This window comes from Arthrobacter sp. zg-Y40 (assembly GCF_020731535.1).
Taxonomy (GTDB): Bacteria; Actinomycetota; Actinomycetes; order Actinomycetales; family Micrococcaceae; genus Arthrobacter_B.
On record NZ_JAJFZS010000015.1, the window covers coordinates 56,389 to 113,457 of the forward strand.

At 67.1% G+C, this 57,069-nt stretch carries 54 protein-coding genes (1 of these 54 only partly in view); 9 read left to right on the plus strand and 45 right to left on the minus strand.

The features are described 5' to 3' along the window. Positions 1-60: 60 nt before the first annotated feature. From LJ754_RS15560 to LJ754_RS15570, 3 genes are all read right to left on the minus strand, one after another. Positions 61-1,752 carry a ribonuclease J gene (locus tag LJ754_RS15560; RefSeq protein WP_227914013.1) on the minus strand — a complete coding sequence of 564 codons (1,692 nt, stop codon included), beginning with the start codon at positions 1,750-1,752 and terminating at the stop codon, positions 61-63. Between the two features lie 6 nt (positions 1,753-1,758). Continuing rightward, on the minus strand, positions 1,759-2,676 hold the full coding sequence (gene dapA, locus LJ754_RS15565; protein WP_227927280.1) for a 4-hydroxy-tetrahydrodipicolinate synthase: 918 nt from the start codon (positions 2,674-2,676) through the stop codon (positions 1,759-1,761). A gap of 87 nt (positions 2,677-2,763) precedes the next feature. Next, positions 2,764-3,573, minus strand: coding sequence for a helix-turn-helix transcriptional regulator (locus tag LJ754_RS15570; RefSeq protein ID WP_227927281.1), 810 nt, complete (start codon positions 3,571-3,573; stop codon positions 2,764-2,766). Positions 3,574-3,659: 86 nt separating this feature from the next. Between LJ754_RS15570 and LJ754_RS15575 the strand changes: the two genes are divergently transcribed. Continuing rightward, a complete protein-coding gene (locus LJ754_RS15575; protein WP_227914010.1) occupies positions 3,660-4,331 on the plus strand; it encodes an SDR family NAD(P)-dependent oxidoreductase in 672 nt (223 codons plus the stop codon). 89 nt (positions 4,332-4,420) lie between these two features. Beyond that, positions 4,421-5,596 (plus strand): heparan-alpha-glucosaminide N-acetyltransferase domain-containing protein, encoded by a 1,176-nt coding sequence (locus LJ754_RS15580; RefSeq protein ID WP_227927282.1) that lies wholly within the window; start codon positions 4,421-4,423, stop codon positions 5,594-5,596. Here the strand turns inward: LJ754_RS15580 and LJ754_RS15585 are convergent. The 9 genes from LJ754_RS15585 to modA form a co-directional block, all read right to left on the minus strand. Then, positions 5,593-6,075 (minus strand): hypothetical protein, encoded by a 483-nt coding sequence (locus tag LJ754_RS15585; RefSeq protein ID WP_227927283.1) that lies wholly within the window; start codon positions 6,073-6,075, stop codon positions 5,593-5,595. The two genes, LJ754_RS15580 and LJ754_RS15585, sit on opposite strands and share 4 nt — an antisense overlap. Positions 6,076-6,083: 8 nt before the next feature. Beyond that, on the minus strand, positions 6,084-6,842 hold the full coding sequence (gene dapB / locus LJ754_RS15590) for a 4-hydroxy-tetrahydrodipicolinate reductase (protein ID WP_227927284.1): 759 nt from the start codon (positions 6,840-6,842) through the stop codon (positions 6,084-6,086). 20 nt (positions 6,843-6,862) lie between these two features. Beyond that, on the minus strand, positions 6,863-7,300 hold the full coding sequence (locus tag LJ754_RS15595; RefSeq protein ID WP_227914006.1) for a molybdenum cofactor biosynthesis protein MoaE: 438 nt from the start codon (positions 7,298-7,300) through the stop codon (positions 6,863-6,865). Then, on the minus strand, positions 7,290-7,793 hold the full coding sequence (locus tag LJ754_RS15600) for a MogA/MoaB family molybdenum cofactor biosynthesis protein (protein WP_227914005.1): 504 nt from the start codon (positions 7,791-7,793) through the stop codon (positions 7,290-7,292). Before LJ754_RS15600 ends, LJ754_RS15595 begins: the two co-directional genes overlap by 11 nt. After that, complete coding sequence (gene moaC / locus LJ754_RS15605) at positions 7,790-8,215, minus strand: cyclic pyranopterin monophosphate synthase MoaC (protein WP_229960689.1); 426 nt, start codon at positions 8,213-8,215, stop codon at positions 7,790-7,792. Before moaC ends, LJ754_RS15600 begins: the two co-directional genes overlap by 4 nt. Before the next feature lie 124 nt (positions 8,216-8,339). Further along, positions 8,340-9,725, minus strand: a complete 1,386-nt coding sequence (locus tag LJ754_RS15610) for a molybdopterin molybdotransferase MoeA (RefSeq protein ID WP_227927286.1) — start codon at positions 9,723-9,725, stop codon at positions 8,340-8,342. 52 nt (positions 9,726-9,777) lie between these two features. Beyond that, positions 9,778-11,400, minus strand: a complete 1,623-nt coding sequence (locus LJ754_RS15615; protein WP_227927287.1) for a molybdopterin-dependent oxidoreductase — start codon at positions 11,398-11,400, stop codon at positions 9,778-9,780. Continuing rightward, entirely contained in the window at positions 11,397-12,242 is an 846-nt protein-coding gene (locus LJ754_RS15620; protein ID WP_227914001.1) for an ABC transporter permease, read from the minus strand. The genes LJ754_RS15615 and LJ754_RS15620 overlap by 4 nt, the downstream gene beginning before the upstream one ends. Continuing rightward, a complete protein-coding gene (gene modA, locus LJ754_RS15625; protein ID WP_227927288.1) occupies positions 12,232-13,020 on the minus strand; it encodes a molybdate ABC transporter substrate-binding protein in 789 nt (262 codons plus the stop codon). Before modA ends, LJ754_RS15620 begins: the two co-directional genes overlap by 11 nt. A gap of 38 nt (positions 13,021-13,058) precedes the next feature. Between modA and moaA the strand changes: the two genes are divergently transcribed. Together moaA and LJ754_RS15635 are read left to right on the plus strand one after the other, a co-directional pair. Continuing rightward, on the plus strand, positions 13,059-14,261 hold the full coding sequence (gene moaA / locus LJ754_RS15630; RefSeq protein ID WP_442860191.1) for a GTP 3',8-cyclase MoaA: 1,203 nt from the start codon (positions 13,059-13,061) through the stop codon (positions 14,259-14,261). Continuing rightward, on the plus strand, positions 14,262-14,522 hold the full coding sequence (locus LJ754_RS15635) for a MoaD/ThiS family protein (RefSeq protein ID WP_227913998.1): 261 nt from the start codon (positions 14,262-14,264) through the stop codon (positions 14,520-14,522). Here LJ754_RS15635 and LJ754_RS15640 read toward each other — a convergent pair. The 9 genes from LJ754_RS15640 to truB form a co-directional block, all read right to left on the minus strand. Continuing rightward, positions 14,519-15,982 (minus strand): HNH endonuclease, encoded by a 1,464-nt coding sequence (locus LJ754_RS15640; RefSeq protein WP_227927289.1) that lies wholly within the window; start codon positions 15,980-15,982, stop codon positions 14,519-14,521. The genes LJ754_RS15635 and LJ754_RS15640 overlap by 4 nt on opposite strands. 198 nt (positions 15,983-16,180) lie before the next feature. Next, on the minus strand, positions 16,181-17,575 hold the full coding sequence (locus tag LJ754_RS15645; protein WP_227913995.1) for a M16 family metallopeptidase: 1,395 nt from the start codon (positions 17,573-17,575) through the stop codon (positions 16,181-16,183). Further along, entirely contained in the window at positions 17,576-19,801 is a 2,226-nt protein-coding gene (locus LJ754_RS15650; protein ID WP_227913994.1) for a polyribonucleotide nucleotidyltransferase, read from the minus strand. A 342-nt stretch (positions 19,802-20,143) separates the two neighbouring features. Then, positions 20,144-20,413: a 30S ribosomal protein S15 gene (gene rpsO / locus LJ754_RS15655; protein WP_227913993.1), complete on the minus strand. Its 270-nt coding sequence runs from the start codon at positions 20,411-20,413 to the stop codon at positions 20,144-20,146. 146 nt (positions 20,414-20,559) lie between these two features. Further along, positions 20,560-21,543 (minus strand): bifunctional riboflavin kinase/FAD synthetase, encoded by a 984-nt coding sequence (locus LJ754_RS15660; protein WP_227927290.1) that lies wholly within the window; start codon positions 21,541-21,543, stop codon positions 20,560-20,562. A gap of 109 nt (positions 21,544-21,652) precedes the next feature. Then, positions 21,653-22,342 carry a DUF4345 domain-containing protein gene (locus LJ754_RS15665; RefSeq protein WP_227913991.1) on the minus strand — a complete coding sequence of 230 codons (690 nt, stop codon included), beginning with the start codon at positions 22,340-22,342 and terminating at the stop codon, positions 21,653-21,655. Positions 22,343-22,427: 85 nt separating this feature from the next. Next, the gene (locus LJ754_RS15670) at positions 22,428-22,877 is read right to left on the minus strand and encodes a hypothetical protein (RefSeq protein WP_227927291.1); all 450 of its coding nucleotides are present in this window, start codon (positions 22,875-22,877) and stop codon (positions 22,428-22,430) included. Next, positions 22,874-23,248 (minus strand): hypothetical protein, encoded by a 375-nt coding sequence (locus LJ754_RS15675; protein WP_227927292.1) that lies wholly within the window; start codon positions 23,246-23,248, stop codon positions 22,874-22,876. The genes LJ754_RS15670 and LJ754_RS15675 overlap by 4 nt, the downstream gene beginning before the upstream one ends. Further along, positions 23,249-24,166 (minus strand): tRNA pseudouridine(55) synthase TruB, encoded by a 918-nt coding sequence (truB, locus tag LJ754_RS15680; protein ID WP_231700865.1) that lies wholly within the window; start codon positions 24,164-24,166, stop codon positions 23,249-23,251. It abuts the gene before it with no gap. A gap of 66 nt (positions 24,167-24,232) precedes the next feature. Here truB and LJ754_RS15685 point away from each other — a divergent pair, with 66 nt between their 5' ends. The 3 genes from LJ754_RS15685 (at position 24,233) to LJ754_RS15695 (ending at position 30,002) form a co-directional block, all read left to right on the plus strand. Next, complete coding sequence (locus LJ754_RS15685; protein WP_227913987.1) at positions 24,233-25,396, plus strand: pyridoxal phosphate-dependent aminotransferase; 1,164 nt, start codon at positions 24,233-24,235, stop codon at positions 25,394-25,396. A gap of 184 nt (positions 25,397-25,580) precedes the next feature. Further along, positions 25,581-28,622: a beta-glucosidase gene (locus LJ754_RS15690; protein WP_227927293.1), complete on the plus strand. Its 3,042-nt coding sequence runs from the start codon at positions 25,581-25,583 to the stop codon at positions 28,620-28,622. A gap of 126 nt (positions 28,623-28,748) precedes the next feature. Then, a complete protein-coding gene (locus LJ754_RS15695) occupies positions 28,749-30,002 on the plus strand; it encodes a ScyD/ScyE family protein (protein WP_227927294.1) in 1,254 nt (417 codons plus the stop codon). A 104-nt stretch (positions 30,003-30,106) separates the two neighbouring features. Here the strand turns inward: LJ754_RS15695 and rbfA are convergent, their stop codons facing one another. The 5 genes from rbfA to rimP all read right to left on the minus strand — a co-directional run bounded on the left by rbfA (position 30,107) and on the right by rimP (position 35,741). Further along, entirely contained in the window at positions 30,107-30,589 is a 483-nt protein-coding gene (gene rbfA / locus LJ754_RS15700) for a 30S ribosome-binding factor RbfA (protein ID WP_227913984.1), read from the minus strand. Positions 30,590-30,670: 81 nt separating this feature from the next. Further along, positions 30,671-33,565, minus strand: coding sequence for a translation initiation factor IF-2 (gene infB / locus LJ754_RS15705; RefSeq protein ID WP_227927295.1), 2,895 nt, complete (start codon positions 33,563-33,565; stop codon positions 30,671-30,673). Between the two features lie 132 nt (positions 33,566-33,697). After that, positions 33,698-34,093: a YlxR family protein gene (locus LJ754_RS15710; RefSeq protein WP_227913982.1), complete on the minus strand. Its 396-nt coding sequence runs from the start codon at positions 34,091-34,093 to the stop codon at positions 33,698-33,700. A gap of 49 nt (positions 34,094-34,142) precedes the next feature. Then, the gene (gene nusA, locus LJ754_RS15715; protein WP_227913981.1) at positions 34,143-35,114 is read right to left on the minus strand and encodes a transcription termination factor NusA; all 972 of its coding nucleotides are present in this window, start codon (positions 35,112-35,114) and stop codon (positions 34,143-34,145) included. Further along, a complete protein-coding gene (rimP, locus tag LJ754_RS15720; RefSeq protein WP_227927296.1) occupies positions 35,115-35,741 on the minus strand; it encodes a ribosome maturation factor RimP in 627 nt (208 codons plus the stop codon). It abuts the gene before it with no gap. Between the two features lie 105 nt (positions 35,742-35,846). Here rimP and LJ754_RS15725 point away from each other — a divergent pair, with 105 nt between their 5' ends. Both LJ754_RS15725 and LJ754_RS15730 read left to right on the plus strand, forming a co-directional pair. Beyond that, on the plus strand, positions 35,847-37,004 hold the full coding sequence (locus tag LJ754_RS15725; RefSeq protein WP_227927297.1) for a DUF4439 domain-containing protein: 1,158 nt from the start codon (positions 35,847-35,849) through the stop codon (positions 37,002-37,004). Positions 37,005-37,037: 33 nt separating this feature from the next. After that, positions 37,038-38,027 carry an aminoglycoside phosphotransferase family protein gene (locus LJ754_RS15730; protein WP_227927298.1) on the plus strand — a complete coding sequence of 330 codons (990 nt, stop codon included), beginning with the start codon at positions 37,038-37,040 and terminating at the stop codon, positions 38,025-38,027. A 7-nt stretch (positions 38,028-38,034) separates the two neighbouring features. Here the strand turns inward: LJ754_RS15730 and LJ754_RS15735 are convergent, their stop codons facing one another. The 19 genes from LJ754_RS15735 to LJ754_RS15825 form a co-directional block, all read right to left on the minus strand. Then, the gene (locus LJ754_RS15735; RefSeq protein ID WP_227927299.1) at positions 38,035-38,832 is read right to left on the minus strand and encodes a sulfite exporter TauE/SafE family protein; all 798 of its coding nucleotides are present in this window, start codon (positions 38,830-38,832) and stop codon (positions 38,035-38,037) included. A 5-nt stretch (positions 38,833-38,837) separates the two neighbouring features. Continuing rightward, entirely contained in the window at positions 38,838-40,637 is a 1,800-nt protein-coding gene (locus tag LJ754_RS15740) for a proline--tRNA ligase (protein WP_227927300.1), read from the minus strand. Positions 40,638-40,807: 170 nt separating this feature from the next. Continuing rightward, on the minus strand, positions 40,808-41,539 hold the full coding sequence (locus tag LJ754_RS15745; RefSeq protein ID WP_227913975.1) for a hypothetical protein: 732 nt from the start codon (positions 41,537-41,539) through the stop codon (positions 40,808-40,810). A 149-nt stretch (positions 41,540-41,688) separates the two neighbouring features. Beyond that, on the minus strand, positions 41,689-42,510 hold the full coding sequence (locus LJ754_RS15750; protein ID WP_227927301.1) for a hypothetical protein: 822 nt from the start codon (positions 42,508-42,510) through the stop codon (positions 41,689-41,691). A gap of 99 nt (positions 42,511-42,609) precedes the next feature. Further along, positions 42,610-43,500 (minus strand): GNAT family N-acetyltransferase, encoded by an 891-nt coding sequence (locus LJ754_RS15755; protein WP_331460679.1) that lies wholly within the window; start codon positions 43,498-43,500, stop codon positions 42,610-42,612. After that, entirely contained in the window at positions 43,475-44,641 is a 1,167-nt protein-coding gene (gene ispG / locus LJ754_RS15760) for a flavodoxin-dependent (E)-4-hydroxy-3-methylbut-2-enyl-diphosphate synthase (RefSeq protein ID WP_227914062.1), read from the minus strand. The genes LJ754_RS15755 and ispG overlap by 26 nt, the downstream gene beginning before the upstream one ends. 139 nt (positions 44,642-44,780) lie before the next feature. Further along, positions 44,781-45,071, minus strand: coding sequence for a YciI family protein (locus LJ754_RS15765; RefSeq protein ID WP_227927302.1), 291 nt, complete (start codon positions 45,069-45,071; stop codon positions 44,781-44,783). Between the two features lie 51 nt (positions 45,072-45,122). Further along, complete coding sequence (locus tag LJ754_RS15770; protein ID WP_227913972.1) at positions 45,123-45,473, minus strand: hypothetical protein; 351 nt, start codon at positions 45,471-45,473, stop codon at positions 45,123-45,125. A 13-nt stretch (positions 45,474-45,486) separates the two neighbouring features. Beyond that, complete coding sequence (locus LJ754_RS15775) at positions 45,487-46,143, minus strand: MarR family transcriptional regulator (RefSeq protein ID WP_227927303.1); 657 nt, start codon at positions 46,141-46,143, stop codon at positions 45,487-45,489. A 423-nt stretch (positions 46,144-46,566) separates the two neighbouring features. Continuing rightward, positions 46,567-47,910 (minus strand): M50 family metallopeptidase, encoded by a 1,344-nt coding sequence (locus LJ754_RS15780; RefSeq protein ID WP_227927304.1) that lies wholly within the window; start codon positions 47,908-47,910, stop codon positions 46,567-46,569. A 31-nt stretch (positions 47,911-47,941) separates the two neighbouring features. Next, positions 47,942-49,168, minus strand: a complete 1,227-nt coding sequence (dxr, locus tag LJ754_RS15785; RefSeq protein ID WP_227927364.1) for a 1-deoxy-D-xylulose-5-phosphate reductoisomerase — start codon at positions 49,166-49,168, stop codon at positions 47,942-47,944. Positions 49,169-49,205: 37 nt separating this feature from the next. Then, on the minus strand, positions 49,206-49,883 hold the full coding sequence (locus LJ754_RS15790) for an NAD(P)-binding oxidoreductase (protein ID WP_227927305.1): 678 nt from the start codon (positions 49,881-49,883) through the stop codon (positions 49,206-49,208). A 49-nt stretch (positions 49,884-49,932) separates the two neighbouring features. Continuing rightward, a complete protein-coding gene (locus tag LJ754_RS15795; RefSeq protein ID WP_227927306.1) occupies positions 49,933-51,180 on the minus strand; it encodes an MFS transporter in 1,248 nt (415 codons plus the stop codon). Positions 51,181-51,212: 32 nt separating this feature from the next. Continuing rightward, positions 51,213-52,025, minus strand: coding sequence for an HpcH/HpaI aldolase/citrate lyase family protein (locus tag LJ754_RS15800; RefSeq protein WP_227927307.1), 813 nt, complete (start codon positions 52,023-52,025; stop codon positions 51,213-51,215). A gap of 44 nt (positions 52,026-52,069) precedes the next feature. Then, on the minus strand, positions 52,070-52,576 hold the full coding sequence (locus LJ754_RS15805; protein WP_227927365.1) for a MaoC family dehydratase: 507 nt from the start codon (positions 52,574-52,576) through the stop codon (positions 52,070-52,072). 31 nt (positions 52,577-52,607) lie between these two features. Further along, positions 52,608-53,249, minus strand: a complete 642-nt coding sequence (locus LJ754_RS15810; protein ID WP_227927308.1) for a CoA transferase subunit B — start codon at positions 53,247-53,249, stop codon at positions 52,608-52,610. Position 53,250: 1 nt separating this feature from the next. After that, entirely contained in the window at positions 53,251-54,042 is a 792-nt protein-coding gene (locus LJ754_RS15815) for a CoA transferase subunit A (RefSeq protein WP_227927309.1), read from the minus strand. Positions 54,043-54,085: 43 nt separating this feature from the next. After that, complete coding sequence (locus tag LJ754_RS15820; RefSeq protein ID WP_227927310.1) at positions 54,086-55,249, minus strand: acyl-CoA dehydrogenase family protein; 1,164 nt, start codon at positions 55,247-55,249, stop codon at positions 54,086-54,088. Next, on the minus strand, positions 55,236-57,069 hold the 3' portion of the coding sequence (locus LJ754_RS15825; RefSeq protein ID WP_227927311.1) for an ATP-binding protein. 326 nt of this gene lie beyond the right edge of the window; 1,834 of the gene's 2,160 nt are visible here — the last part of the coding sequence; its start codon lies off the right edge, out of view; its stop codon occupies positions 55,236-55,238. The genes LJ754_RS15820 and LJ754_RS15825 overlap by 14 nt, the downstream gene beginning before the upstream one ends.

Genomic DNA, 57,069 nt, shown 5'->3' on the forward strand with positions numbered 1-57,069 from the left:
TACCGGCCTGCTCGGGCCGCGCAGGTACCCGCAAGTACCCGCGCGGTCCCCTTCAGCGGGCTACGCCTCGACGACTACGGGGACAATCATGGGGCGGCGGCGCAGGCGCCGGTTGACCCAGGTGCCCACTACCCGCCGGACCACCTGCTGCAGCTGGTAGGTGGTGTGGTCCGTGTTGGAACGGACCGCTTCCTCCAGCGCTGCGCTGATCTTGGGAATGATCTCGTCAAAGACCGCATCACCTTCGGCGAATCCGCGGGCATGGATTTCCGGTCCGGAGACGATGGTCCCGGTGCTGCGGTTCACCACGGAGATGATCGAGATGAAGCCCTCTTCGCTGAGGATCCGCCGGTCCTTCAGATCGGTGTCGGTGATCGCTCCCACGCTGGAGCCGTCCACGTAGACAAACCCGCACTCAACCTCGCCGACCACCCGCGCCTTGCCGTCGCGCAGATCCACCACCGTGCCGTCGTCGGCCAGGACAATGTTCTGTTCCGGGACGCCGGTGGCCGCGGCCAGCCGGCCGTTGGCAATCAGGTGCCGGGTCTCGCCGTGGACCGGCATGGCGTTCTTGGGCTGCAGGATGTTGTAGCAGTAGAGCAGTTCACCGGCCGCGGCGTGCCCGGAGACGTGGATTTTGGCGTTGCCCTTGTGCACAACGTCCGCACCCATGCGCATCAAACCGTTGATGACGCGGAAGACGGCGTTCTCGTTGCCCGGGATCAGGGAGGAGGCCAGGATGACCGTGTCGCCCTTGCCGATGCTGATCCGGTGGTCTCCGTTGGCCATCCGGGACAGTGCTGCCATGGGTTCGCCCTGCGACCCGGTGGACATCAGCACCACCTTGTTGTCCGGCAGGTCGTCAACGTTTTTCAGGTCCACCAGGATGCCCTCGGGGACGTTCAAGTAGCCCAGCTTCTCCGCAATGGCCATGTTGCGAACCATGGAGCGGCCCACGAAGCAGACGTAGCGGCCGTGTGCCGCGGCGGCGTCCAGGACCTGCTGCACCCGGTGGATGTGGGAGGAGAAGGAAGCGACGATGATCCGTTTGTTGACCTTCCCGAACAGTTCCTGCAGCACCGGGCCGATCTCGCGTTCGGCAGTGGTGAAACCGGGCACGTCGGCGTTGGTGGAGTCGGCCATAAAGAGGTCCACGCCCTCTTCGCCCAGCCGTGCGAAGGCACGCAGGTCGGTGATCCGCCCGTCCAGGGGCAGCTGGTCCATCTTGAAATCACCGGTGTGCAGCACGGTGCCCGCCGCCGTGCGGATGAACACTGCCAGCGCGTCGGGGATGGAGTGGTTGACCGCTACGAACTCGCATTCAAACGGTCCGAAGCTTTCGGTCTGGCCTTCCTTCACGGTCAGGGTGAACGGCTTGATCCGGTGTTCCTGCAGCTTGGCTTCCACCAGGGCAAGGGTCAGCTGTGAACCGATCAGCGGAATGTCGTTCTTGAGCCGCAGCAGATACGGAACGGCGCCGATGTGGTCTTCATGGCCGTGCGTGAGCACCACGCCCACAACGTCCTCGAGCCGGTCCTGGATGTAGGAGAAGTCCGGCAGGATGAGGTCAACGCCGGGCTGGGTCTCTTCCGGGAAGAGGACCCCGCAGTCAACAATCAGCAGCTTGCCGTCGATCTCGAAGACGGCCATGTTCCGGCCGATCTCCCCCAGCCCGCCCAGCGCGACGATGCGCAGCGTTCCCGGTTCCAGTGCCGGCGGGGTCATCAGTCCGGTGCCCGTTGTTTCCGTCATGTCCGGTTACGCCTCGTTCCGGGAAAAGTCCATGCCGGCTTCGGCCAGGTCCGTCAGGACCGTTTCCATTTCGACGGCGTCCGGTGCCACCAGCGGCAGCCGGACGGCGGCGGTGGGGATGACCTTCTGCATCGCCAGGACCTGCTTGGCGGCGACGGCACCGGGAATGTGGGTCATCACCGCGCGGATCAGCGGGTCCAGTTCGAAGTGGATCCGGCGGGCGGTCTCGAAATCCCCGGCCGCGGCGGCGTCCACCATGGCACGGAACTGTTCGGTGGCGATGTGCGCGGTGACGCTGACCACGCCCACGGCGCCGGCGGCCATCCACGGGAGGGTGAGGCCGTCGTCGCCGGCGTAGATGTCAAGCGTGGTGTTGGCCAGCACCCGGGTGATGCCGGCGAAGTCGGCCTTGGCATCTTTCAGGGCAAGGATGCGCGGGTTCTCGGCGAGCTTGAAGATAGTGGAGGTGCTCAGCGCAATTCCGGCGCGGCCGGGAATGTCATAAACCATCACGGGCAGCTCGGTGGCGGCGGTGACGGCATCGAAGTGCGCCACCACTCCTGCCTGCGTGGGCTTGTTGTAGTAGGGGGTCACCACCAGCTGGCCGTCGGCGCCGGCCCGCTCGGCGCGGCGGGCCATTTCCACTGAATGGGAGGTGTGGTTGGTGCCCGTGCCGGCGATGACCTTCGCCCGCCCGCCGACCGTTTCGGCAACCACCCGGAACAGGTCTTCCTTTTCGCTGTCCTCCAGAGTGGAGGTTTCCCCCGTGGTGCCGGAGACCACCAGGCCGTCACAACCGTCTTCCACCAGCTTGTTCGCGAGGTAGGCAGTGGCGTCGAAGTCCACTGCTCCGTCCTCAGTGAACGGGGTCACCATGGCGGTGACGAGTGTACCGAAGGGAAGGGTGCGGTTTTGGAAATCCATGGGTAAAACGTTACCCGCTGCGCAGCGCAAAGGGGCAACGGTCCCGCGGCCGGCTGTTCCCAGCCGGATGAACCGGACGGGGCGGCATCAGGGGCAGCGGGCTGCCTGCAGCACCTTCAGTGCGGCGTTCGACGCCGACCCCGGTTCCGCCCGGTAGACCACCAGTTCCTGTCCTGGTGCAGCCCGGACGTCGAACGCCTGCAGGTGCAGTTCCAGGTCCCCTGCCTCCGGGTGGCGGAAGCGTTTGCTCCTCAGCCGTCCGCCGCGCACCTCGGCACCGGTCCACATTTCCGCGAAGCGGGCATCGGCGGCCAGCAGGCGTCCGCGGACCTCGGCGATCCGCGGCTCGCGGGGCTGGGCTGCCTCCAGCAGCCGGAAACTGGCCACCATGCTGGCGGCCACCGTCTCCCAGTCCCGGTACAGCACAGCCGCAGCCGGGTCCAGGAACATGGATTCCAGCAGGTTGCCGGTGGGGCCGAACCCCAGGAACAGGGCCTCGGCCAGCGGGTTGGCAGCAAGGACGTCGAAGGCCTGGCCAAGGACGAAGGCAGGGTGGTCCGGCCATTCGTTAAGGAAGGCCGCCAGCTGGGGGTCCACGGCGGCGGCGGTCGGAACGGTGCGCGGCGGCGTCAGCCCCGCCAGGCGGTACAGATGCGCCAGCGCATGTTCGTCGAGCAGCAGTGCGGTGCCGATGGCAGCCGCGACTTGGGGCGACGGCGAGGCTTCGCGGCCCTGCTCCAGGCGCATGTAGTAGTCCACGCTCACATCCGCCAGCCGCGCGACCTCCTCCCGGCGCAGGCCCGGCACGCGGCGCCGGCCGTTGCTGCGCAGCCCGACATCGGCGGGCTGGACACGGGAACGGCGGAGGATGAGGAATTCTCCCAGCGGCGAAGGCACATCAGCAGTGTAGCGAGGGTGGGTGCCGTGCACCCGGGAACGGCACGGCGTTCCGCGGCGGCCTTCTGCGCGCAAGCATTGACGCCATGGAAGACGCCATGGAAAACGAGCAGCAGAAAACAGTCCTGATTATCGGCGCGGGGCCCGGCATCGGCCTTTCCGTGGCCCGGCGCTTCGCGTCCGGCGGGGTTGCCCTGGTGGCACGCTCCGCGGAACGGTTGCAGCAGCTGGCCGCCACGCTGGCAGGCGAGGGGATCGCTGCCGAGTGGGAAGCGGCGGATGCTGCGGACCCGGCCGCCCTGCAGCAGGCCGTGAAGTTGCTCGTCGAGCGGGTAGGCCCCATCGACGTCCTCTGCTTTAGCCCGCTGCCCAGTCTCGACCTGATCGGTCCGGTCCTGGACACCGGCGCCGAAGAGTTCCTTGCCTCGCTTGCGCTCAGCGTAGGCGGGGCCGCTACCGCCGTGCGCGCGGTGGTGCCGGGCATGCTGGAGCGCGGACACGGCAGCCTGCTGTTCACCACTGGCAGCGGAGCCCTGCGGCCCTCCCCCGGCCGGGCGGCCAGCGCCGTTTCAACGGCAGCGGAAACGGCGTATGTGGACCTGCTGCACCGGCAGCTCAGCCCGGCCGGAATCCGGGTGGCGCACGTGCTGATAGTCGGACCGGTGGGTCCCGGGCTCAAGCACGAGCCCGAGGCCGTTGCTGCGGCGTTGTGGGAAGCCCACCGCACGGACGGCGGCGTCGTCACCGTTTTGGACTAGGGCCGTCCTGGACTAGGAGCCGTCCCCGGGTAGGCTCCGGAGCCTACCCGTGCGCGGGCAAGCGGGTACGGCGTGAGACGATGCTGTGCATGATCCAACGCCGCCTCACGGGCATCGATGCTGCCCGCGGGATCGCCCTGCTGGGTATGATCGCCACCCACACCATGCCCCTGTACAACCAGGAGACCGGGGATCCGTCGTTTACCGGCTTGGTCTTTTCGGGGCGGTCCTCGGCGCTGTTCGCGCTGCTGGCCGGCGTCGGGCTGGCCCTGCTGACCGGTGGCAGCCAGCCCCACGAGGCGAAGGCCGTGAACCGCGACCGCCGCGGCATTGCGGTCCGTGCAGTCATCATTGCCCTGGTGGGCCTGGCCCTGGGTGGATTGGAGACCAACATTGCGGTCATCCTGTTCCACTACGCGGTGTTGTTCCTGCTGGCCCTGCCGTTTGCCGGCATGCCGCTGCGCCGGCTGGCGGTCTGGGCTGCCGGGTGGTTGCTGCTCTCCCCCGGGCTGGCATACCTGCTGCGCGGCTGGCTGCGGGAAGTCCTTGCGCCGTCGGAGATCGGCGGCAACCTCACGTGGGACTCATTCCAGGAACCGGCCGCCCTGGCGGCAGACGTATTCGTCACCGGCTTCTACCCGGTGCTGCAGTGGCTGAGCTACATCTTGCTCGGGATGGTCATTGGACGGCTTGACCTGAAGAACCTGCCGGTGCAGGTGGGACTGCTTGCCGCCGGGGTGTTCGCCGCCGTCGCCGCCAAGTTCACCTCGTACTACCTGCTGGGCACACTGGGCGGCCTGCAGGTGCTGGAAGCTACCGAATCCGGGCAGCGGCTGCCGCTGGCCAGGATGCTTGAGGTTAACCTCAGTCCGGTGGAACAGACCGGGTCCTGGTGGTGGCTGGCGCTGGCGGGGCCGCACTCCAACACCAGCCTGGACATGCTGCATGCCTCCGGGACCGCCGCTGCGGTCCTGGGTGCGTGCCTGCTGCTGACCAGGGCCCGTCCCAACCTGCTCCTGCCGCTGTCCGCAGCCGGGGCCATGACCCTGACGCTGTACAGCCTGCATGTATGGGTCATGACCATTGTGGACCAGCAGGACCCGGCGCTGGAGCCGCTCCCGGTGTTCTGGATCCAGGCCGTCTTCTACGTGGTCCTGGCCGTCCTGTTCCAGCGCATCCAGGCGCGGGGACCGCTGGAGTTCGTGACGTCCGGGGCGTCCCGGCTGGCGCGCGGGAAAGCGGCCGGCCGTTCAGCAGCTCGCTAGCTGCCGGCCTTCGCGCGTTCGGCAAACAGCTTCCCGGCCTGCCGCATGGAACGCCGGGCACGGGTGCGATCCCCGGCGGCGTCGTAGGCGCAGGACAGCCGGAACCAGCTGCGCCAGTCCTCCGGTGCAGCTTCGGTCTCGGCCTTGTACTTGGGGAATTCCGCGTCCGCCGCTTCCCGGATGATGCGCCCGGCCGGTGTGCGGGGCAGATCATCAACGGGCAGGCGGCCTTCTTCGGCCAGGATGGCTGCCATCTTTTCGGTCCGCGCACCGAACATCAGTTCCCGGATCAGTGCCCAGGCGCCTACCACCGGCAACACCAGGTAAGCGGCGCCCATAAAGCGTGCGGTCAGCTCAGGCGAGGTCAGCAGCAGCCAACCCCGCTGCGCGGAGACCACCAGGTAGAACAGCAGCAGCAGCGTCACCAGGGCCACGCCCAGTTTGGCGCGGTTGGAAAACAGGCCGGTGAAGAAAGACAACGTGTTCCTTAGTCGTTCAGGTTGAGGTAGCCGTCAAGTCCGACGGTCAGTCCGGGGTGGGCGTCCACCTGGCGCAGCCCCAGCAGCACGCCGGGCATAAAGGAGGCACGGTCGAACGAATCGTGCCGGATGGTCAGCTGTTCGCCGGGGCCGCCCAGGAGCACTTCCTGGTGGGCTACCAGTCCGCGCAGCCGGACTGAGTGCACATGCACGCCGTCCACGTCGGCGCCGCGGGCGCCGTCGAGCTGTTTCACGGTGGCATCCGGCGACGCCGGCACACCTGCCTCGCTGCGGGCGGCGGCAATCAGCGCGGCCGTGCGGACGGCGGTGCCGGAGGGGGCATCCACCTTGTCCGGGTGGTGCAGTTCAATGATTTCCACCGACTCGAAGTACCGCGCCGCCTTGGCGGCGAAGGCCGAGGCCAGCACGGAGCCCAGCGCGAAGTTCGGAGCGATGAGCACACCCGTGCCCGGCGACGCGCGAAGCAATGTTTCCAGCCGGGCGAGCCGTTCGGCGTCCCAGCCCGTGGTGCCCACTACGGCGTGCATGCCGTGTTCGACGGCGAAGCGGACGTTGGCCTCGGTGCTGTCCGGCACGGTGAGGTCCACGACATACTGCGCTCCGGAGGAGACGAGGGTTTCGAGCGGGTCGGTGCGGCCCAGGGCGGCAACGAGCTCCATGTCCCCTGCTGCCCGCACGGCGGCCACAGCCTCGGATCCCATGCGGCCTGCGGCGCCGAGGACCGCTACGGCAAGTTTTTCGCTCATGTGCACCAGATTACCGGTGCTCAGGGGCGGTCGCTGACGCCCACCCACTCGGTTGTGCCGTCCGTGAAGCCCTGTTCCTTCCAGATCGGTACGTTCGCTTTGACGGTGTCCACCAGCTCGGAGCAGGCCGCGAAGGCCGTGCCGCGGTGGGCCGATGCCACGGCGGCCACCAGGGCTGCGTCGCCGATGTCCAGGTTCCCGGTGCGGTGCGCCACCCAGATCCGCACGCCGTCATACTTGGCGGCAACAGCTGCGGCCGTCTGGCCCAGCACTGATTCGGCGCTCGGATGCGCACTGTAGCCCAGGGAGGTCACGGACTTGCCGTCGTCGTGGTTGCGGACAATGCCGCTGAAGGTCACCACGGCCCCGCAGTCCGGTGACCAGGCGAGGCGTTCCGCCTCGGCGCTGCTCAGCGGTTCCCGGGAAACTTTGGCGTTCAGGACTTGGCTAGTGTTCACGTTTTCCTTCGAGCTGGCCGCAGATGTGGCCGATGATGGGTTCCAGCACGGCCAGTCCGTCGGCCACGGCCGCCGGCGAGCCAGGCAGGTTGACGATGAAGGTCCGGCCCGCTGTGCCGGCGAAACCGCGGCTGATGGACGCCATTGGTGTGGACGCCAGGCCCTTGGCCCGGATGGCTTCCATGACGCCGGGCACGTGGCGTTCGAGCAGCGGTTCGGTGGCGTCGGGGGTGACGTCATCCGGGCTGAGGCCGGTGCCGCCGCTGGTCAGCAGCACGGACGGTTCCAGGGCGAGGATGCGCTGCAGGGAAGCGGCCACTTCCTCTCCGTCGGGCACCACTTCGGCCAGGACAATGTCATACCCCAGCGCGTAGAGCCAATCCGCTATCAGCGGACCGCTTTCATCCTGGTAGGTTCCGGCGGCGGCGCGGGTGGAGGCGATCAGCACGCCGGCGGTGCGGCGCGGCGACGCGGCAGGCTGCGAGACGCTCACAGCGTCCAGTCCCCGCTTTTGCCGCCGGATTTGGCGAGCACCATGGTGTCCGTGATCCGGGCGTGCTTGTCCACGGCCTTGACCATGTCGTACAGCGTCAGGGCGGCAACGGAGGCTGCGGTTAATGCTTCCATTTCGACGCCGGTGAGGGCCTTGGTCTTCACCGTGGCCTCGACGACGACGTCGCCGCCCCGGGGCGTGAAATCCACTGTGACCTTGGTGATCGGCAGCGGATGGCACAGCGGAATGAGATTGGAGGTCTGCTTCGCAGCCATGATCCCGGCCACCCGGGCCACGGCCAGCGCGTCTCCCTTGGGCAGCCCGCCGTCGGCGATCAGCCGGACCACGTCTTCGGTGCTGCGCAGTACCGCCTGGGCGGTGGCCTGGCGCGTGGTCTCAGCCTTGGCTGACACGTCCACCATGTGAGCGGACCCGTCCTCGCGGACGTGGGTCAGTCCGGCGGGTGGTAAATCTTCGGGTTCGACGCTCACGCGGGGTCCTTTCAGTGCACGCTTGATGCGGTGGCTCGTTTAGTCCCACCGGCAATTAGTCCAACAGCAATACTGTCACTTCCGTGCCGGCCGGAACGTGTTCGATGCCCGCAGGGATGGAAACCAGGGCGTTCGAGGAGGCCAGGGCGTGGACCAGGTGCGAGCCGGGACCGCCCACGGGTTCCACCGTGCCGCCGGCATACCGTCCGCGCCGCACCTGGTGTTTGCCGGCCGGGCTGTCCAGTGCTTCGGTGAGGCGGGCCCGGATCTCCGGGCGCGGCCGCGGGGCGCCGGTGACAGTGCCCAGGGCCGGGCGCAGGAACATTTCGAAGGAGACCAGCGAGCTGACCGGGTTGCCCGGGAAGCCGAGGAACGGCACACCGTCCACGGTGCCGATCCCCTGCGGCCCGCCCGGCTGCATGGCCACGGACAGGAACCGGACATCGGCCGAGGCCAACGCCTGCCGCACCACCTCGTACGCACCCTTGCTGATGCCGCCCGAGCTGAGCACTAAATCCGGTGCGTCGGCAACCAGATCGGCGCGGAGCAGGGCGGAGAACTCCTCCGGGGAGTCGGCCAGGATCCGGGAGCGGAGCACTTGTGCCCCGGCCTGCTCCAAAGAGGTCCGCAGCAAGGTGGTGTTGGCATCGTGGATCTGGCCCGGGTCCAGTTGCTGGCCGGGTTCCCGGACCTCATCTCCGGTGGTCAGCAGCAGCACGCGCGGGCGGGCCCGGACGGGCACCTCGGCCAGGCCCAGGCCGGCCAGCAGCCCCAGTTGCAGCGGACCAAGGACCGTTCCGGCTGCCAGCGCGAGGCTGCCGGCGGCTATGTCGCTGCCTGCGGTCCGCACAAACTGCCCGGCCGGAACAGCAGCCGGCAGGTCCACGGTCCCCGCGGTCTCCGGCGGAAGGAAGCGGTCGGGGCGGCAGGCCTCAATCGGCACGACGGCGTCTGCCCCCGCGGGCAGCATCGCCCCGGTCATGACGGGTGCAGCGGTTCCGGGCTGCAGCGCAGCCGGGGCGGTCCCGGCGGGAATGGAGGCAGCCCGGGCCAGCCGGACCAGGCCAGCGGCCGGGGCGGTGGTGCCGGGGCCGCTATAGGGACCGGGAACGGCGTCGGGAACAAGGTCAGCCGACCGGACCGCGTAACCGTCCATTTGGGAATTCGTAAACGGCGGAAGGTTTCCCGGCGCATACATGTCCTCGGCCAGCACCCGGCCCGCGGCACTAGCCAGCCCCACCGTCTCCCGGGCCGGCGGGTGTGCTTCGAACCAGGTAGCGAGCAGCTCCCGGACGGCTTCGCGGTGCTCGGCAACACTGCGCGCACCGTGGGCGGTGTGTTGTTCGGAAACACGGTGCTGTCCGGAAGCACTGTGCTGTCCGCCGTGCGGGACCTGCTCTGGGGCGCGGGGGGCGCCTTGTGGAAGGGGCTGCGTGGACATCTTCCTCCTAGTGGAGACGGCGGGATGGAGCATCGGGCCCGGCGCCCTGGCCTCAGCGCACCGTCACCCGAATTGTATGCAGGCCGGTGGCGCCGTCGGGAAGCACCGACCGTTTCTCGTCGGTCTGCACAGTGCCGTTGGCATCCACGGCCCGCACGGAGATGTCGTGTCCGCCCGGCGACAGGTCAACAGGAATCCGGTACTGCCGCCAGGTGTCCGCCGAAATCCCGGCGGCCAGTTCCGCGTCCTGCCAGTCGCCGTCGTCAACGCGGACCTGGACGGCACTGATTCCAGTGTGCTGCGCCCAGGCCACGCCCGCCACCGTCACTGTGCCGGCCTGCACAGGCTTGCGGCCGGGAACGTCGATGCGGGAGGACAGCTTGACGGGCCCGCGCTCGCCCCAGCCGCGTTCGGTCCAGTAGGCGGTGTCATCGGCGAATCGGGTCACCCGCAGTTCGGTCACCCACTTGGTGGCGGAAACGTAGCCGTAGAGTCCGGGGACCACCAGGCGGACCGGGAAACCGTGTTCCAGCGGCAGCGGTTCCCCGTTCATGCCCACGGCCAGCAGCGCGTCGCGGCTGTCCGTGAGGGCCTCCAGCGGGGTGGACGCGCTCCACCCGTCGTTACTGGTGGAGAGCACCATGTCCGCGCCGGGCCGCACTCCGGCCGAGGCCAGCAGCTCGCGCACCGGCCACCCCAGCCAGCGGGCATTGCCGATCAGGTTTCCGCCCACCTCGTTGGATACACACGCAAGGGTCACGAAGCTTTCCTGCAGGGGTTTGGCCAGCAGGTCCGCGTAGCTGAGCTCCACTTCGCGGTCCACCATGCCGGTGACCCGCAGGCGCCAGTTCTCCGGATTGATGGCGGGCACGCTCAGCGCCGTGTCGATGCGGTAAAAGTCCGCAGCGTCAGTCACCAGCGGAGTCAGCCCGTCCACGGCCAGTTCAGCCCCCGCCGGAATCGGTGCCGCGGCGCGGGCGGGAGGGGGCAGCCGTACAGCGTCGCGCACGGCAGCTACTCCGGCCTGCCCGCCGCGGGCAATGCCGGCCAGCGCCGCACCGAGCAGGGCCACCAGCGCTCCCCCGCCGACCGAGACCAGGACCGCCCGGCGGCTCACGGCCGCGTCAGCGGGTGCGGGCGCCGCAGCCAGGGCGCGGACACGCACGGCGAGCCAGCGCAGGACCATGACGGCGACGACGGCGGCAGCCAGCGGCGGAACAATGGAGAGGACGGCTGACTGGGGACGGGTCAGGACAGCAGCCAGCCCCGCCGCTCCGAAGGCGCCAAGGAGCAGTGGCCCGGCGGGCGGGCGGCGCAATTCCAGTACCCCTGCTGCAATAGCAGCGAGGGCAATGATCAGTCCCATGCCTGCCAGCAGGGCGGCTTTGTCCGCAGTGCCGAACAGGGCAATGGCTGCGTCCTTGACGGGTCCGGGGACGGCATTGATGACCACTGAGCCGACGGCCGAGACCGGGGACAGCGACGGACTCAAGAATGCCGCGAACAGTTCCCCGGCTGCGACGCCCAGGCAGGCTGCCACCAGTCCCGCCCCTGCCGCCCAGCCGCGGATCCGCCGCTGAGCGGGAGCGGGCGTACCTGCTGGACGTTCGGCAGGAGTTCCGTCCGGCTTTCCGCCGGGGGCGGGCGGCTCCGGTGCCGCCTCCGGTCCGCTCATCGCGGCAGCAGCCGTCCGGCGCCGAGCCGGGCCAGCAGCAGGACCAGAAGGTACAGGGCAATGAGCATCAGGCAGATCCCCAGTGCCGCCTGCGGCTGGTTGGAGTTCAGGCTCAGCTCGATTTGCAGCGGCAGGGTGCGGGTGCGGCCTTCGATGCTTCCGGCGAAGGTGATGGTTGCCCCGTATTCACCCAGGGAGCGGGCAAAAGCCAGCAGCGCTCCGGCCACAATGCCGGGCAGCGCCAGGGGAAGGGTGATGTGGCGCAGGATGGCGGTTGGGCCGGCACCCGAGGTGGCGGCAGCCATTTCCAGGTCCCGGTCCACGGCCGAAAGGCTGTTCAACGAGGCGACCACAAAAAACGGCAGCGACACGAACACCTGGACAATCACTACGGCGGCCGGTGAGTAGCCGACGTCGAGCCCTGCTGCGCCCAACAGCCGGCCGGCAATCCCGTGCCTGCCCCAGAAATAGAGCAGGGCAATGCCGGAGACGACGGGTGAGAGTACCAGCGGGATCAGCAGGATCCCTCGCATGAGCTGTATAGCGGGCCCCTCGAGTTTGCTGAACAGGACAGCCAGCGGCAGCCCCAGCAGGACGCAGATCAGCGTGGAGATAACCGAGGTGGCCAGGGACAGCCCCAGCGCGGTCCGGGCCTGGTCCGAGTCCAGCAGGTCTGAAAGGGAGGTCCACGGGACGTTCAGCAGCAGGGCGGCAACGGGTCCGGCACACAGCAGCAGGGCGAGACCGGCCGGCAGCCAGAGCCAGCCGGGTGTGGTTGCGCGCGCTTCCCGGTCCCGCAGGGAAGTCCGAGCGCGGGCAGGGACGGAAGTATTAGGGGGCATCGGCGTGTCCTGTGCCGGCGGGGCCGAAGCCTGCCTCGGCGAGGATGGCTGCGGCATCGGAGCCGGTGAGCCATTCATAGAACGCTGCGGCACTGGCATTTCCGGCTCCTTCGGCGGTCAGGGCGGCCGGATAACGGTTTGGTGCCGGATCATCCAGCGGCAGGAATCCAACGCCCGTGCCCGCTGCTGCCATGGCGTCGGTCCGGTAGACAAAACCGGCGTCGGCCTGCCCGGTGGACACCTTGGCCAGCACTGATCGCACGCTGTCCTCGATGCTGGGGGCCTGCAAGGCCAGGCCGGCGGTTACCAGGATCCGCTCCGCAGCCCGGCCGCAGGGAACGGACGGAGCGCAGACGGCGGTGCGCACCGCGTCGTTCGCGGCGTCGCCCAGCGCTGCAATTCCGGCGGGATTGCCTGGCGCATAAGCCAGGACCAGCGTGTTGCTGGCCAGCACGTTTTCCTCCGCCAGCAGGCCGGATGCGCGCAGGGGGTCAAGCGATTCAAGATCAGCGGTGATCACGACGTCGGCCTGCGCCCCCGACTGCAGTTGTGCCACGAGCTGGCTGCTGGAACCAACGTTGATGCGCAGCTTCCCCCCGCCGTCGTACGCGGCGTTCAGCGTCTCCACCACGTCAGTGAGGGACGATGCGGCGAAAACGGTGACGCCGCCGTCGCCCTCTGCGCCGGAGCCGGTGGACGCACACGCGGCCGTGCACGTGGCCAGGAAAACCGCCGCGCACGCCGCCAAGGTCCTGCGGACCCGGAGAACAAAGCGCATTCATAGAGCCTAACTGTGAAAGAGCGTAACCTCGAGGGATGGGAATACAGCTGGGAATGCCTGCCGTTGGCCCTTCCCCACACGCACCGGGGACCGGATCATCACCAACTAGTACATCAGAGTCCAGTACAGCAGAGTTCAGCGTACCGATGGCCCCGGTTCCGGCGGCTGCTGAAGCGCCGGCCACGGCTGTGCTGTCCCCCGGCCCCGCCGCGGCGGACGGCCTGCTGGACAGGTATGGGCGCAGGGCCACCGATATGCGCCTCTCACTGACGGACAAATGCAACCTCCGCTGCACGTATTGCATGCCCGCCGAGGGGTTGGACTGGCTGGCCAAGGACAAAGTCCTGTCACGGGACGAAATTGTGCGGCTGGTCCGTATCGGTGTGGACCGGCTGGGGGTGCGGGAGCTGCGCCTGACCGGCGGCGAACCGCTGGTGCGTGCCGATCTGGTGGACATTATTGCCGGGATCCGGGCCAACCATCCCGATCTGCCGATCTCGCTAACCACCAACGGCCTGGGCCTGGACAAAAAGGCCCAGGCACTCAAGGAGGCGGGCCTGACCCGCATAAACGTTTCCCTCGATTCCCTGCATCCGGACACTTTTGCGCAGCTGACCCGGCGGCCTTTCCTGGACCGTGTGCTGCGCGGGTTGGAGGAAGCGGCGCGGGTGGGCCTGGGTCTTGTGAAGATCAATGCGGTGCTGATGCGCGGCATCAACGACGCCGAGGCCCCGGATCTGCTGGAATGGGCCGTCAGCAACGGTTTCGAGCTGCGTTTCATTGAGCAGATGCCGCTCGATGCCGACCATGGCTGGACCCGCGACGGCATGATCACCGCCGCCGAGATGCGGAGCCTGCTGGAGCGGGACTTCGTCCTGACTCCGGACCCCCGGGAACGCAACGGTGCTCCTGCCCAGCGGTGGGAGGTCCGTCGGCGGGCCACGCCGGAAACCGTGGCCGGCACGGTGGGGATCATTGCCTCCGTCACGGAGCCGTTCTGTGCCGAGTGTGTGCGGACCCGGGTCACGGCAGAGGGGAAAGTGCGCAGCTGCCTTTTCTCCCACGAGGAAACAGACCTGCTCGCCTTGATGCGCAGCGGAGTGGACGACGACGCGGTGGTCCGGCGGTGGCAGGAAGCAATGTGGGGCAAACCGAAGGCCCACGGGATGGCCCACGTTGGGCTGGGTGCGCCCGACTATGTACAGCCTGAACGAACCATGAGCGCGATAGGTGGCTAGGTGCTGATCCGATATTTCGGCGCTGCGAAAGCGGCAGCCGGCACAGAAGAAGAAACCCTGGATGAAGGACCCCTGACACTGGGCGAACTGGCGGAAAAGCTGGGTGCGAAGTATCCGGCTGCCGGGCCCGGGGTGCCGGTGCTTGCCACCGTGATTGCCCGCAGTACGTTCCTGGTGAATGAAACCGCAGCCCAGGATCGGGCCATGCTTCTGCAGGAGGGCGACGTTGTGGATATCCTGCCCCCGTTCGCCGGGGGTTAGGCGCCCGGCAAGGGTGGAGCCGTCGACCGGTACCGATGGCCGGTTGGCGTGCTGATCTCCACAGTGTGCCGACGGGTGGTTGGAGCCTTCGGGGAGGTTGGGGCAGCAGTGGCCTTCCGGACCCGCGGGCTCAGCTGGTAGGTGGTGCCGGGTGCCCCGATGACTGTTGCCTTCCAGCCTGGCGCTTCCTTGGCCTGGTTGCATGCCTCGCACAGCCCCTGGATATTGGCTGCCTGCGTGGGACCGTCGTCGCGGTGGGGCCGGATATGGTCTTGGTGCCGGATAGGCGCATCACACCACGGGGTCCGGCACGTCTGGTCCCGTACCGTGATCAATCGGGCCAGGGACACCGGTACGAACCGGGCCTTCGAGTCCATGGCCAGCAGCTCCCCGGAACTCGGGGCAGTGTAGAGGCGGCGCAGCCAGAATCCGGGAGAGGACTCCCCCGGCTCCCCTGTCTTCTGAGCCCTTCGACGGGCGCCCTTACCTACCAGATCCCGCGCCCACGGCGCCGGCACTATTCCGTAGCCGGTCAAGTGCGCAGGCTCTTTATCCCCGGCCAGCAAAGTGCGGTCCGTCATCACCAACTGCACCTCCACCGGCACCTGGACAGCCGTCGCCTGGCCCGTAATGCGTTCAACCATGGTGTCGGCCATGATCTGCCCCCGGCCACGGGCATCGCCCCGGGCCCGCAACGAATCAGCAGCACGGCACAAGGCCGCATACACCGCAACCCCCTGGGCCACCGGCAGCAGACCCGTCAGGTAGGTCATGGTGTCCGGAGCCGGACGGCAGGACACAAACCGGTCCGCCTCCGCCTTCGCCGCCCGCCGCACCAACGCGGCCTGGTCAATCCGGTAGGTGATCTTCCGGATCCTCGCAATCAGACGCTGATCCCCCAACCCGTCCAACCCGGCAGGATTCCCGGCAATCTCCCGGTCCACCAGCCGCCGGTCCGCCACGGACAGGCACGCGGTCTCCCGGACCAGCAGGGTCGCCCGCCACTCACTGATCCGGCCCTCCGACAACGCTTGGAGCGTGCACGGCATCTCCTGGGTCAACGCCTTGGCGAAGCCCAGGATCCGACCGCCGCGGGCCGGAGACTCCCGCCGGGCCAACGCCACCTGTGCTCCAACGCCCACGCCCTGCTTCTCCGCCGGCAGCCCGGCCCGGGCATGAGCCGCACGCACGGACACATCAAATGCTGCCGCGACCCGCGCCTGCGCTGCACACGCTGCAGCCTTCAGCTCCTCCAAAGCACGGAGCCGGTCAACAAGCTCTACATCGGAATCAGCAGCAATACCGGCCAGCGTGTCAGGCGAAGAAAGGTCCAGCGTCAGGGCAGCTACTGCGGCAGCTGACGCCGCTTGCGGGCGCATCTCAAACGCCGCGTGCGGGCCCGCATCTGCAAGTCTTAAGTACGGTCCGGCGCTGCCGTGAGTTCCTATTGATTCGAACATGTGTTCGATAGTAACGGCGGCAAAAGGCCGCACCAACGGGTGTTTTGGGGGCTGTGGATAAAGAACTTGGACATACAGGTACCCGATTCCGGCGCGTCGACACGCGTCGCCCCACACGCCCCCTCACACCCCTCCCACAGCCCCGGGAAACAGCAAAAGCCGGGAACGCCCAGCGTTCCCGGCTTTGAGGAAGTGCGGCTAGAAGCCCAATTCCGTCGCTGACTCGAAGGGTCCAACCACCGTGATGGTCCGCGGCGCTGCAGCCAGCTCAGCGGCCAGCTCCTGGACCTGCTCCGCCGTGACGGAGTGGATCCGCCGCAGGGACTCGTCAATGTCGATGAATTCGCCGCTGACCAGCTCAGCACGCCCCAGCCGGGACATCCGCGAACCGGAGTCCTCCAGGCCGAGAACCATGCCACCGGAAATCTGGCCCAGGGCCTTGGCAAGTTCCGCCGGCTCAACGCCGTCGGCCGCCAGGCGCTCAAGTTCGCTCCCGAGCAGGTCAATGACCTGCCGGGTCTTGGCAGGAGAGCAACCGGCGTACATGCCGAAGTAGCCGGCGTCGGCGTACGACGCCGAGAAGGAGTAGGTGGAGTACACCAGGCCGCGCTTCTCGCGGATCTCCTGGAACAGGCGCGAGGACATGCCGCCGCCGAGGATCGTGTTCAGTACGCTCATCGCAAAGCGCCGGTCATCCGTGGCAGTCAGCGACGGGCAGCCCATCACGATGTTCGCCTGCTCCACCGGCCGGTTGTATACGTGTACGCCGGCGGTGCCGGAGATCAGTGCGGGTTCGGTGTTGCGGCGGGGAGACGGTGTGGCTGCAGGATCAAGGTCCCAGCCGGCAGTGCGGAGGGCTTCAAAAACGAGGGTGCAGACCTGGTCATGGTCCAGTCCGCCGGCAGCAGTAACCACCAGTTCCGAGGGACGGTAGTACCGGTGGTAGTGCTCCAGCACTGCTTCCCGCGAGACGCTGCGGATGGCTTCCGGGGTGCCGCCGATGGGACGTCCCAGCGGGTGGTCCCCGAGAACGGCTTCGGAGAAGCGTTCGTGGCACAGGTCCGCGGGATCGTCATTGTCCATGGCAATTTCTTCCAGGATGACATCGCGTTCCTGCTCCAGCTCGTCCGGGTCCAGGACGGCGGAGGTGACCATGTCGGTGATGACGTCAATGGCCATGGGAAGGTCGGTGTCGAGCACCCGTGCGTAATAGCAGGTGCTCTCCTTGGCGGTGGCCGCATTGGACTCACCGCCCACCTCGTCAAAAGCCGAGGCGATGTCCAGCGCCGAACGGCGGCTGGTGCCCTTGAACAGCAGGTGCTCAAGGAAGTGGGTGGAGCCGTGCCGGCCCGCGGCTTCATCCCGCGAGCCGACCCCAACCCAGAATCCGATGGCCGTACTCCGCTGGCCGGGCATTTCCTCCGTCAGTACCCGGACGCCGCCGGGCAGCACCGAACGGCGCACGACAGCGCCTCCCGGAGTGCCGACCACGAGGGTCGGGTCGGAGGGCAAAGTGGTCAGTGGAAGCTTGACGACCGTCCCGTGTCCCTGCGAAGCGGACACGGGACGGGCACCATCGGAAAAGTCCGGCATTTACTCTGCAGACTCGGTTTCTGCTGCTTCGTCGCCTTCGGCGTCTTCAGCAACCACCGGGGAGAGCGAAAGCTTTCCGCGGTCATCGATCTTGGTGATTTCGACCTGGACCTTCTGGCCCACGGAGACGACGTCGTCGACGTTGTCCACGCGCTTGCCGCCGGCGAGCTTACGCAGCTCGGAGATGTGCAGCAGGCCGTCCTTGCCCGGGGTCAGGGAGACGAAGGCACCGAAGGTGGTGGTCTTGACGACCGTACCCAGGTAACGCTCGCCAATTTCCGGAACCATCGGATTGGCGATCGCGTTGATCGCCGCGCGGGCAGCCTCGGCGGAGCCGCCGTCGGTTGCGCCGATGAGGACGGTGCCGTCATCTTCGATGGAGATGTCAGCGCCGGTGTCCTCCTGGATCTGGTTGATCATCTTGCCCTTCGGGCCAATGACCTCGCCGATCTTATCCACGGGGATCTTCACCGAGATGATGCGCGGAGCGAACTCGGAGAGCTCGTCCGGTGCGTCAATGGCGGCCTGCATCACGTCGAGGATGTGCAGGCGAGCTTCGCGGGCCTGCTTCAGCGCTGCTGCCAGCACGGAGGCGGGGATACCGTCGAGCTTGGTGTCCAGCTGGATGGCCGTGACGAACTCGGAGGTACCGGCAACCTTGAAGTCCATGTCACCGAAGGCATCTTCGGCGCCGAGGATATCGGTCAGGGCTGCGTAGCGGGTTTCGCCGTCAACCTGGTCGGAGACCAGGCCCATGGCGATGCCGGCAACCGGTGCGCGCAGCGGTACGCCGGCGTTGAGCATGGACAGCGTGGAAGCGCAGACCGAGCCCATGGAGGTGGAGCCGTTGGAGCTGAGCGCCTCGGATACCTGGCGGATGGCGTACGGGAACTCTTCACGCGAGGGCAGCACCGGAACCAGTGCGCGCTCGGCGAGGGCGCCGTGGCCGATTTCGCGTCGCTTGGGCGAGCCCACGCGGCCGGTCTCACCGGTGGAGTACGGCGGGAAGTTGTAGTTGTGCATGTAGCGCTTGCGCGTTACCGGCGACAGCGAATCGATCTGCTGTTCCATCTTCAGCATGTTCAGCGTAGTGACGCCCAGGATCTGGGTTTCGCCGCGCTCGAAGATGGCCGAACCGTGCACGCGGGGCAGGACCTCGACCTCGGCGGTGAGCTGGCGGATGTCCGTCAGGCCGCGGCCGTCGATGCGGACCTGCTCCTTGAGGATGCGCTGGCGCACAACCTGCTTGGTGACGGAGCGGAAAGCTGCGGAGATTTCTCCTTCGCGGCCTTCGAACTTCTCGGCAAGGGAAGCCTTGATTTCGTTCTTCAGCTCGTCGGAAGCAGCGTCGCGCTCCTGCTTGTCGGCGATGGAGAAGACCTTGGCCAGCTTCTCGGCAGCTGCAGCTTCAACGGCCTCGTACACGTCGTCCTGGTAGTCCAGGAAGATCGGGAACTCGACGGTGGGCTTGGCAGCGCGTGCGGCCAGGTCCGACTGGGCGTCGCACAGAACCTTGATGAACGGCTTTGCAGCCTCAAGGCCTTCTGCAACAACCTCTTCGGTCGGGGCGGTAGCGCCCTCGTCCTTGATGAGGTTCCAGGCGTTGTCGGTGGCTTCGGCCTCGACCATCATGATGGCGACGTCGTCACCGGCAATGCGGCCGGCAACCACCATGGAGAACACGGCCCGCTCCAGCTCGGAGTGCTTCGGGAAGGCAACCCACTGGCCGTCGACCAGGGCAACGCGGACGCCGCCGATCGGGCCGGAGAACGGCAGGCCGCTCAGCTGGGTGGACATGGAGGAAGCGTTGATGGCAACCACGTCGTAGAGCACGTCGGGGTTGATCGCCAGCACGGTGACCACAATCTGGACCTCGTTGCGCAGGCCCTTCACAAAGGCGGGGCGCAGCGGGCGGTCCATCAGGCGGCAGGCCAGGATGGCTTCGGTGGACGGGCGGCCTTCGCGGCGGAAGAACGAGCCCGGGATGCGGCCGGCAGCGTACATACGCTCCTCGACGTCCACGGTCAGCGGGAAGAAATCGAAACCTTCACGCGGGGACTTGCCGGCGGACGTGGCCGAGAGCAGGGCGGTGTCTTCGTCGATGTAGACCATTGCGGCGCCGGCTGCCTGCTGGGCAAGGCGTCCGGTTTCGAACCGGATAACGCGCGTGCCGTATTTGCCGTTGTCAATGACGGCTTCTGAGAACTGAATTTCGGGACCCTCCATATGAGAGCCACCTCCGTTTCTTCTGTGGGCGGAGGCACCCAGCACCGTTTCAAACTTCCGTCCGTACGGCCGTGCCGTACGTTCAACACCCGGTCTTCGATCGAGGTCCACGGGCTGAAATCTCCCGGAGACCACTACCGAGGACCGCGAATGCTGCGATGCTGGCTGACTCCTGCTGTTTTCTTCTTTGCTGCGTGTTTCTTTTTGCTGCTTGCGGGTCCCCGGTTCAGGGGACCCGTTCGTCAATCAGACAGGTGCGCTTCCGGCTTTCCCGGTGTCCATGCCTGCCTGCGCAAAAGGCGGCTCCCCGTGCTGATGCACAGGTGCCGCCTTTCACAAAGACTATCGACGCAGGCCGAGGCGCTCGATGAGCGCACGGTAGCGGGCGATGTCGGTCTCGCGCAGGTAGGTAAGCATACGACGACGGCGACCAACCAGGGCCATCAGGCCGCGGCGGGTGTGGTGGTCGTGCTTGTGGGTCTTCAGGTGCTCGGTCAGGTCGAGGATGCGGCGCGAAAGCACAGCAACCTGAACCTCGGGGGAACCGGTGTCCCCTTCAGCCCGAGCGAATTCCCGGATGATCTCCTGCTTGACGGCGGGATCGAGTGCCAATGTAACTCCTAGAGTTGTGCCGTGAGGCCCGAGTCAGCACTTCGCTGCCGGGAATCTTTCCGCTCCTTGGGATGACCCCTGGGGCTCACACCCCGGAACACAAAGAAATTCAGCCGCCACGGACCGCAGCCGAATTTGAATCCAGTTTACCTGCCCGCGGCGGTTTCTGTCGAAAGCACATTTCTGGTGCGTTCGACGTCGAGGCACATCTGCTCCACCAGCGCTTCGGGCCCGGTGTAGGCGACCATGCCGCGCAGCCGCTCCACGAACTCCACCACCACGTGCTGGCCGTACAGGTTGAAATCGTGCACGTCCTCAGCCGGGCGGTCGATGACGTGCGCTTCAACCTGGCGGCTAACCCCCTCGAAGGTCGGATTGGACCCGACGGACACCGCGGCCGGCCAGCGGGCACCGGCCTCGTCCACGAGCCACCCGGCGTAAATACCGTCGGCTGGGATGAGACCGGAAGCTTCCGGTGCCAGGTTGGCAGTGGGGAACCCGAGTTCGCGGCCGCGGGCGGCACCGTGCACCACTTCCCCGCGCATCCGGTGGGTGCGGCCGAGAAGGCGGGCAGCTGTGCGGACATCGCCTTCCCGCAGCGCCTCACGAATCCAGGTAGAGGAACAGCGCCGGCCGGAGGCCGGACCGTCCGCCAGGGCACCGAAGTCGTCCACCGCTTCGACGTCGAACCCCAGTTCGGCACCGAGGGCGCGCATGGTCTCCAGGTCTCCGGCGTTGCCGCGGCCGAAGCGCACGTCGTGGCCGATGACCACGGTCTTGGCGTGCAGTGCGTCCACGAGGACGGTCCGGACAAATTCCTCGGCCGTCAGGGACGCGAGGTCCATGTCATAGTGCATCATCAGCAGCCCGTCCAGGCCGGTGTCAGCAAGCGCCTGGACCCGGTCCACGGTACCCATGATGAGTTCCGGGGCGCTTTCGGGACGGTGCACCTGGGCGGGGTGCGGGTCAAAGGAAATGGCTACCGCCGCCGCGTCCTGTTCCCGGGCCGCCTTGACCAGTCGGTTCAGCACATGCTGGTGGCCCAGATGCACGCCGTCGAAGTTGCCGATGGTGATTACTGTCGGACCAATGCCGGCCGGTATCTCCGCCAGGTCATTCCAGTAGTACACGCAGGCTCCTTAGCAGCATTTTTCCGTGCCGGACCTTTCGCTTTGTCCGGCGCACCGCCGTCGGCTTCCGCCGCACGGGGACCTATCCATTATGTCCGATCATCGCCGGTCACCGGGCACCGCCCGCAATACCGGGGTCCGCGGCGCCTCCGCCGGCCCCGCCCTGCTGGCTGTACTCCTGCCGCAGTTCACTGGTCTTGGCAATGAACCGGTGCCAGACCAGCAGCGCCGGCGGGAAGGCCAGCTCCACGATCATCAGCACAATAAAGGTGAAGTGCGGCGTGCCGGAAAAGGCCCAGGACACCACCCTGCCAATGCCGCCGAGGAAGACCATCAGGCAGACCAGCCACAGCATGTTCGCCCACTGGAACTTCACGGCTATGGCCACGAATGCGGCTCCAACGCCCACCATCATGGCGGAGAAGAAGCGGTACTGGCTCTCCAGGGTGGCGTTGACCTCTCCCCCGCTTCCGTCCGGCAGGCCGGCGGTGCCGGTGATGAGGTTGTACAGGCCGAAGCCGGCCACCAGGATGCCCACGCCAATCACCACGGCCCGGAAGACTGCCCAGTCATCGCTGGCCTTATACGCTTTGGGGGCCTTGCGCGGCTTCGGCGCCCCGGAGCCCTTTGACCCGCGGCGGGGCTTGGCACCGCTGCCCGGGACCGCCTGCTCCGGCACACGCCGCCCGTCGCCGGTTCCGGGGGCCTGCGCCCCTGCTGCCTGCGGCGGCCGGGTTCCGGGTATGTCGGATCCGGCGCGGCGGTTCCCCTCGCCCGGTGCTGGTGCGGTGTTGCTCATGGCTCCCCCTGATTGGGTTTGGAACAGTGTCTGTTCCTGCCATGGTCTCACGCACCTGACCGGATCAGGTAAGCATGCTGTCTTTCTACTTCCGTGCGTCTGCGCGGTGACGGTACAGCCACCACAGGCCCACCATGGGCAGCACCAGCGGAACGTAGCCGTAGCCGCTGCCGAAGCCGGACCACACAGTGTCATCGGGCAGCGCCGCGGGGTCCACGAGGCCGAAGATGCCCACGGCCAGCACGCCGACCATTTCCACGCCCACGGCCGCAACCGAGACCTTGTACGCGGTGGAACCGGACCGGGCCAGTCCCACGGTTGCCACTATGTAGACAACCGCAGCGAAGGCGGACAGCAGATACGCCAGTGGTGCGTGGTCGAACTTGGTGAGGATCTGGAACGCGGCACGCGCGGTCGCGGCCAGGGCGAAGATGGCGTACACGGCTACCAGCAGCCGCCCGGGGCCGGCATTGCGCGCAGCAGGGGCCGTATCTTTGGCCGCACCGTCGTTGCGGGGGCCCATGTTGCGTTTCATAGCAGGTTTACTCCATCCCAGATCTGTTCCATGCGGAACAGCATGACAAATACGGTGATGCCGACGGCGGAGAGCACAATGTTGCTCCAGCGGCTGCGGTCCATCAGCGACCACCAGACCGCTCCGATTGGAACAATCAGGGCGGTCAGCAGGTAGCCCCAGAATTCCCACGCTTCACCGGCAATGTGCTGCCCGGTGGCCAGGCGGACCAGTGACACCACGCCGTAGACCAGCAGGAAGAGTTCAACGGCGGCAGCGGAGAGGATCGTGAGGTCGTTCGGCCCGTGGCGCAGGGCGGCTGCGCCGATGCACAGCACCACCGACACCAGGCAGATCAGCGAGCCGACCAGGAAAAGAAGGTCCACGCCCATTTACGCTTTCTCGTTTCCGGGTGCGAAGACCAGCAGCGCTTTGGCGGCGGTGCCCTTGTCCTCGAGCAGGCCCACCACGTGGCCCTCGGGGTCCATGGCAGCCACCGGCCCCGGCTCCGGGTTACCAGTGGCGGTGATCCTGCGGCCGTGGGACAGGTCCTCCGCTTCGGCCGCGGAGAGGTTACGGACCGGGAAGAGCTGCGCGGCGGCGTCGTCCAGCTCCAGGACGCGCAGGTCACCGGCCAGCTCCTCCAGAGTGGACGCGTCGTCGATGCCGAAGGGCCCCACGCAGGTGCGGCGCAGGGACGTCAGGTGCCCGCCCACGCCCAGCGCGGTACCGAGGTCGCGGGCCAGGGCGCGGATGTAGGTGCCGGAGGAGCAGTCCACGGTGACGTCGACGTCGCGCAGCTTGCCGCCGTTCTCCCGCCGTATGTCGTGGATTTCGAAGCGGGACACCGTTACGGGGCGGGCCGGCAGGTTCACTTCGCCGCCCGCGCGGACCTTGGCATAGGAGCGTTCCCCGTTGACCTTGATGGCGCTGACGCTGCTGGGGACCTGCTGGATGTCTCCGGTGAGGGCCTGCACGGCGGCACGGATTTCTTCATCGGTCACTGCGGCGGCAATCGTTTCGGCAGTGACCTCACCCTCGGCGTCGTCCGTCAGGGTCGACTGGCCCAGACGGATGGTGGCCTCGTACGTCTTGGTGGTACCCACAATGTAGGTCAGCAGGCGGGTGGCCTTGTTGATGCCGACCACCAGCACGCCTGTAGCCATGGGATCCAGGGTGCCCGCGTGCCCCACCTTCCGGGTGCCAGCCAGCCGCCGGAGGCGGCCGACCACGTCGTGGCTCGTCCATCCCTGCGGTTTGTCCACAATAATCAGTCCTGAACGGACCTGCCCTGAATTCACGCCTTTCAGTATATGGTGCGGCGCGGTGCCCGGCGGGCGCGCCGCGGGCCGGCCCGACGGCGATACGATGCGGATATGGCACAGCTCTCACCCCACGTCCGCGCCGTTCCCGCAAACCAGATCCGCGAAATCACCCAGGCCGCGTGGGCGAAACCCGATTCCATTGTCCTGAGCATCGGCGAACCCGGCTTCCCCACTCCGGCGCATATCCTCGACGCGGCGCGGTCCACACTGGACCGTGACGAAACGGGGTACACGCCCAACGCCGGCATCGCTCCCCTGCGGCAGGCTTTTGCCCGGCACGCCGAAGCGCTCAGCGGCACGCAGGTTTCCGCGGAACGCGTGTTTGTCACCTCGGGCGCCCAGCAGGGACTGCACCTGGCGATGAGTATGCTCCTGGACGCGGGGGATGAGATCCTCGTGCCGAATCCCGGCTACCCAACCTTCGCGATGACCGCTGAACTGCTGCACGCGGTTCCCGTGCAGTACCCGCTGTATCCCGAGCACAGCTTCCAGCCGCGGATCGAGGACCTTGAGGCGCTGCTGGGACCGCGGACCCGGGTGCTGCTGCTGAACTCGCCGTCCAATCCGCTGGGCGCGGTGTTCAGTCCCGAGTTGACCAAGCAACTGGTGGATCTTGCCCGGCGGCACGATCTGTGGATCATCTCCGACGAATGCTATGAGGCCTTCACCTTCGACGTTCCGCATGTCAGTCCGCTGGCGTTCGACGGCGACGCCGGGGAACGGGTGATCACCTCCCTCACGCTGTCCAAGACCTACGGCCTGACCGGGCTGCGGATCGGTGCGCTGGTGCTCCCGTCCGGCCTGGAACCAGTGCTGAGCACAGTGATGGAGTCCATTGTTTCCTGCGTGGCTTCACCCTCACAGTACGCGGCGCTGGCCGCGTTGACCGGACCGCAGGATTACGTATCCACCGCTGCCGCCCACTACCGGGCGAACCGGGATGCAGCCTGCGCGGTGCTGGACCGGAAGGGCATCGGGTATCTGGAAGCCCAAGGCGCCTTCTACCTGTGGGCCGATGTGTCCTTCGCGGCCGGGGGCAGCGTGCGGGACTGGACCGTGCGGTTCCTGGCCGAACAGGGTGTGGCCGTGGCGCCGGGGACGGCTTTCGGTTCCATTGGCGAGGGCTGGATCCGCATCGCCCTGTGCGGGGACCGGGATGAGCTGCTCGAAGGGGTCGGCCGGCTGCCGGAGCCGCCGGCAGCAGGAACTACCTAGAACGCCGACGGCAGCTGGTTTTTATACTCGCACAGCGTCGAGCACGCACCGCGGTCAATACCCGCAATCTCGGTTTACGTGCGTAGTCCGGCCCCCTAGTCTTTGAGCGCTCCACCCGGGGAACGCTTGCGGGTGCGTGTTGGGGCAGTCTCTCATCGGACCGAACCCTGCCGAGGAGTACTTCGTGAAAAAGTCACCCGCACTAATGACCCATGCCCTGGCCGCGCGCTTGAGGCGGCGTTCCTCCAGCGGCCATCGCCGCCCCGCTCATACGCAGACCCTGAAAATCCTCGCTGTGGCCGTCTGCTCAGCTGCACTGGTGGTCCCTTCCGGAGCTGCCGGCGCCGCGAACGGACAGCAGGCCGCTGCAGGCAGCGGCCAGGACAACGGAAACTACTGGGACGAGGACCAGTCCGCGACGGACCGGGCCAACGCCCTGCTTTCCCAAATGTCGCTGGAAGAAAAAGTCGACATGCTGCACGGCGAGCTGAACAACGAATACGGGTTCTACAACGCGCCCATCGAACGGCTGGGCATTCCCGCCCTGACCATGACCGACGGCCGCACCGGCGTGCGGCAGGCCAACACCAACTTCAACAACGGCGAGTCCACCCTGCTGCCCTCCGCCATTTCCGTTGCGGCCTCATGGGACCGCAACGTCTCGGCGCGGCATTCTCAGGTCGCCACGGACGAGACCTTCCGGAACGGCCTGAACATCCTGCTCTCACCGTCCATCAACATTGCCCGGGTTCCCCAGAACGGCCGGAATTTCGAGTCCTACGGCGAAGACCCGCTGCTGCAGGGCATCATGGGTTCAGCCTATTCCGAAACCACGCAGAACTACGGCGGGGTGATGTCGAACCAGCAGGACTGGGCTGTGTACACACAGGAGACGAACCGGCTGGAGGGCCTGAACAACGTCCTCAGCGAACGGGCGTTGCAGGAAATCTACACCCGGCCCTTCGCCATTGCCGTTGAAGGATCCCATCCCGGGTCCGTTATGTGCGGCTTCAACAAGGTCAACGGCGAATACTCCTGTGACAGCGACTACCTGCTCAACCAGATCCTCAAGACCCAGCTGGAGTTCGAGGGGTGGGTACTGACGGACTACGCTGCCGAAACCACCACACTGGGCATCAACAACGGACTGGACCAGCAGCAGCCGGGCAACTTCGACCCGGTGGCGGGTGAGGCCGGCACGTGCCTGTTCTGCCAGCCGCTGATCGATGCCGTCAACAACGGTGAGGTATCCATTGACCGGATCAACGATGCGGTGCTGCGCATCCTCCGGTCCATGTTTGGACTCGGCCTCTTCGACCGCAGCTACGAAGGACAACCGCTGCCGGTCGAAGCGCACAACGCGGAATCGGCAGACATTGCCGAAGAAGGCATGGTCCTGCTGAAGAATGACGACGAGCTTCTGCCACTGGACGCGGGGGCCCTGGATTCGATTGCCGTGGTCGGCACCGATGCGGACGTGGTGGTCCAGGGCGGAGGCAGCTCCCATATCGCCAACCCCACCGAAGAGACCTCCGCACTGGAAGGCATCCAGGACCGCCTTGCAGATACCGGTGCGGACGTGAACTTTGTCCCCGGCACCGATCCGGTCACCTCCACGGCATACCTGCCCGGCGCCCAGCCCATCCCGTCATCGTTCCTCACCCCAACGGGCGGGGCGGCGGGAACCGGACTGACCGCGCAGTACTTCCTGAACCAGGACTTCTCCGGCACACCGTACCTGGACCGGGTGGAGCCCTATGCCGGGTTGAACGCAGGCTTCTTTGTCTACACCAACTTCAACGCCTCCTCACCGCACTTCCCTACCCAGCCGCAGGAACTGGACACCAATATGTCGGCCCGCTGGACCGGCACGCTGACAGCGCCGGTGACCGGGACCTACGAGCTGCAGGTAGTCACCAACGGACGGACCACCCTCACTGTTGACGGCAACCAGGTCATCAATGAAACCGACTTCTTCACCCCCTCCGCAGAAGCCGAGAACCAGACCATCTCCGTACCGCTGGACTTCACCGCCGGCTCCACCCACACCGTGGAGTTGTCCTACGCCTTTGACACCGGCTCCCAGTGGAACGGCAACGGACCGCAGGTCAAGCTCGGTTGGGTTCCGCCGGCCGGTGTAGTCCTGCCGCAGGTGGAAGCCGCCGCCGAGCAGGCCGCGGCTGCCGATGCCGCCGTCGTTATGGTCCGTGACTTCTCGTCCGAGGCCGGCGACCTGCCGGATCTGGCGCTGCCGAATTACCAGGCAGACCTCATCCGTGCGGTGGGAGCCGCCAACCCCAACACCGTGGTCGTCATGACCACCGGCGGTGCCATGGAGGTAGTGGACTGGCAGGACGCGGTGGATGGGCTGGTCCAGGCCTGGTACCCCGGGCAGAACCAGGGCACCGCCATCGCGAGCCTGCTGTTCGGTGATACCAATCCCTCCGGCCGGCTGCCGATCACCATTCCGGTCAGTGACGAGCTGACGCCAACCGCCACCACGGCGCAGTTCCCCGGCAATGGACTGGATGCCGAGTTCACAGAGGGCATTTTCGAGGGCTACCGCGGTTACCAGGAGTTCGGCCTGCCCACGGCCTACCCGTTCGGGTACGGCCTGAGCTACACCGACTTCGACTATTCGGACCTGCGGATCACGTGTGGCGCGTTCAAGCCCGGCAAGGCCAAGGGCCTGACGGACCAGCTCTTCGGGGACGACACCAGCGTCTCCGAGGATGCAGCCATGGCGCAGGACGGCATCGCGGTTGACCCCGAGGTGTCCGCCCCGGAGGATGCCAAGGCGGGTCCGACCGCCGGGTCCGCCTCGACGGCCAGCCCGTCGCCGTCGCCTACCGAGACGTCCACCCCAACGCCGAGCCCGACCAAGAGCCATGGCAGGGACCGGTGCAAGGGCAAGCCGCTGGAAGTTTCAGTGCGCCTGACCAATGTGGGCGAGCGGATCGGCAGCGAAGTGGTCCAGGCCTACGCGGGCCGACTGCCGGCACCGGTAGCCACCGCCCAACGGTCGCTGGCCGGATGGGAGAAGGTAACCCTCGCCCCGGGGCAGAGCCAGCGGGTACGGCTGCCCCTGGACATCCAGTCCTTCTCGTACTGGGACGAGAACACCGATCAGTGGGTGACGCCGGCCGGCAACGTGCCGGTGTACGTCGGATCGTCCGTTGAGGACACACCGCTGGCCACAGTCGTGCGGATCCACGAGCGCGACTGAGTCCGCACGGGCGGTACCCACCGCCCGCTGACCTTCCCGCAACCAGGGGGAAGGCTTGCTTGCGAACAGGCAGGCCTTCCCCCGTTGCCTCTTTTCCCAGCACCCTCGCCCCCAAAGGAGACACTCGTGAAATCGTCATCATCAGCTGCCGCTGTCCTGGCAGCTGCCGCGCTGCTGGCCCTGGGCGCCTCGCCGGCTGCGGCCGGCGGCTACGGGCCCCGCCCGCCGCAGCCACCCGATCCGCCCGCCGCGGGCGAGGTCACCACCGTGGCAGAAAACCTGCTCTCGCCGCTCAGCTTCGCCGTGAGCCGCGGCGGAGCCATAGACGTAGCCCAGTCTTTTGCCGGGGTGCTTACCCGGATAGCTCCGGATGGCAGCACGGAAACCCTGGACGCCGTCGGAGGCGGCTACGGTTCCGCAGGTGTATCCCGCATCCACGGCCGGACCTACTACACCATGGGCATCGGCGCCGACACCGAAGACCCGGCGCAGAACATCAGCCTGCTGAAGTCGGTGGACCGGGACGGCAATGTGGAGACCCTTGCCAACGTCGCCTCACACGAATACGCCGAAAACCCCGACGCCGTAAACACCTACGGCTTCGAAGGCCTGGATGCAGCCTGCGCGGCCCAGCTGCCCCCGGAGGTCCGCACAGCCCGCCCCGGCCGCACGGACTCGAACCCGTATGCCACGGTTCCCACCCGGGACGGCATAGTGGTTTCGGACTCCGGCATGAATGCCCTCGTGCTGGTGGACTGGGACGGGGACATCTCCACCCTGGCCGTGCTGCCGGCGATCCCCGTAACCATCACCGCACCCATGGCGGAGGCCAACGGGCTGCCGGAGTGCACTGTGGGACTCACCTACGACACGGAGCCGGTGCCCACCGATGTGGAGCGCGGCCCGGACGGGATGCTTTATGTCGCCTCCCTGCCCGGGGCGCCTGAGGGCTTCCCGACCGGGTCAGTGTTCCGGGTGGACCCCCGGTCCGGCGAAATGGAAGTGGTGGCCACCGGCTTCAGCGGAGCCACCGGTCTCGCGGTTGCTCCGGACGGGGACATTTACGTGGCCGAGCTGTTCGCCAACCGCATTTCGGTCATCCCGGCCGGGAGCGATACGCCCGAACCATTCTACGAAGTGAACCAGCCCGGCGCCCTGGAACTGCGCGGCTCAACGCTCTATGCCTCAGTGGACGTACTTCCCCCCGGAGGCCCGCAGGAACCGGGTGAGCCACCCGCCGAGCCGCCCGTACCCGAGGCGCCTCCGGCTGGCCGGATCATCGGCGTCGAGGTGGTGCATGCCGGCTGCGGCGGCGCAGACGGTCACGGCGGAAACAGCGGCAGCGGGCTCCCATACAGCACACAGGACGAGGAGGACTAACTTTCGGCAGGCGGCCAACTCCCCTGACCGGCAACAAAAAGGAAGCGGCTCCCGGAGGGGAACCGCTTCCTTTTTGCGTCAGCGTCAGCTGCCGTTTTTGCTAGCTACTTTGCGTCCGAGTCGACCGGCGCATCGGAGTCCTCGAGATCGTCCTCGAAGTCTTCGTCGTCCTCGTCCTTGCGGTACGGGTCGGCGTCGCCGGCGTACGTGGCGCCTTCCTTGAGCGCAGCCAGTTCGGCGTCGCGCTCCTTGGCGGCCCGGATGAGCTCCTCGAGGTGGTTGGCATTGACCGGAATCTCGTCAGCCACAAATTCGAGCGTGGGCGTCAGCCGGACGGTGATGTTCTTACCCACTTCGGCGCGGAGGATGCCCCGTGCCGATTCCAATGCGGCCTTCGTGTCTGCCTGCTGTTCCTCGTCACCGAAAACGGTGTAGTACAGCGTGGCGTGCTGAAGATCGTTAGTGACGCGGGCGTCGGTGATGGTGACGAAGCCCAGCCGCGGATCCTTGACCCGCCGTTCGAGCGCCTGGGCAACCACTACCTTGATGCGGTCAGCGAGTTTCGCAGCGCGTGCTGGATCTGCCATTACCTCTCCTTACCTAAGAACGTTGAAAAGCGCGGATCCGGAGCCGCCGGGAAACTTCCCGGCGGCTCCGGCCACGGACTGCTAGACGCGCGGCTTCTCGCGCATCTCGAAGGTCTCGATGATGTCGCCTTCACGCAGGTCGTTGAACGAGCCCAGGCCGATACCACATTCGAAGTCCGTGCGGACCTCGGTGGCGTCGTCCTTGAACCGCTTGAGCGAGTCAACGGTGAGGTTCTCACCGATGATCTTGCCGTCGCGGGTGACGCGGGCCTTGGCGTTGCGGCGGATGACGCCGGAGCGGACGATCGAGCCGGCGATGTTTCCGAACTTGGAGGAACGGAAGACTTCGCGTACCTCGGCAGTGCCGAGCTGGACTTCTTCGTACTCAGGCTTGAGCATGCCCTTGAGTGCAAGCTCAATGTCATCGATTGCTGCGTAGATGACGGAGTAGAAGCGCATGTCCACGCCTTCACGCTCTGCCAGGTCGGCAACGCGTTCAGCCGGCTTGACGTTGAAGCCGATGATGACGGCGTTGTCCACCGTCGCCAGGTTGACGTCGTTCTGCGTGATGGCACCAACGCCGCGGTGGATGACGCGCAGCTGCACGCCTTCGCCGACGTCGATCTTGAGCAGCGAGTCTTCCAGGGCTTCCACGGCACCGGAAACGTCACCCTTGAGGATGAGGTTAAGGGTGTCGACCTTACCGTCGGCAACAGCCTGGTCGAAGTCCTCGAGGCTGATCCGCTTGCGGCGCTTGGCCAGGGCCGCGTTGCGGTCCGCAGCTTCACGCTTTTCAGCGATCTGGCGGGCGGTACGCTCGTCGTCGGTGACGAAGAACGTGTCACCGGCGCGGGGAACGTTGGACAGGCCGAGCACCTGGACCGGACGCGACGGTCCGGCTTCGGTGACGTTGTCGCCGTTCTCGTCGAACATGGCACGGACGCGGCCGTGGGCCGTTCCGGCCACGATCGTGTCGCCGACCTTCAGCGTTCCGGACTGGACCAGCACAGTTGCAACTGCACCGCGGCCCTTGTCCAGGTTGGCTTCGATCGCGATGCCGCGGGCATCCTTGTTCGGGTTGGCGCGCATGTCCAGGGCAGCGTCTGCGGTGAGCAGCACGGCCTCGAGCAGGGCGTCGATGTTGAGGTTCTGACGGGCAGAGACCTCAATGAACATGGTGTCGCCACCGTACTCCTCGGGAACCAGACCGTATTCGGTCAGCTGGCCGCGGACCTTCTCCGGGTTGGCGCCTTCCTTATCGATCTTGTTCACCGCAACCACGATCGGCACGTTGGCTGCCTGTGCGTGGTTGAGCGCTTCCACCGTCTGCGGCATAACGCCGTCGTCGGCTGCAACAACCAGGACCGCAATATCGGTGACCTTGGCACCACGGGCACGCATGGCGGTGAACGCCTCGTGGCCCGGGGTATCGATGAAGGTGATGGCGCGCTCGGTGCCCTCGTGGTCGAAGTCGACCTGGTAGGCACCGATGTGCTGGGTGATGCCGCCGTGTTCGCCTTCAACAACGTTGGAGTTCCGGATGGCATCCAGCAGGCGGGTCTTACCGTGGTCAACGTGACCCATAACGGTGACTACCGGAGGACGTGCTTCCAGTTCGTCGTCGCCTTCGGCTTCCAGCTCGGCATCGAAGTCAATGTCGAACTGGCTGAGGAGCTCGCGCTCTTCATCCTCGGGGGACACAACCTCGATCCGGTAGCCCAGTTCCTCGCCCAGGATCCCGAAGGTTCCCTCATCGAGGGACTGCGTGGCCGTTGCCATTTCACCGAGGTGGAACAGCACGGTTACCAGTGCGGCCGGGTTTGCCTCAATCTTGTCGGCGAAGTCCGTGATGGACGCGCCGCGGCGCAGACGGACAACAGTGTTGCCGTCGCCGCGGGGTACCGAAACGCCGCCCAGCGACGGAGCTGACATCTGCTCCAGTTCCTGCCGCTTTGCCCGCTTCGACTTGCGCTGCTTGCCGCGGCCTGCGCCGCCCTTACCGAAGGCACCGGCAGTGCCGCCGCGTCCGCGGCCGCCCTTGCCGAAGCCGCCGCCAACAGGTGCGCCGCCGCCGGTTCCCGGGGCTCCGCCCGGTCCGCGGCGCGGTCCGCCTGCACCGGCACCGGGACGGCCCGGGGCTGCCGGACGCTCGGTGCGGTTGGGCATCATGCCCGGTGTGGGACGGGTTCCGCCGGCGCCTGCCGGACGGGGTGCACCCGGACGCGGGGCGCCCGGACGTGCTCCGCCTGCTGCGGGACGGGGTGCACCCGGACGCGGAGCGCCCGGACGCGGTCCGCCTGCACCGGCTGCGGGACGGGGGCCGCCGGCACCGGGGGCACTGGTCCGTTCGGCCTCGTCACGGCGTCCACCCGGACGCGGCATCCCCTGGGAGGTGGCAAACGGGTTGTTGCCCGGACGCGGTGCGCCCGTTCCCCGCTCGCCTTCACCCCGGCCACGCGGCCGGGGCATGCCCTGGGAGGTGGCGAAAGGATTATTGCCGGGGCGGGGGCCGCCGGCGCCGGGACGCGGAGCGCCCGGACGCGGTGCCGACGAAGCGGACGCGTTGTCGGCGTCTGCCTTGCCAGCCGCGGGGGTTTCGGCTGCCGGAGCGGCCGGAGCGGATTCGGCAGCTGCCGGGGCGGCCGGAGCTGCCTCAGCGGGGGCCGGAGCTGCGGGGGCGGCCGGGGCCGGAGCAGCAGGCTGTTCCGCTGCCGGGGCCGCAGGCGCGGCCGGAGCGGGCTTGCCGGGCTTGGGTGCTGCGGAGCGCGGGGCTGCAGGCTTTGAATCGGCGGCCGGTGCGGCTGCCTTGTTGTTGTCAGACGCCGGGAAGGCGCCTCGAAGCTTCTTTACTACCGGGGCCTCAATGGTCGAAGAGGCGGAACGGACGAATTCGCCCAGTTCCTGCAGTTTTGCAACTGCATCCTTTGAGGTAATGCCGAGCTCTTTTGCGAGCTCGTGTACGCGGACCTTGGCCACATTTCTCCTGTCTCGGTCCGCACCGAGCCAGGTACGAACCGTCTATTTGCTGCGGGCTTCCACTGCAGTTGCAGCAGGGCCCATCACAGAGCACAACAAAGCACTCATCGCTGGGTACTCATCGGGTTTCCATCAGATTTCTGACCCGCTTTCAGGTTGGACGGTTTTGAAGCCGTTCCCGGTCGGAACGTCCTCAAGGGCCTTGAACCAACGCTCCACGTCCGTTATTCCTACAGCGCCCCGGAAGGCCCGCGGGAATGCGGAACGTTTCACTGCCAATCTCAGGCATGCCGGCTCCGGGTGCAACCAAGCACCCCTGCCGGACATTCGGCGGTCCTGGTCCACACGGACGGCGTTGACGCCTTCCATGCTGACCCGTACCAGCCGAAGCAGCACAGCCTGGTCATCCTTCTTCCTGCACCCTATGCATGTCCGCTGCGGAACGTGCGTACGGTCCCCGGTTTCCCTGGCAGCGCCGGAAGCGGCTGCAGGTGAACGGGAGGCGGAGGGTGACCCGGCCTTATACATTCTAGCGCCTTTCTTAACCGGCGCTGCATCCGCTCCCGGCACGGACGGCCTAGGAGGCCTTCGCGTCGGAAACGATGTCGATCCGCCAGCCTGTCAGCTTGGCTGCAAGGCGGGCGTTCTGCCCTTCCTTGCCGATGGCCAGCGATAGCTGGTAGTCGGGTACGACCACACGTGCCGAGCGCATGTCTTCGTCCGTGATGGTCACGGAGTTGACGCGCGACGGCGACAGTGAGTTGGCGATGAACGTTGCCGGGTCCTCGCTGAAGTCGACAATGTCGATCTTCTCGTCGTGCAGCTCGTTCATGACCGCACGCACGCGCGAACCCATTTCACCGATGCAGGCACCCTTGGCGTTGATGCCCGGGACGTTGGCCTTGACCGCGATCTTGGTGCGGTGCCCGGCTTCGCGTGCCAGTGCCACGATTTCCACGCTGCCGTCCGCGATTTCCGGAACTTCCAGTTCGAAGAGCTTCCGGACCAGGCCCGGGTGCGAACGCGAGAGGGTGATGGACGGGCCCTTGAAGCCGCGGCGCACATCAACCACGAAGGCGCGCAGGCGTGAACCGTGCAGGTACTTCTCGCCGGGGACCTGCTCGGGCGGCGGCAGCAGTGCCTCCACCGATCCGAGGTTCACCTGGATCATGTGCGGGTTGTTGCCCTGCTGGATCTGGCCGGAGACCAGTTCACCTTCGCGGCCTTTGAATTCGCCGAGGATGTTGTCATCCTCGACGTCGCGCAGCCGCTGCAGGATGATCTGCCGGGCGGTGCTGGCGGCAATGCGGCCGAAGCCTGCAGGCGTGTCGTCGAACTCCCCCACCTCGGCGCCGTCGTCGTCCAGTTCCTTGGCCCAGATGGTGACGTGGCCGGTTTTCCGGTCCAGTTCCGCCCGGGCCGAATCCTGTGCACCGTTGGTCTTGTGGTAGGCAACCAGCAGAGCCTGCTCGATGGTCGGAACAAGCAGATCCAGGGGGATCTCCCGTTCGCGTTCCAGCAGCCTCAGCGCACTCATATCAATATCCATCTAGGCCTCCTCAGCTGTGGTTTCATCATCCGGGGCGTCCTCGCCGGCCGGGTCGTCTTCAAGGTGGGCGAATTCAACTTCAACGCGGCCCTTGCGGATGTTGGCGAAAGGCAGATGGAGCGGGTCCCCCTGCTTGGCTTTCATCCCTTTCTTGACCGGGAGTTCCGGTATCAACGTAATGCCGTCATCATCGACGGAAACAACGCGGCCCATGACATCGTCGCCGTTCATTACGGAAACCGACACCATCCGGGTCACGTTGCGGCGCCAGTGGCGCGGTTCAGTCAGGGGACGGGAGACACCCGGGGAGGAAACCTCCAGGTTGTAAGGCCTGCCGTCGTCGTGGGGATCATTGTCCATGGCCTCGGATATTGCCTGTGCGGCAGCCGAGATCCGGTCCAGGCTGACTCCGCCGACCTGGGTCTCGGGAAGGTCCACGACCACGTGGACCGTGCGGTGGGCGCCGGCCATTTTGATCTCGATGTCTTCGAGGAAGAGGTCCTGCATCTCTACCGTGGGGGCCAGGTATTGCTTGAGCCGCTGCGTCTCCGCGGCTACTTCTGCACGCATCGCGTTCTTGCGGTAATCCGATGACGTGTCTTTTTTGGGGTTGGGCCGAACCGCCATAGCTGCCTCCCACTAGATGTTGTTGTAGTACCTAGACTACCGACTTTCCGCGGGCCTTGAGGCATCGATGCAGATGGGAGCGCCTTCGTGACATGATCGACTGTTGTGGATACCCCTTTGCAGAAGGCCGGAACCGAGCTCCCGCGCGCCCGCACCCGCGGCCGCCGGAGGGCCGCAGCGCGGCGGGTTGTGTTGTTCCTCGCACTGGGTTCGGTGGTGCTCAGCTTCGGCCTGATAGCCGGAAAAGGCGACGCCGCCGATCACACCCGGTCCTTCTCGCAGATTGCCTCCGCCCAGGCCCGCAGCGAAGCACGCGCCCTCGCGGCCGAGGCACAGGCCCTGGCCGGCGGGGCGCCGGACGGTACCGCCGCCGAATTCCAGCTCCACGCCGAGGGACTGCGCACGCAGGCCGCATTGCTGGCGGGCACGGGACGGGAACCGGCAGCGGCGCCCACGCGGCACAGTTACGTGGAAACCCTCGCCACGTCCCGGCCGGAAGCCGGGCCGGGCGGGAAACCCGGGCCGGACGCCGAACGGCAGCAGCGGAACACTGAACGCTATCTAGAGGCGCTGTGGGAGTCAGCCGAGGCGAACCTGCATGCGGCTTGGCGGGCCGATGCAGGCACTGCCCGCCTCCTGGCCGCCACCGGCAGCGCGCAGCAGATCTGGGCCCTGCGGCTCGCTGACCTGTCCGGCGTCGAACTGCCCGCCGGGCCCGATGCAGCAGGCACGGACGCCGCCGGCACCGGCGGCTCCGCCAACTGCCCCGGCGGCAAGACCGGGGACCGCCCCGAAACGGCAGCGGCGACAGCCGCGCCCGGGGACCGCCCCGATGCGGCCGCTGCCCTCAAGACGGTCATTGATGCCGAACTGGGCACCGCCTATGCCTATGAGGTGGCCCTGGCCCAAGCCGAGCCGTCGCCGGAGGTGGCCGGGGCGTGGCGCAAGCAGGTGACCGACCACAAGGCAACCGGCACGGACGCGGTGGCGCATCTGTCCAACCTCTGCCTCCCGGCCGTGGCACCGGTGGCGGCATACCGGCTGGATCCGGATTTCCTCCGGGACCCCGCGGCGTCGCTGCCCGCTATGGAAGAGCAGTTCCCCGCCGTCTACGCTGACCTGGTGGCGCTGTCCGACGGCAACCTGCGGGGCTGGGCCATCGATCGCCTGACCGCCGTCTCCACGGAGCGCTACCGCACGGCGGACACTGTCCCGGCGGCTCCGGGGCTGGACGCCGTTCCGGACGACCTCCCGTGGAACTGAGTCCCCCTGTCCCCCACTGCATCGGAGGTCCCCATGGCACCCGCCGTCGTTGTTCCTGACGGGCTGCGCCGCCGCTACCTCGGCAGCCGGGACGGGCGCAGCTGGCTGGAAGGCCTGCCGGCCCTGGCAGAGCGCAGCATGGCCGGTTTCGGCGCAACAGCGGATTTAAGCGCCGCGGGCCAGCCGTGGCACGGCCACGGCGCCATGGTCCTCCCCGTACGCCTGGCGGACGGGACGCCGGCCGTGCTGAAGTTCCCTTTTCCGCATCCGGAAGCCGCCGCTGAGGCCGCTGCCCTGGAACTGTGGGACGGGCAGGGTGCGGTACGCCTGCTAAACCGTGACGCTGCCGGAACATGCCTGGTCCTTGAACGCCTGGATCCGGACAATTCCCTGCTGGACGTGCAGATGGCCGACGCCGTGCGGATCTGGGGCTCGCTGGTCCGCCGGCTGTCCCGGCCCGCGTCTGATGCTCCTCAGTGGGCGGCTGTCCCGGCCCTGGCCGAGCATGCCGAACAGCTGTCCGATGAGCTCCCCGCGGAGTGGGAGGCGCTGGGCCGGCCGTTTGAACGCTGGCTGCTTGAGGCGGCCCTGCAGGTATGCCAGACCCGTGGCGCAGTGGGCAGGCGTTCCTCCCGCGACGTTCTGGTGCACGGGGACCTGCACTACGCCAACGTGCTGGCCCGCCCGGGAAAGCCGGGCGAATACGCCGCCATTGATCCGCAGGCTGTTTTCGGCGAGCCGGAGTATGCCGTGGCGCCCATGCTGTGGAACAGGCTGCAGGACCTGGACGCGCAGGCGCCAGAAACGGCGCTGCTGGCCCGTCTGGACGCGCTCTGCAGTGCCGCCGGGCTGGACCGCAGTGCCGCCCTGGACTGGAGTGTCCTGCGCGAGGTCGCCAATGCCGTGGACTATGTGCGGCTGGGCCGGCACGGGGATGCACAGCGTTCCATGTGGGTGGCCTCCGCCCTGACCGGCCGGCGCCATCCGGGGGTCCCGCCCGTGAGCGAGCTGCCGGCAGCCTAGGCCGCCCCTAGCCGCGGATGTTCTCCACCCAGACGTCGTGGCCGAGTTTGACGATCAGTGCAGCCACCACCACCAGGAACACGATCCGGATGAACTTGCTGCCCTGCTTTACCGCCATGCGCGCGCCCAGGTATCCGCCCACCATGTTGGCGAAACCGAGCACCAGGCCCAGCCCCCAGAGCAGGGACCCGTGCGGCAGGAAGAAGGCCAGGGCGCCGAGGTTGGTGGCCATGTTCACGATCTTGGCCTTGGCGCTGGCGGCGAGGAAGTTGTAGCCGAGCATGGTCACCATGGCGATGATCAGGAACGAGCCGGTACCCGGACCGATCAGTCCGTCATAGAAGCCAATGACCAGGCCAATGCCTACGGCGGTGCCGTAATGCCGGCGTCCGGTGTGGCGGAGTTTCGTCAGCTCCCCCACCGTTGGCTTCGTCGCCGTGAAGACGGCTACGGCGACCAGCGCCGCCACAATCACGGGTTTGAAGACCGAGGACGGGAGGGACGCCGCCAGCACGGCCCCGCCGAAACTTCCGGCCAGCGCCACGCCGGCCATGGGCAGGGCTGTCCGCAGGTCCGGATGGGCCCGCCGGTAATACGTGACGGCACTGGTGGTGGTGCCGAAGATCGACCCCAACTTGTTGGTTGCCAGGGCCTGGACCGGTGAAATACCGGGCACGAGGAGCATCGCAGGAAGCTGGATCAGTCCACCGCCGCCCACAACGGCATCAACCCAGCCGGCGGCCAGGCCTGCCACCACCACTAGGGCGATGGTGGCAAACGTGACCTCCTCGAGACCGGAGACCACGCCGGCTAGAGGGCGGCTGCGCGGCGCACGTACTCCACCGCTTCGGCTACCGGAACGTTTTCTGCCGTACCGGTGGCGCGGTCCTTGATTTCCACTACGCCGTCGGCCAGGCCGCGGCCTACCACCAGGATGGTGGGGACACCGATCAGTTCGGCGTCACCGAACTTCACGCCCGGGGACACCTTGGGCCGGTCGTCGTAGATGACTTCCAGGCCGGCTGCTTCGAGTTCTTCGGAGAGCTTCGCAGCGGCGTCGAAGATTTCCTCGCCGCGGCCGGTGGCCACCACATGCACGTCGGCCGGGGCCACGGCCCGGGGCCAGATGATTCCCTTGTCGTCGTGGTGGGATTCAGCGAGGGCGGCGACCGCGCGGGTCACGCCTACTCCGTAGGAGCCCATGGTCACGGTGGCCAGCTTGCCGTTGCGGTCCAGGACCTTCAGGCCCAGGGCATCGGCGTATTTGCGGCCGAGCTGGAAGATGTGGCCCATTTCGATGCCGCGTGCGGCCTCCAGGGGGCCGGAACCGTCCGGCGCTTCGTCACCTTCGCGGACCTCGACGGCTTCGATGGTGCCGTCCCAGGTGAAGTCACGGCCGGCGATGAGGCCGAGGACGTGTTTGCCGGGCTCGTTGGCTCCGGTGATCCAGCTGGTGCCGGTGACCACGCGGGGATCCACGAGGTAGAGCAGGCCGGTGGCGGATTCCTCACCCAGCACGGGTTCTTCCACGGACAGTCCCGGGCCGATGTAGCCCTTGACCAGGCCGGGGTGCTTCTTGAGGTCCTCGTCCGTAGCGGCGTCGACGGCAAGTTCGCCGCCCATTCCCACGTGGGAGCTGATGTTGGCTTCGATGCGCTTGAGGTCGACGGCGCGGTCTCCCGGCACGCCGACGACGACGATGCGGCGTTCGCCGGTGGGCAGGGTGACGGCCAGGACCACGTTCTTCAGGGTGTCCGCAGCAGTCCATTCGCCCGTTTCACGCGGGAAGCGGGCGTTGACGTCAGCCACCAGGGTGTCGATGGTGGGCGTGTCAGGGGTGTCCACCACGCGGGCTGCGGGAGCTCCGGTGTAGTCGATCTCTGCCGGGACAACGGTGGTGACGGCTTCGACGTTGGCCGCGTAGCCGCCGGCGGAACGCACGTAGGTGTCTTCACCGACCGCCATCGGGTGCAGGAATTCTTCGCTCTTGGACCCACCCATGGCGCCGGATACTGCCGAAACGACGACGATTTCCAGGCCCAGGCGCTCGAAGATGCGCAGGTACGCGTCACGGTGCGCCTGGTAGCTGGCGTCCAGTCCTTCGTCGTCCATGTCGAAGGAGTAGGAGTCCTTCATGATGAATTCGCGGCCGCGGAGCAGGCCGGCGCGCGGCCGTGCCTCGTCGCGGTACTTGGTCTGGATCTGGAACAGGGACACGGGGAGGTCCTTGTAGGAGTTGTACAGATCCTTGACCAGGAGGGTGAACATTTCCTCGTGGGTGGGGGCCAGCAGGTAATCCGCCCCCTTGCGGTCCTGCAGCCGGAACAGGTTCTCGCCGTATTCGGTCCAGCGGTTGGAGGTCTCGTACGGCTCACGCGGCAGCAGCGCCGGGAAGTGGACTTCCTGGGCGCCGATGGCAGCCATTTCCTCGCGGATGATGGTCTCGACCTTGCCCAGCACCCGCAGTCCAAGCGGCAGCCAGGAGTAGATGCCCGGAGCGGCGCGGCGGATGTAGCCCGCGCGGACCAGGAGCCGGTGGCTGGCGACGTCGGCGTCGGCCGGGTCTTCGCGCAGGGTGCGCAGGAAAAGGGTGGAGAGTCGAAGGACCACGCTGGGAATCCGTTTCTGCAGCCGCAGGGCTGCATTCAAGCTGGGACAAAGGGAGTAATGCTCCCCTCTAATCTAGCGCGTACCGCCGGTTCGGCCCGACAAGCGCTGCGACGACGGCGGGGCCGGCCCTGACCTGCAGGACCGGCCCCGCCGGGGCGTACAGCTGGGGCTTACTGCTTTTCCAGCTCGGCGAGTACCGCGTTGATGAGTTCCTCGGCCTCGGCCACGGCTGCCTCGGGATCTTCCGGAGCCTGCACGCTCATGTTGACGCGGGTGGTTCCGGAGATGCCGGATACCTGAAGGGTGGTATCCATGGTGCCGGTGCTGGTCACCGTGGTGACGAAGGCCTGTGTTACGTCGGCATCCGTAGACGCGTCAAGACCCACATTGGTGGCCGTAGCCACGGCGCCAGCTGCGTCCATCTGGAACGTTGCGCACTCGTCCAGCAGTTTGCTGTCATTCTCCACCTGGGTTTCCAGCACCGCCGCATCGGGGTGGCTGACCACGGTGAGGGCCGACGTGGGGGAAAGCATCATCATGGCAATTTTTGCGTTGTCCAGCAGCTCGCCGATATCGGTCGAGGCGAAGGCGGCGCACTGCTCGGGGGTGATAACCACGCCCGCCAGCGCATCGCCGGCTCCGGTCATCTCCGGACGCAGCTGCTCGTCATTGATGACCTTGGCGCCGAGTGCCTGGTCCGAGTTCACGGCGAGCAGCGCGTCTTCGAGCTGATCCTCCATGTACTGCTCCTCGCCCACCGGACGGGTGGTGGGGGTGGCCGATTCCGACGGCGACGAGGAAGCCGACGGGGCGGAGTCCTTGCCTTCGGCGGAGCTTCCGCAGCCGGTCAGGGCTAGGACACCGGCTACTAGCAGCGCACCGGCGGTTGTGGTCTTCTTCATGGTTCCCCCAATTTTGTCCCGCTTGCGGATTGCGCAGCGGCAGTGTGATGGTTGCAGCTTTCCGTAAATGGAAAGTTCACTGAGCATCCTAACCGCGTGATCCACCTCACCCAAAAATCCCCGATTATGGCCGGTGCCGCGCTCCGGGCCTAGCCTTCCAACCGGTTCAGCACTTCCTCGAGGACCGGAGCTGTGTAGCGGATGGCTTCCCGCGGATCGCCTGCTTCATTGAGGGTGATCTGGACCGAGTTGGTACCGGACCAGGCGGTCAGGATCAGCGTGGTTTCCGTGACTCCGTTGGCCGTGGACCGGGTCTGGTAAGCCTGCGATGCCTCCCCAACCGGTGGCATGTCAGCCTCTTCGGTAACCGAGGAAATGGTCTGGCCGTTAACCGTCAGCGTGAACTGCGGGCAGGCAGAGAGCTGGCGTTTGCTGGTTTCGATTTCTGCGTCCACCGGTTCTTCCCCGGGCCAACTGATGACCGAGATGGAGTCGGGTTTCCCCGGGGCATTTCCGTCAATGGCCAGGGCCGCCATGCTGGCTTCCTCGCTGGCCTTTGCCAGGTCCGTATCCTCGGTCGGGTTGCAGGGGGAATACTCGGCGCCGCGCATGGCTTCGACGGCCTGCATATTGGCCCGCTTGAGATCGGATTCCTCCACCACGGTGCCGCCAATGTCCAGGTCCGTGTTCATCTCATCCAGAAGTGCGGCCAGGTTCGCCCCGCTGATACTGCCGCCGGTGCCGGGCCCTGCAGCGGATCGCGAAGGCTGGGCGGACTTGGCGGGCTTGGCGGACTTCTGCGACGCGGATGCTGCAGGCTTGGACCGTTCTTCCACGTCGTCCCCGCCGCCGCATCCGGTCAGCGCGAAGGCAAGCGTTAGCCCCAGTCCTGCGGCGGCGGCGCGGAAAGCTCCGGCACGGAAAGCTCCGGCACGCGTGAAACCGGCATAACGGGTCGTTGTCTTATCCATCTGGTTCCCCCATTTGTCGTAGGTGACGGGCGGCCAGGGCAGCCCGTGCGTGTGCCAGAGCCTACGGCATAGCCGGAATCAGGCCGTGAAAACGGGGGGCTAAAACAGGATGGTGGCGAAGGTGCCCACCTGCTCAAAGCCGACGGCCTCGTAGGTGGCGCGGGCGGGCGCGTTGTAGGAGTTCACGTACAGGCTGGTGATGGGGGCAATGTCCAGCGCGGCGGCGACGACGGCGGACATGTAGGAGCGGCTCAGTCCCCGTCCGCGGTACGCCGGGTTCATCCAGACGCCCTGGACCTGCACGGCCTGGCTGGACACTGTGCCCAGTTCAGCTTTGAAGACCACTTGCCCGGCGGCGTCGAGATCCATCAGGGAATGCCTGCGGTCAATGAGGTTCTTCACCCGCTGCCGGTAATGCCGGTCTCCGTTGGAGACGGGCGAATACCCCACCTCTTCCTCGAACATGGCCGTACACGCCGGCAGCAGCACATCCAGGTCACCGGGACGTGCGGCGCGCAGCCCGGGTGCCGGGGCGACGCCGCTTTCCGCCGTCATCTGCAGCAGCGGCTGGTCGGGGCGGACGTCAAAAGGTTCCGGGGAGGACTGCCGCAGCTGGGACCAGATGGAGAGCACGGCCTCCGACGGGCCGAAGACGGAGGAGAAGCGGTTCCGGGACCGGGCGAGGTAGCTGCCAACCTCCGGCCCGGTATCGGCGTCCAGGCCCACGGGGACCACGTTGACGCCCGCCCAGCAGGCACCGATGAGGGTGCCGCCGTCGAACACCCCCACAATGCGGCCACCTGCCGAGGTGGGCGCGGCGGTACGGGTGGTCTCCAAGTGCGAGAGCATAAAAATATTGGCCACCGGATCGGCGGCGGCCAAGTCCCACAGCGCTACGGTGTCTTCGTCGCGCAGGATCCGCAGCGCCGCACTCGTGGCGGCGCTGCGGACCGTGTTCGCCGGCTTAGCTGACGGTAACCATGGGGCCACCCGTCCCAGCATCCTCACCCTCGGGTTCCCCCATCTCTTCCGCGATCCTCATCGCTTCTTCGATAAGGGTTTCCACAATCTGGTCCTCGGGGACGGTCTTGATGACTTCGCCCTTGACAAAAATCTGTCCCTTGCCGTTACCGGAGGCTACACCCAGATCAGCCTCGCGTGCTTCACCGGGACCGTTTACTACGCAGCCCATTACGGCTACGCGCAGCGGAATGGTCATGCCTTCCAGTCCGGCGGTGACCTGCTCGGCCAGGGTGTAGACATCCACCTGGGCGCGGCCGCAGGACGGGCAGGACACGATTTCGAGCTTGCGCGGGCGCAGGTTCAGCGACTGCAGGATCTGGTTGCCCACCTTGACTTCCTCCACCGGCGGAGCGGAGAGGGAGACGCGGATGGTGTCACCGATGCCCTTGGACAGCAGCGCACCGAACGCGGTGGCGGACTTGATGGTGCCCTGGAACGCGGGACCGGCTTCGGTCACGCCCAGGTGCAGGGGCCAGTCGCCGCGTTCGGCCAGCAGTTCGTAGGCCCGCACCATGACCACAGGGTCATTGTGCTTCACGGAGATCTTGAAGTCGTGGAAGTCGTGTTCCTCGAACAGGGACGCTTCCCACACGGCGGATTCCACCAGGGCCTCCGGCGTGGCCTTGCCGTACTTGGCCAGCAGCCGGGGATCCAGCGAACCGGCGTTGACACCGATGCGGATGGAGACGCCGGCGTCCTTGGCGGCATTGGCGATCTGCTTGACCTGGTCGTCAAACTTGCGGATGTTGCCGGGGTTCACGCGAACCGCTGCACAGCCGGCGTCGATGGCCGCAAAGACGTACTTCGGCTGGAAGTGGATGTCCGCGATCACGGGGATCTGCGACTTCTTCGCGATGATCGGCAGGGCGGCTGCGTCGTCGGCGCTGGGGCAGGCGACGCGGACAATGTCGCAGCCCGACGCCGTCAGCTCGGCGATCTGCTGCAGGGTGCCGTTGATGTCCGTGGTGGGGGTGGTGGTCATGGACTGGACGCTGATGGGCGAGTCCGAGCCGACTCCGACGGAGCCCACTTTGATCTGACGGGTTTTGCGTCGCGGCGCAAGCGTGGGCGGCGGTGCAGCTGGCATTCCAAGGTTGACCGAGGTCAAAACGTCCTCCATGTGCCGAAACGGCAGGTATTAGGCTGTGAAACGCGCGTATGACAACGCGCCCTTCCTATTATCACCCCGGCCCGGACCTGTTCGGTGGCACCGGGGCGGATATCACTCAGGGCTTAGAGCGCCCGGATCAGGAAAGGTTCGTGAAAGCGCCGATGGCGGGCTTCCACGCGGTGGTCTTCATCCCCGAGATGGCGCCCGCAACGGCGAACGGATCCTGTTTCAGGAGGTTGAGCAGATCACTTTCCTCTTCGGCCACCATCAGCAGCAGGGCTCCGGCGCCGTCGGCAAACGCTCCGGCGGACAGTACCCTGCCCTCGTCCGCCAGCTGCTGCAGCCACCCGCGGTGCGCGGGGCGGTGCTCGTTGCGGAGTTCATCCGAACCGGCTTCGTAGACATACTCAACTGCAAAAATACTCATGGGCTCAAGCCTACGGGATGCCCCGATACCGAACCGCAGGAGTGACGCAGGCTACAGCAGGAACAACCGGATCGGCATGGCCACGGCTGCGGCCCAGAGCATGGAAGTCAGCGTCCCGATGATGAAGCGTTCGGCGGCTGCCGGGGTTTCCTTAAGTTCGGCGTAGCGGCCCAGGCCCTTGACCGCCACCACATAGGCAATCGCCACGGGTTCGTCCGCGAGGACGGCGGCGGCCACGGCCAGGCGTTCCAGCATCCCGATGGCCAGTCCGCCGCGAAGGACCGCAGGCGGCGGGGGCGGCGGGTTGCCGACGTCACGGGCAAGCCGGAGCACGCCGGCGGTCACCGGCCAGCCGAGCAGTGCTGCAGCCAGCAGTCCAAGCGCAACCCACAGGACAGCCACTACCGGTCCCCCTTCATATCTGTTCCATCCCTGCCGGATCTGTTCCGTCCCTGCCGGCCCCGCCCGCACCCGGAGGTACGGCGAGGTCATCCGCGCGCCGCAGCAGCACGGCGGCCGCCGGCCGGGCAGCCCATTCCTCCTGCCACCCCGCCCTCGCTACGGCCTTACTCACTGCCTGGGAGCTGATGCCGAGCATACGGGCGGCACCTGTCTGGGCTCCCCATTTGCCGGGTTCGACGTGTTGCAGGATCCGCCATTCGGCGTCGCTGCGCTCGGCAACCAGCCGCCCGAGGAGCACCAGCACCGCTTCCGCCTCGGGTGCACCCGGTGAGCCTTCAACGGCGACCGGCGGCCGGTCGCCCGTTTTCTTGGCCCGGTCGACGGCGCGCCGGGCGGCGACGAACGCCGGTCCGCCGGCTTCCCGTGGGCTGCGCGGCAGGGGTTCATGGACCGGTCCGACGCCGATTCCCACGTACCAGTTCCCGTTCCGCAGGACCTGGAGAGCGGCGTCGACGGCGGTCTCGGCACTTGCGCAGACCCCTTGGATTTCGTCTCCTACGGAGCGTTCGAAGGGCAGCACCATGGGCAGCTCTGCGAGGGCAGCCAGAAGTCCGGGAACACGGTCTCCGCTCCCCTGGCTGTTCCTTTGGTCAATGGTCAGGACGAACATTCTGCAACCGTAAACGTATGCAAATCAAATTGCAACCAATAAAGGGTTCAACCTAGTTTCCAACCTAGACGCGGTGGCCGGGTACGGGCCGCAAGACTCACAGCTCCAGCTCCACTCGCCGGGATTCCTGCAGATCACCGCACGCGATGTCCGTTTGCTGACGGTTTGGGTTTCTGCTGCCACTTCCAGTTTCTGCTGCCGGTCGAAACCGGTCGATTTCACACAAACTGGCAGCAGATTCCTCACCCAGCATTTTCCGAACTGCAAGCAAACAGCAGGGACAGCAGGATAAGGCGGCCCAGCGGACGGCAACGCGCGCAGGCGCCCGGATAAGGCGGCTTTAATATCCCGGCGAGCTCTGCGAGCAAGGGATTTCGTTGCCGCCGTTCCGGGCACCGGAGCGCCACGCACCCGAACGCACCGCTAGTTGAACAGGCTGACCGGCTTCACAATGTCGGCGTAGATCAGCAGCGCGCCCATACCCATCAGCAGCACCGCCACCGCATACGTCACGGGCAGCATCTTGGCCATGTCGAAGGGCCCCGGATCCGGCCGGCGGAACAGCTTGGCCACACGGCGGCGCAGCCCCTCCCACAGGGCGCCGGCCACGTGCCCGCCGTCCAGCGGCAGCAGCGGAATCAGGTTGAACACAAACAGGGCCAGGTTGACGCTGGCGACCAGCCCGATGAGCGTGGCTACCCGGCTTTGGAGCGGGATGGCGTCCTGGGAAGAAATTTCCCCGGCGATCCTGCCTACGCCCACCACGCTCATGGGTCCGTTCGGGTCACGCGGCTCGGAGGAGAAGGCGGCCTGCGCCACGTCCACTACGCGCTGGGGCAGGTTCACCACCACGCCGGCAATGTTGGCCAGGTTCTCCCCCACTGTGGGCAGCACCGCCCCGGCAGACTGCCGGACGAGGGCCTGCTCGGCACCGACGCCGATGAAGCCCACTTCCTGTGTGACGTAGTTGCCCTGGTCATCGGTCTCTGCGGCGCCGTCGTCGCCCACCACCGGACGTTCGGTGAGCAGCGGGGTGATGGTGGTCTGCTGCTCGACGCCGTCGCGCTCGTAGGTCAGCGGAACACTGCGGCCCGCGGTCTCGCGGATCCAGCCGGAGAGCTCCTCCCAGGAGGACACCTGCTTGCCGTCAAAGACCGTGATGGTGTCCCCCGGAAGCAGTCCGGCCTCATACGCCGGCGCCGCGGGGTCCTCGGCGGTGCAGTCGGTCTGGCCGGTGGCCGCCTGCTGCTCGGCGCTGATAACGCACTTGTTGACCTCCGCCAGCGTGGTGGTGGTCTGCGCGGTGCCGAAGCCCATCAGCAGTACGGCGAAGAGCACCACCCCGATCAGCAGGTTCATCAACGGCCCGCCGAGCATAATGATGATCCGCTTGTAGATGGGCAGCTTGTAGAAGACCCGGTTTTCGTCGCCCTCCACCAGGCGGTCGGTCTCGGCCTGCCGTGCTTCGGTAGCCAGCTGCTGGAACATTCCGGTGCTGGAGCGGCGGACCTCGCCGTCGTGCTCCTTGTTGGGCGGGAACATGCCCACCATGGACACGTAGCCGCCCAGGGGCAGCGCCTTGAACCCGTACTCCGTTTCACCCTTGGTGCGGGAGAAAACCGTGGGCCCGAACCCGATCATGTACTGGGTCACCCGGACCTTGAAAGCCTTGGCGGGCAGCAAGTGCCCCACCTCGTGCAGCGCAATGGACGCCGCGATGCCCAGCGCCACAAAAAGCACGCCCAGGATGAAAAGCAGAATGGTCAACGGGCTTCCTTCATTTCAACGTCACAACTGATCATCTTCCACAACGCTTCCGCGCCGCTTCGCGTGCCCACCGCTCCGCTGCAAGCAGTGAGTCCAGGGTGAGCGGGCCGTCGTCGGGAGCTTCCCCAAGTACGGCGGCGATCGTATCAACGATGTCTGTGAAACCAATCAACCCGTCATGGAAGGCATCTACGGCTTCCTCGTTGGCGGCGTTGTAGACGGCCATTTTCGTGCCGCCGGCGGCTGCGGCGCGCTTGGCCAGGGCGACGGCGGGGAACGCTTCCTCATCCAGCGGTTCGAAGGTCCACTCGGTGGCCCGGGTCCAGTCGCACGGCCTGGCGGCACCGGGTACGCGGTGCGGCCAGCCCATCCCCAGGGCAATGGGCAGGCGCATGTCCGGCGGGGAGGCCTGGGCAATGGTGGACCCGTCCACAAATTGCACCATGGAATGCACCACCGACTGCGGGTGGACCACTACGTCGATCCGTTCCAGCGGGATGTCGAAGAGCAGGTGCGCCTCGATGACTTCCAGGGCCTTGTTCACCATGGTGGCGGAATTGGTGGTGACCATGCGGCCCATTTTCCAGGTGGGGTGCGCCAACGCCTGTTCGGGAGTCACATCGGCCAGATCTGCCCGCTTGAGCCCGCGGAACGGCCCGCCCGACGCCGTGACCACCAGACGGTCCACTTCCTCGTGGGTGCCTGAACGGAGGGCCTGGGCCAGGGCGGAGTGCTCGGAGTCCACGGGAACGAGCTGTCCCGGTGCGGCGGCCCGCTTGACCAGCTCGCCGCCCACAATCAGGGACTCCTTGTTGGCCAGCGCCAGCATGTGTCCGGCCGCCAGCGCAGCCAGCGTGGGTTCCAGGCCAATGGACCCGGTGATGCCGTTCAGCACGACGTCGGCTTCCGGCCAGGCGGCGACGGCGGTGGCCGCGGAGGCGCCTGCAAACAGTTCCGGATCGTAGCCGGTGACGCCGGCGGAGGCTGCGGCCGCATCGATATGCCGGCGCAGCGTTGCCACGTCCACGGCAGCACATCCCACTGCTTCGGCCCGGGTGTGCACGGCCTGCTGCGCGAGCAGGTCCAGGTTCGAGCCGCCGGCCGCCAGCGCCACAATGCGGAACCGCTCCGGGGCACCGTCGGCCACGTCGATGGCCTGCGTACCGATGGATCCCGTGGATCCCAGCAGGACCACGCGGCGGGGCAAGTGGTTCGAACCGGGCCGGCGGGAACGGACGTAGTCGTGGTCGGAGGACATCGATTCGGAAGGCTGCATGCCTCCAGTATCCCGCACCCTACCGTCCGGGCTGCAGTGCCTGCACAGCATCGGCGATGGGCGTGGTGCCGGTGATCAGCCCCAGCGCCTGGTGGACGCCGTCGCCGGTCTTCAGCAATTCGGCCAGGACGGCGGCGACGTCGGAGCGCGGGATGGTGTCCCGGGGTACGTCCGGGGCCAGCTCCACGACTCCCAGAGGTGCGTCGTTGGTGAGGATGCCCGGGCGCAGGATGGTCCAGTCCAGCTGGCTGCGCGCCATGAGGTCCTCTTCGGCGGCGAGCTTGGCCACGAGGTAGGCGTACATCACCTCATCCAGGCCCTGCGGGCGGTTACCATCCCGGACTGCGTCCAGCCCGCCGGAGGAGACCTGGAGGAAACGCCCGGCCCCGGCCTGCTCGGCGGCTTCGGCCAGCAGCACCGCGGCGGCGCGGTCCACCGTGTCCTTGCGGGCGGTTCCGCTTCCCGGCCCGGCACCGGCGGCGAACACCGCGGCGTCGGCGCCGGTGAGCACCTGCACCACGTCTTCGAGGGTGCTGTTCTCCAGGTCCAGGACCACCGGAGCCACGCCGTCGCTCTCCAGGTCCGCTGCCTGCTCCGGGTTGCGGATCAACCCGGCGACGTCGTGGCCGTCCGCGGCCAGCAGGCGTCCGAGTTCGCGGGCAATTCTTCCGTGGGCTCCAGCTATCACTATGCGCATGACAGCTAAACGGCTCCCGTCCGCGGATGATTCCCGCCCGGCAACAGCTTTACGTCCGCTTCAGTGCCGGAGGCGTGCCCGCCCTGCCGGTCCCAGCTCCGGCATTGCGGAGCAGATAAACCGCTGCCGCGGCACAGATGAGGAAAACCATCCCGCCCGCGGCTACCGGACGGGCAACGTTTACCACGGCGAGGGCCCCGCCGGCTGCGGAGCCCAGGGCCAGGCCCAGCAGCCCCAGCACGCGGGATGCGGCATTGACACGCCCGCGGAGTTCGTCCGGAACCAGGCGCTGCCTCAGCGATGTTGCGCAGATCCCCCACACAACAGCGTGGAAGATGTAGGCCGCCAGAAGCAGTGCCGCCGCTGAGGCGTTGTGTGTGACGGCGAGGACGAGGAGGGAGCCGGCGCCGATGGCGAGGGCGGCGGCAATGGTCCAGCGGTAGCCGAACCGTGCACGCATACGGGGCGTTGCATACGAGGCGATCAGGCCGCCGGCGGCTGACACGGCAAGGATGATGCCGTACCCGGCGCCGTCGACGCCAAGTTGCTGCTGTGCGAACAGCACCAGAATCGAGAAGGCCAGCATGTAGCCGGTGCTGGCGAGGGCGCCAATAAGCGCAAGCCCGCCGACCAGCCGGTGCCGCACCAGCCAGTGCGCACCGGCCATGGCATCCCGCCATACCGTGCTGCCGGGTACGGCGATACGGTCCGGGGCGGCAGTGCGGTCCGGGGCGGCGCGCGGCGGCAAGGCCAAGGCCAGCACCCCTGCCACGGCCCACAACCCGCCCATCGCAAAGAGGGGTGCCGATGCAGCCAGGGCGAAGAGAAGCCCGCCCAACGGCGGCCCTGCGAATTCATCCGCGACAAGCTGCGACGCCGAGATCCGGCTGTTCGCCCGGTCCAGGTCCCCAGGGCCTACGAGGCCCGGGACGAGGGAAACCGCGGCATTGTCGGCAGCGCTTTCAAGCGTTCCGACGACCGCGAACGCGGCATACACCAGAAGCAGTCCACCGATTCCGAAGTGGACACACAGCGCTAGGGTGGCCACCGCTGTGCCCCGCAGCAGATTAGCTGACACGAGCACGAGCCGGCGGTCGGCCCGATCCACCCACACCCCAACGGGCAGGGCTGCGAGCAGGCGTACAAGTGCATAAACCGTAGCGAGCCCGGCAACCCACCGCGGGTCGTCCGTCAGGGATGCGGCCAGCAGCGGCATCGACACGAAAGCCAGCCCGTCCGCGAGGTTCGACGCGGCATTCGCACCCCACAGGGCATTGAACGCACGGCCAAGGGACATGGCGATGAGCCTACCCTCCGGCCCCTGCGGGGCTACGCTCCGGCGCGGCGCAGGGTCTGCTCGGCCTGCAGCAGCAGCGGCCCGTCAATCATCTGGCCGCGGAAGCTGAACACTCCCCCGTGGTTCTTAGCCTCGGCGAGGACCTGCTCGGCGTAGGTGACATCCGCGGGGTCCGGTGCGTAGGCTGCGCGCACTGCCGCGACCTGGTCGGGATGGATGCAGGCCTTGGCAGCAAAACCGGAGGCAACTGCATCGCGGGCTTCCTGCTCCAGCCCGGCGATGTCCGGGATGTTGCCGTAAATGGAGTCAATGGCGCCCTTGCCAAACGCTCCGGCAGCCAGCAGCACCGTGGACCGGGCCTGGACGGCCACGCTGCGGTAGGAACCGTCGTCGCGGCGGCTGGACTCCCCGCCGAGGGAGGCGAGCAGGTCCTCGGCACCCCACATGAGGGCTGCCACGGTGGGCACCGCGGCAATCTCGGCGGCACGCACCACGCCCAGAGCGGTTTCCAGCAGGGCAACGACCGTGAAGCCTGCGAGCGCCTGCCCGATGGCGGCCGGGTCTTCGGCCTTGGCCAGCATCACCGTGCGGTAAGGGGTGTCCCGCAGGGCGGCAAGGTCACGCTCAAACTCGTCGCTGCCCAGCGGATTGACCCGCACAATGGAGGACGCCGGATCCAGTTCCGCGGACCGGAGGTTCTTCCGGGCAGCGTCCTTGTCCCTGGGTGCCACGGCATCTTCCAGGTCCAGGATGACGGCGTCCGCCCGTTCGGCTGCCTTGCCGAAACGGTCGGGCCGGTCTCCCGGGCAGAAAAGCAGGGCGGGTCCCATGGGGAAGGTGGTCATGCGCTGGACTCCTCGGAATTTACGGTGATGCTTATCGCTCCAACCTATCGCGTGGCAGCAGCCTGTTCCTGCGCTGCGTATCCGTCCGCCGTCCACATCAGGGCCGTCCGGGTACACCGGCCGACGACGTCGCCGTTCTGGTTCCGGCCGGTGTGGGCCAGCGTGACAATCCCCTGGCCCGGCCGGGAGGAGGACAGCCGCATATCCAGCACTTCGGTTTCGGTATAGAGGGTGTCGCCGTGGAACAGCGGGTGCGGGAAGCTGATCTCCCCCAGCCCCAGCTGCGCCACCAGGGTGCCCTGCGTCAGCTGCGCGACCGACTGTCCCACCATCGTGGCCAGGGTGAACATGGAGTTCACCAGCCGCTGCCCGAACGGCTGCCCCTGGCTGTAGGCGGCGTCCAGGTGCAGGCCCTGGGTGTTCATGGTCAGGGTGGTGAACAGGACATTGTCCGCTTCGGTGACCGTGCGGCCGGGCCGGTGCCGGTACACCGTTCCCGGCTCGAATTCCCCGTACCAGAGGCCGCGCTGCTCAACCACCCGGGGCGCCATGGCCGTCTTCTCGGTGCCGGCGTCCGGCTCCTCATACGTCAAGGGACACCTCCAGCGGAGCACCTGTTCCGGCCAGGACCTCGTCCACGGTGACACCGGGCGCCGTTTCGCGCAGCACCAGCCCCTCCGGTCCCACCTCGATGACGGCCAGGTCCGTGACGATCAGGTCCACGCATCCCTTTCCGGTCAGCGGCAGGGAGCACTCGGCCACGATCTTGGGCCGGCCGGCCCGGTCCAGGTGCTCCATCATCACAATGACGCGTTTCGCGCCGAAGACCAGGTCCATGGCCCCGCCCATGCCCTTGACCATCTTTCCCGGCACCATCCAGTTGGCCAGGTCGCCGTTGGCCGCCACTTCCATGGCGCCCAGCACGGCCACGTCCACGTGCCCGCCGCGCACCATGCCGAAGGACGCCCCGGAATCGAAGAAGGAGGCCCCGCTGTTCACGGTGACCGTTTCCTTCCCGGCGTTGATCAGGTCCGGGTCCAGCCGGTCCTCGGCGGGATAGGGTCCGACGCCGAGGATTCCGTTCTCGGAGTGCAGCACCACTTCCACGCCCTCCGGGATGTAGTTCGGGATCAGGGTGGGCATACCGATGCCCAGGTTCACGTATTCGCCGTCGTGCAGCTCCCGGGCCACCCGGGCGGCCAGCTCATGCCGGGTCAGTGCCATCTCAGGCCTCCTTCATTTCGGCAGCGGCTTCGGCAGCCGACGGCGCGGCGCTGACGGTGCGTTTTTCAATCCGTTTTTCCACGTCCGGTGCCAGCACCACCCGCTGCACGAAGATACCGGGCACGTGCACCTGGCCCGGATCCAGCTCACCCGGTTCCACCAGTTCCTCCACCTCGGCAATGGTGATCCGGCCGGCGGCGGCGCAAAGCGGGTTGAAGTTCATGGCTGTGGCGTGGAAGACCAGGTTGCCGTGCCGGTCTCCCTTGGCGGCATGGACCAGGGCGAAGTCCGGGGTCAGGGACTCCTCCAGCACATAGTCAGCGCCGTTGAAGCTGCGGACTTCCTTGGGCTCGGAGGCTACGGCCACCAACCCCTCGGCGTCGTACTTCTGCGGCAGCCCGCCCTCGGAGACCTGCGTTCCCACCCCTGCCGGAGTGTAGAAGGCCGGGATGCCGGCGCCGCCGGCACGCAGCTTCTCCGCAAGGGTGCCCTGCGGGGTCAGGACCACTTCCAGTTCCCCGGAAAGGAACTGGCGGGCAAATTCCTTGTTCTCGCCCACATAGGAGCTGACGGTGCGGCGGATCCGGTGGTCGGCCAGCAGCCGGCCCAGCCCCCAGTCATCCACGCCGCAGTTGTTGCTCACCGTCTCCAGGTCCGTGGTGCCCTGGGCATGCAGGGCATCGATCAAGGCCACAGGGATGCCGCAGAGGCCGAAGCCGCCCACAGCCAGGGAAGCCCCGTCCGGGATGTCGGCGACGGCTTCCGCCGCGCCGGGATACACCTTGTTGATCATCGCTTAATCCGTTTCTGCTCGGTTCGCACGCCGCCGGTTCCGGTTACAGGCCCATACTGCGGGCAATAAGCATCAACTGCACCTCAGTAGTCCCCTCGCCGATTTCCAGGATCTTGGAATCCCGGTAGTGCCGGGCCACGGGGAATTCGTTGATGAAGCCGTAGCCGCCGAAGATTTGCGTGGCGTCCCGGGCATTGTCCATGGCCGCTTCCCCGGCAATCATCTTCGCCATTGCGGCCTGGGTCTTGAACGGACGTCCGGCGAGCATCCGGGCCGCCGCGTCGTAATAGGCCAGCCGGGCGGTGTGGGCGCGGGCCTGCATGCGGGCGATTTTGAAGGAAATGGACTGGTAGGTGCCGATGGCTGCTCCGAACGCGGAGCGTTCCTTGGCGTACTTCAGGGATTCATCCACGCAGCCCTGGGCCGCGCCGGTGGCCAGCGCGGCAATGGCAATGCGGCCCTCGTCCAGGATCTGCAGGAAGTTCGCGAAACCGCGGCCGCGGGTGCCCAGCAGGTTCGCTTCGGGCACCCGCACGTCGGTGAGGGTCAGCGGGTGGGTGTCGGAGGCGTTCCAGCCCACCTTGTTGTAGGGCTTTTCCGCCGTGAAGCCGGGGGTGCCGGTGGGCACGAGGATGGTGGAGATTTTCTTCCGGAAGGTGCCGTCCGGCTCGGTGACCGTGTCCGTGACGGCGGTGACCGTGACCAGGCGGGTGATGTCGGTGCCGGAGTTGGTGATGAATTCCTTGCTGCCGTTGATCACCCACTGCCCGTCCTCGAGCACCGCGGTGGTCTTGGTTCCCCCGGCGTCGGAACCGGCCTCGCGTTCGGTGAGCCCGAAGCCGGCGAGCGCTTCACCGCTGGCCAGCAGGGGCAGCCACTGCTGCTTCTGTTCCTCGTTGCCGAACCGGTAAATGGGCATGGCGCCGAGGGAGACGCCCGCTTCCAGGGTGATGGCCACGGACTGGTCCACCCGGGCAATCTGTTCCAGGGCCAGCGCCAGGGCAAAGTAGTCCCCGCCCATGCCGCCGTACTCCTCGGGGAAGGGCAGCCCGAACAGGCCCATCTCCCCCATCTGCGCCACTACCTTGTACGGGAAGCTGTGCTCGGCGTCGTGCTGGGCGGAGACCGGGGCAATGACCTCGTCGGCGAAGTCGCGCACCGTGTCGGAGAGGTCCTGGTATTCCTCGCTGAGTTCAAAGTCGGGCATGGTCTGCTCCTTCAGTGGAATCGGGTTCGGTGCTTTCGGGTACTGCGGGATCAGGGCTTGCAGGGGCGGGGCCGGCAAGGTCTGGGGTCACGGTGGCCAGGACCTGGTCGGCCTTGACGAGGTCCCCGGGATGGAGGCTGAGGCTGACCCTTCCCGCCACCGGCGCGCGCAGCTGGTGCTCCATCTTCATGGCTTCCACGCTCAGGAGCGGATCTCCGGCAGCCACCCGGGCGCCGTCGGGCACGGCCACGGCCACCACGGTGCCGGGCATCGGCGAGCGCACCACGGGGTCGGCGTCGCCCGCTTCCCGTCCTGCAGCCGCCAGCTGCCGCTCCAGCTGTTCGGTGCGGCTCCGGATGCGCAGGCGTGCGGTGAACGGGCCGTCGGCACTGTTGCCGGCCAGCCACAGGGCCCCGGTGCCCGGCTCGACTGCCGTGGTGAACGTGTGCAGGATTCCGTCCATGCTCAGCCGGACGGGACGGCCGGCCGCGTCCGGGCCCTCGGTCACCAGGGCCGCGGCGTACTCCGGACCGTCCTCGCCGATCCGCACCGTGGCCTTCTGCGCGCTGCCGGCGACGGTGACGTTAGTGTCGGCTCCTCCCGGTGCCGGGGCGGCGAAGACCAGGTGCAGCGGCGCAGCGGCCCCGGTGTTCCCGGTCCCCACTCGCCAGCCGTCCGCCCGCCGCCAGGGCGAGCCCGACGCCGGTCCGGCCAGCCCCTGCAGATACAGCAGGGCCGCGGCGGCCAGTTCGGGATCCCCCGGGGTGCGGAACCGCATCCCCGGCAGCCGCCGCTCAATCAGGGTGGTGTCCAGCCGGCCGGCCCGCACATCGGGGTCGGCCAGAAGCAGCCGCAGGTACTCCACGTTGGTGCCGATGCCCAGCACTGTGGTTCCGGCAAGCGCGCGGTCCAGCCGGGCCAGCGCCGTGCCCCGGTCCGGGCCCCAGGCGATGACCTTGGCCAGCATGGGGTCATAGCTGGAGGACACTGCGAGTCCCGGGAGCAGGGAGGAGTCGATCCGGATACCTTCTCCGGCCGGTTCCTGCAGCCACTGCACCGAGCCCGAGGTGGGCAGGAAATCCCGTTCCGGGTCCTCCGCGTAGATCCGGGCTTCCACGGCATGTCCGGTGAGCACCACATCCTCCTGCTTGAAGGACAGCGGGTGCCCGGCGGCGATCCGGACCTGCTCCGCCACCAGGTCCACTCCGGTGACCATTTCGGTGACCGGGTGCTCCACCTGCAGGCGGGTGTTCATTTCCATGAAGAAGAACTCATCCGGCGCGGCGTCGGAGACCAGGAACTCCACGGTGCCGGCCCCCGTGTAGTCCACGGACCGCGCCGCATTGCAGGCTGCTTCGCCGATCCGTTCCCGGGTGGCCGGATCCAGCAGCACCGAGGGGGCTTCTTCGATGACTTTCTGGTGCCGGCGCTGCAGGGAGCATTCCCGCTCCCCCAGGTGGACCACGTTCCCGTGCGTGTCCGCGAGGACCTGCACCTCGATGTGCCGGGGTGAGGACACCAGGCGCTCAAGGAACAGGGTGTCGTCTCCGAACGCCGAGGCGGCCACGCGCCGGGCGGTCTGCAGTGCCGCAGCGAGGTCTTCTGGCCGTTCGACGGCGTGCATGCCCTTTCCGCCGCCGCCGGCGGAAGGCTTGATCAGGATGGGATAACCGATCCCCTCCGCGGCTGCCTGCAGCCGGGCATCGTCCAGGCCCGGTTCGGCAATGCCCGGCACCACGGGCACCCCGTGGGCCTGGACGTGGTTCTTGGCCCGGATCTTGTCCCCCATCAGTTCCAGGGAGGTTACCCCCGGGCCAATG

Bases quoted from the DNA above. Each gene is read 5' to 3' on its own strand.
- LJ754_RS15560 (WP_227914013.1), bottom strand. From the start codon at position 1,752: ATGACGGAAACAACGGGCACCGGACTGATGACCCCGCCGGCACTGGAA.
- dapA (WP_227927280.1), bottom strand. From the start codon at position 2,676: ATGGATTTCCAAAACCGCACCCTTCCCTTCGGTACACTCGTCACCGCC.
- LJ754_RS15575 (WP_227914010.1), top strand. From the start codon at position 3,660: ATGGAAGACGCCATGGAAAACGAGCAGCAGAAAACAGTCCTGATTATC.
- LJ754_RS15580 (WP_227927282.1), top strand. From the start codon at position 4,421: ATGATCCAACGCCGCCTCACGGGCATCGATGCTGCCCGCGGGATCGCC.
- dapB (WP_227927284.1), bottom strand. From the start codon at position 6,842: ATGAGCGAAAAACTTGCCGTAGCGGTCCTCGGCGCCGCAGGCCGCATG.
- moaC (WP_229960689.1), bottom strand. From the start codon at position 8,215: ATGGTGGACGTGTCAGCCAAGGCTGAGACCACGCGCCAGGCCACCGCC.
- LJ754_RS15610 (WP_227927286.1), bottom strand. From the start codon at position 9,725: ATGTCCACGCAGCCCCTTCCACAAGGCGCCCCCCGCGCCCCAGAGCAG.
- LJ754_RS15615 (WP_227927287.1), bottom strand. From the start codon at position 11,400: ATGAGCGGACCGGAGGCGGCACCGGAGCCGCCCGCCCCCGGCGGAAAG.
- LJ754_RS15620 (WP_227914001.1), bottom strand. From the start codon at position 12,242: ATGCCCCCTAATACTTCCGTCCCTGCCCGCGCTCGGACTTCCCTGCGG.
- modA (WP_227927288.1), bottom strand. From the start codon at position 13,020: ATGCGCTTTGTTCTCCGGGTCCGCAGGACCTTGGCGGCGTGCGCGGCG.
- moaA (WP_442860191.1), top strand. From the start codon at position 13,059: ATGGGAATACAGCTGGGAATGCCTGCCGTTGGCCCTTCCCCACACGCA.
- LJ754_RS15640 (WP_227927289.1), bottom strand. From the start codon at position 15,982: ATGTTCGAATCAATAGGAACTCACGGCAGCGCCGGACCGTACTTAAGA.
- LJ754_RS15645 (WP_227913995.1), bottom strand. From the start codon at position 17,575: ATGCCGGACTTTTCCGATGGTGCCCGTCCCGTGTCCGCTTCGCAGGGA.
- LJ754_RS15650 (WP_227913994.1), bottom strand. From the start codon at position 19,801: ATGGAGGGTCCCGAAATTCAGTTCTCAGAAGCCGTCATTGACAACGGC.
- LJ754_RS15665 (WP_227913991.1), bottom strand. From the start codon at position 22,342: ATGAGCAACACCGCACCAGCACCGGGCGAGGGGAACCGCCGCGCCGGA.
- LJ754_RS15670 (WP_227927291.1), bottom strand. From the start codon at position 22,877: ATGAAACGCAACATGGGCCCCCGCAACGACGGTGCGGCCAAAGATACG.
- LJ754_RS15675 (WP_227927292.1), bottom strand. From the start codon at position 23,248: ATGGGCGTGGACCTTCTTTTCCTGGTCGGCTCGCTGATCTGCCTGGTG.
- LJ754_RS15685 (WP_227913987.1), top strand. From the start codon at position 24,233: ATGGCACAGCTCTCACCCCACGTCCGCGCCGTTCCCGCAAACCAGATC.
- rbfA (WP_227913984.1), bottom strand. From the start codon at position 30,589: ATGGCAGATCCAGCACGCGCTGCGAAACTCGCTGACCGCATCAAGGTA.
- LJ754_RS15710 (WP_227913982.1), bottom strand. From the start codon at position 34,093: ATGTATAAGGCCGGGTCACCCTCCGCCTCCCGTTCACCTGCAGCCGCT.
- nusA (WP_227913981.1), bottom strand. From the start codon at position 35,114: ATGGATATTGATATGAGTGCGCTGAGGCTGCTGGAACGCGAACGGGAG.
- rimP (WP_227927296.1), bottom strand. From the start codon at position 35,741: ATGGCGGTTCGGCCCAACCCCAAAAAAGACACGTCATCGGATTACCGC.
- LJ754_RS15730 (WP_227927298.1), top strand. From the start codon at position 37,038: ATGGCACCCGCCGTCGTTGTTCCTGACGGGCTGCGCCGCCGCTACCTC.
- LJ754_RS15745 (WP_227913975.1), bottom strand. From the start codon at position 41,539: ATGAAGAAGACCACAACCGCCGGTGCGCTGCTAGTAGCCGGTGTCCTA.
- LJ754_RS15750 (WP_227927301.1), bottom strand. From the start codon at position 42,510: ATGGATAAGACAACGACCCGTTATGCCGGTTTCACGCGTGCCGGAGCT.
- LJ754_RS15765 (WP_227927302.1), bottom strand. From the start codon at position 45,071: ATGAGTATTTTTGCAGTTGAGTATGTCTACGAAGCCGGTTCGGATGAA.
- LJ754_RS15775 (WP_227927303.1), bottom strand. From the start codon at position 46,143: ATGTTCGTCCTGACCATTGACCAAAGGAACAGCCAGGGGAGCGGAGAC.
- dxr (WP_227927364.1), bottom strand. From the start codon at position 49,168: ATGTCCTCCGACCACGACTACGTCCGTTCCCGCCGGCCCGGTTCGAAC.
- LJ754_RS15790 (WP_227927305.1), bottom strand. From the start codon at position 49,883: ATGCGCATAGTGATAGCTGGAGCCCACGGAAGAATTGCCCGCGAACTC.
- LJ754_RS15795 (WP_227927306.1), bottom strand. From the start codon at position 51,180: ATGTCCCTTGGCCGTGCGTTCAATGCCCTGTGGGGTGCGAATGCCGCG.
- LJ754_RS15800 (WP_227927307.1), bottom strand. From the start codon at position 52,025: ATGACCACCTTCCCCATGGGACCCGCCCTGCTTTTCTGCCCGGGAGAC.
- LJ754_RS15805 (WP_227927365.1), bottom strand. From the start codon at position 52,576: ATGGCGCCCCGGGTGGTTGAGCAGCGCGGCCTCTGGTACGGGGAATTC.
- LJ754_RS15810 (WP_227927308.1), bottom strand. From the start codon at position 53,249: ATGGCACTGACCCGGCATGAGCTGGCCGCCCGGGTGGCCCGGGAGCTG.
- LJ754_RS15815 (WP_227927309.1), bottom strand. From the start codon at position 54,042: ATGATCAACAAGGTGTATCCCGGCGCGGCGGAAGCCGTCGCCGACATC.
- LJ754_RS15820 (WP_227927310.1), bottom strand. From the start codon at position 55,249: ATGCCCGACTTTGAACTCAGCGAGGAATACCAGGACCTCTCCGACACG.